The organism is Micromonospora zamorensis (genome assembly GCF_900090275.1).
Classification (GTDB): Bacteria; Actinomycetota; Actinomycetes; order Mycobacteriales; family Micromonosporaceae; genus Micromonospora; species Micromonospora zamorensis.
The window spans coordinates 1,889,962-1,947,632 of record NZ_LT607755.1 but is presented as its reverse complement, the minus strand read 5'-3'; the positions used below and the strand labels follow the sequence as shown (position 1 = coordinate 1,947,632).

Sequence of the window (57,671 nt, the reverse complement as noted above, 5' to 3'; positions counted from 1 at the left end):
TGGCGCACGCCGGCGTGCGGCACCTCCTGCCGCAGTCGCGGGAGTGGACCGACGTGGCCCCCGAGGACATCCCGATCAGTCAGCGGGACCTGATGGTCACCTGGCACAGCCTGCCGACCACGGTCATGCGGAAGCTGAACGCCTGGCACGTCCCGATCCCCGCCCGCGATTCGGCGGCCTTCCTCCACCTGTGGCAGGTGGCCGCCCACATGCTGGGCATCAAGGACGAGTACATCCCCTCGTCGTGGAGTGAGGCCAACGCGCAGGCCGACCAGATCCTCGACCCGGTGCTGGCACCGACGCCCGAGGGCATCGCGCTGGCGGACATCCTGCTCAGCCTCGGCAAGGAGATCGACGCCGGCCTACTGAGCAAGCCCATCCTCGGCTCGTTCACGCGGTTCATGCTCGGTAACCAGATCGCCAACTGGCTCCAGATTCCCCGGGACCTGCTCTGGGACTCGCTGTTGCGGTCGTTCTGGGGGCCGTTCATCGCCGTCCGGGAGGCCCTGCTCCCACTCCCCCTCGCGCCGGAGTGCTACTGGCTCTTCGACGAGTTCCTGCGCAAGCTGGCCCTACTCTTCCTGTCCGAGGGTCAGTCGATCAACATCGAGATCCCGGTCGGCAATCGCGACTTCTGATCGGGAGCGTCGCAGCCAAGGGCGCGGGCCGGGCCCGCGTCCTGGCTCTTCCCGACGCACTCAGCCCGTGACACGGCGTGCCGGCATTGGTGGTCCGGTAAGGAGTCGAGGCATGACTGAGCTGGACAGGCGCGACGTCCTACTGGCGGGCGGACCGCGGAGGGCTCTCGGTGCGCCTGGGACATGGTCTGGTGGCGGACCGGTCTCGGGCGGCGGCAGTAGGGTGGTCGAGCGGGCCCCCCGGCGACGGTTCCTCGGGTACGTGCTGGCCGCCCCGATCCTCGTGACCGCGGCTGAACTGGCGGCGACTTCCACCTCAACCGCCCCGCTACCGTCGTCAGACGTGAGGCGGCTGCTCGGCCTCAACGACATCATGACCGCGGCCGCGCTGCCGACATCAGGACTGATCTCCGTCGAGGTCAGCCAGGACGGGACCGTGTCGTTCGCGTTGCCCCGCACCTGGATCGGCCAGAGCCTCACCAGCTCGACCGTCATGCTGATCGCCGAGGAACTGTCCGTGCCACGGAGGCGGGTCCACGTCACGCTGGCCGACATCCGGCCGGACGGGGCGTTCAACCAGGTGACCAGCGAAACGAACACGATCATCTCGACCTGCACCCCAATCCGGGTCGCCGCGGCCGTAGCCCGTCGGCGGCTGCTGGAGGCCGCGTCGGCCACACTCGGCTCGCCCGTCGCCGACCTGTGGCTGAACGACGGCGTCATCACCGACGGCTCCGGCCGCAGCCTCGACATCGGCACCCTCGCCACGAGGGCCGCCAGCACGAGCACGATCGCCATGGCGGTGGACCTCACCTCGCAGGGCAGGTCCACCGGGCCAGGAGCTTCTCGCGTTGGATGAGGTGTCGCGTCCGGCGCAGTACAGGGCCGACCTTGACACGCTGGCCGCCCGGACCGTGACTCGAACCCCCACCTGCCCATCGCCGAAGGTGACACAGGGGCAGGATCGACAACGGACGGTTCCCACCAGTTTCTTACCGCCAGCGACGGACTGCGCGCGGCTGTCTACGCGCGCCCTCTGCGTCGGTGCCGGCATGGTGAGTCGGCCGTCGTGGACCTCGGTGATCTGACCACCCGCAGCCGAGACACGGACATCTGTAGAATCTCTCTCACTTTCGGGCTGCCCCCGGCTCGGCTAGCAAGGACGGTGCGCTGTGCCCGTACCCACCGCCACCGGTCCCGCGACGTTCTCCCCCGCCGGCCCCGGTGACCCGCGGCTCGGCAGACGCGCCTGGACCTCGCTGGTGCTGCTCGGCTTCGTCGGCCAACTGGCCTGGGCGGTCGAGAACATGTACCTCAACGTGTTCGTCCACGACACGATCACCGATGATCCGACCGCCATCGCCACCATGGTCGCGGCGAGTGCGCTGGCCGCGACGGCGGCCACCGTGCTGATCGGAGCGATTTCCGACCGGTCCGGCCGTCGCCGGGCCTTCATCGCGGGCGGCTACCTCGCGTGGGGTGTCGCCACCGCGGCATTCGGCCTGCTCACCGTGGACGGTGTTGCCGCACTGGCACCAGCGGCCGACGCGGTGCTACTGGCACTGCTCGCCGTGATCGCGTTGGACTGCCTGATGTCATTCCTCGGCTCGGGTGCCAACGACGCCGCGTTCCAGGCCTGGGTGACGGACGTGACCCGACCGGCGAACCGAGGCCGGGTGGAGTCGGTGCTGGCCGCGATGCCGCTACTGGCCATGCTCGCCGTCTTCGGCGGGTTCGACGGTCTCACCCGCGCCGGCCAGTGGCGGACGTTCTTCCTGATCGTCGGTGGGATCATCGCCGCGGTCGGGGTGCTGGCCTGGTTCCTGGTCCGCGACGAGCCCGTGCCCGTCCGTCGGGGCGAGCGCCTGCTCGGCTCGATGTTGCACGGGCTGCGCCCGGCTGCCGTACGCGCCAACCCCCGGCTCTACCTAGCGCTGGCCGCATGGTCGATCTGGGGTGTCTCGACCCAGGTCTTCCTGCCATATCTGATCATCTACCTGCAGCGCTACCTGGACATCGGGGGCTACGCCCTCGTGCTCGGCGTCGTGCTGCTCGGCGCCTCCCTCGTCAGCGTGGTCGTGGGCCGGTTCATCGACCGGATGGGCCGGGTCAGTTTCCTGCTGGCCGCCGTCGCCGTGTACGCGGCCGGTCTGTTCTCGATGTACCTGGCCCGGGGCACCGGCCAGGTGATCGCCGCCGGACTGCTGATGATGTCCGGCTTCATGCTGGTGCTGGCCCCGATCGGGGCGCTGGTACGCGACTTCTCCCCGCCGGAGCGCGCCGGCCACGTACAGGGCCTGCGCATGATCTTCGCGATCCTGGTGCCGATGGTCGTCGGGCCCTACCTCGGCGCGGCGGTCATCAACGGCACCGGTGAGACCTACACCGACCTCGGCGTGGTCAAACAGGTGCCGACGCCGGGCATCTTCCTGGCGGCGCTGGCAGTGCTCGCCCTCATCGTCGTGCCGGTGCTGACGTTGCGCCGCCGGTACGACTCGGCGACGCGCGGATGATCCGGCCACTGCTGACCCCGTGGGGCGAGACGCTCGACCCGGACCGGCCGTTGCCGGAGTATCCCCGCCCGCAGCTGGTCCGGGACAGTTACCTCAACCTCAACGGCCGCTGGCAGTACGCGATCACCGACAGCCACCAACAGCCGCAGGGGTACGACGGGGAGATCATCGTCCCGTTCTCGCCGGAGACGCCTCTCTCGGGCGTCAACCGGCAACTGCTACCGGGCCAGACACTGTGGTACAGCCGGATCTTACGACTGCCCGACGGTTTCCGGCCCGACCCGTCGGCGCGGGTGCTGTTGCACTTCGGGGCCGTCGACCAGACCTGCGAGGTTTTTGTCAACGGCACGCCGGTGGGCAGGCATACCGGCGGCTACCTGCCGTTTCACTGCGACATCACCGGTGCGTTGCACGACGATGACAACACGCTGGTCGTCGCGGTACGAGACGACACCGACACCGCCCACCACTCGCGCGGCAAGCAGCGGCTGCGCCGCGGCGGAATCTGGTACAGCCCGCAGTCCGGGATCTGGCAGACCGTCTGGGCCGAGTGCGTGCCCGCGCGGCACGTACGGCGACTCAGCCTGACCCCGCTGCTCGACGAGGGCTGCGTCGAGGTGACGGTGCACGCCGACCCGGGCGCCCTCGATGCGACAGTGACGATCCTGGCCGGCGACGACGTGGTAGGCGTGGCGCAGGCATCCGCCGGACGGCCGGTTCGCGTTCCGGTCCCTGCGGCACGGCGGTGGAGCCCCGAGGACCCGTACCTCTATGGGGTGGTTGTGGACCTGGGCGACGACCGGGTCCGCAGTTACGTCGGCATGCGCTCCTTCGGCGTCGGCCCCGCCCCGGACGGCACGCCACGGCTGCTGCTCAACGGCGCACCGTACTTCCACGCCGGCATCCTCGACCAGGGGTACTGGTCCGACGGCTGGTACACGGCCCCCTCCGACGAGGCCCTGGTCCACGACATCGCGACCATGAAGCAACTCGGCTTCACCATGCTCCGCAAGCACATCAAGATCGAGCCGGCGCGCTGGTACTACCACTGTGATCGTCTCGGCATGCTGGTCTGGCAGGACATGGTCAACGGTGGTGGCCGGTATCGGCCGCTGGTGGTCACCGCTCCGGCGGTCAGCCCGCTGAGGCTGACCGACCGACGCCGGCGGTGGTTCGCCCGCGACGACGACGCCGGGCGTGAGCAGTTCCGGGCTGAGCTGCACGACACCGTCGAGCAGCTGCGCAACGTCGTCAGCATCGCCGTGTGGGTGCCGTTCAACGAGGGGTGGGGTCAGTTCGACGCCGCCGCGATCGCCGCCGAGGTCGCCGCACTGGACCCGACCCGCAGTGTCGACCACGCCAGCGGCTGGCACGACCAGGGCGGCGGCGACCTGCGCAGCCTGCACGTCTACTTCCGCCGCTTCCGGGTGCCGCGGCGCGGCCGGGACCACCGGGTGCTGGTGTTGTCCGAGTACGGCGGCTACAGCCTTGCCGTCAGCGGGCACACGTCGACCGATCGCGAGTTCGGCTACCGCCGTTTCCGCGACGCGGCCTCGCTCGGTGCGGCTTTCCGCCGACTGCACGCCGAACAGATCGCTCCGGCGATCGCCAAAGGTCTGAGCGCCACGGTCTACACCCAACTCTCCGATGTCGAAGACGAGGTGAACGGTCTGCTCAGCTACGACCGCCGGCTGCTCAAACTGCCCGCCGAGCTGGTGGCAGAGGTCAACCGGCAGCTACGTCTCTGACCAGGGCTACCAGCGGTTACGTGCCTCCTCGGCCCAGCCGAGCAGATACGAGGTCGCTACCACCACACCAAGGCCTGCTCAGCCCGCCGGCGGTGGGGTCAGCTCAGTCCGGGAAGTAGGAGCCCTGGCGCAGTTCGGAATCTGGTCGATCGCCCCGGCCCGGGCGTCCCACTCCCTCTGCCGGTAACCGTTACGGGAGCTGGCCCGCTCGTCGCTGCGCTGCCGGCAATCCACGCCGCAGACCGCGTCGGCTTCGGCCGTCTCTTATCTACGCAACAGGCCCATCACGGACAAGTCGCACGCCACTTCCGTGGATGTAACCTGTGGCCCGGTGCACAACAGTTACATGAACGATATGGACGGTCACTCAAAATCCGTTTCTGGTAGACATCTTTTGCCCCCTTGACGAGGGAGTTCTATCGCAGTCTAATTTGGTGAACATGCAGGGAGGCCCACTCGTGGGAGCGATCCAGTTCGCCGTTCTGACGTGGCAGGGGTTCCCTCTGATCGCGGTTGCCGCCACAAAGGTGCGCGCACCGCGTCGGCTCGCAATGGCTGTTGCCGGCTACCAGGCTTGCGCCGTCTGCACTGCCACTGGCATGAAGCGTTCCCGGCGTCGAAGTCACCCTCGGTGCCGACCCCAACAGCAGTTGGCACCCGACGTTCATGCTTTGGCGCGCGCCGCAGTCGGGATCCCGAACAAAGCCGTTTACATCCGCCAGGCAGAAGCGGCAGAACGGCACATTATTTTGTCCCGACCAGCGCAGGCAGACCATGGCCCTGGGACGCAACGGGCTGCCTTGGTCCGTTAGATATTTCGACCCATCGGAAGGAGCCAGAGATGAGCATGAGGTTCGTGAATCGGCGGCAGTTTCTGCGTCAGCTGGGAGGTGCCCTTGCTGCCGGAGGCAGCATCGCGTTGTTTCCGGCAGGGTTCGCCTGGGCATCGCCAAAGGCCGGTCCGACATCGACCCCTGGCCATGCAGGCGGGCCGGCGTACCCCGGAGACCCCGGCTTTGTCGCGACTAGGCCAGGGGAACTAGATGCCGCTAAAGCCAGCTGGGAAACGCCGGAATATGGTTACTATACCGGCCATAATCCTTCCAACCCTGGCGCAGCTGTCGATTCCCCATGGCAACTTGTCGCGGTGAACGCGTCCACCGCCTACGCCCTAGGGTACCGCGGGCAGGGCGTCGCGCTGGGCATGATGGATTCGGGCTACAGGCCTACACACGAAGCATTCCAGACCGGGCTGATCGTTCCGGTGAGAGCGGAGGGCGTCTACGGCACGTCCGGCTTCGGGTACCGAAACGCAGCAACCCCGGCGAACCCGTTTACTGCAGGCCAGCCGTTCACTGTGGCCGGTGATCAGGCGAGAACAAGTGACTACGGGCACGGGACCGGCATGCTTGGGGTTACCTCCGGCATCCGCGATGTTAAAGACCAGCACGGCATCGCCTTTGGATCGAAGATGTATGTCGCCATGACCGGCGGTTCCGACACCCAGTCCCACGGCCCCTTCCACGATTACGTGTACTGGCGTACCGCCAACAAGGCCCTGGTCGACGCGGGCGCCCAGGTCATCAACAGCAGTTGGGGATCGTATGTCCAGACTATCGACAGGACCCGCTTTGACGGCCTAGGAAACGACCTTGGAGTCAACGGCAACCTCGCCAACGCCTACCAACTGCGTGGCAAAGACAGCGCCAGCGCCACGGCAATGGCGACCATTATCCCCAACGAGTACTTGAAGGATCTGGAGTACCAGTATTTCCTCTTCAAGAAGAGCTATTCCAAAGACGGCATCCAATACAATCCGAGCTACGCCGGACGATCCTTCATGGATGCCATCTGGGACGCCATCAAGGACAGCGGTACCGTCAACGTAAGGTCGGCCGGCAACAACGACTGGAGCAACCCGTATTTTCGCCCAGCGTATCCCATCTTCAATCCCCTGGCGGAAAAGCAGTGGGTATCCGTCGGCGGGGTGCAGCCGCCCACTGCGGCCAATCCTGAATACACAAAGCAGTCCGGGTACAACGAGGCAGGGCTCGCCAAATGGTGGACCGTGTCTACCCCTTCAAACAGTGTTCGGACCACGAACAGCGGTGGTGACACCAACTATTCGAACTCGAGCGGCACATCTCCGGCGACGCCCGTTGCGACAGCGGTGATGGGGGTTCTGCTCTCCCGCTATCCGAACATGGACGCCAAGCAGGTCCGTGAACTGATGTTCACCACGGCGAACAACAAGATGTCCGACGGTGTGAGATTCCTCGGCACCGGACAAACCTCCGCCTCCGGGGCTTCCATCGCTTGGACGGCTCCCGACGGCGTTCCGGACGCGCGCTGGGGCTGGGGCATCCCCGATCTGGACAAGGGCATGTATGGCCCCGGCCAGCTCCTGGGCCCCATGACCTACAACATGGACAAGGCGCCCCTGGACGTCTGGTCGAACGACATCAGCCAGATTGCAATCAAGGAAAGGGATCGGGAGGATCGGGAGTGGCTGGCGGCCTACAAGAAACAGGGCGTCGCCTTCGCCGGTGAATTCAGCCCCAACGTACTGAGCCCGGACGGCAAGCTCAGCGAAAACGCCTTCGTGCTTCAGGGCATTCTGGCTGACCCTTACGTCCAAGCCATCACCAACGGCCACCCGGAACTGTACGACAAGATTGGCTATGAGGACGCCACCAAGTGGCGTAAGGAATGGATGGACGCGCGCGCGGCCTTCATTCAGAACAACATCGACAACAGCCTCTACACGGCGTCTTTGATCAAGCAGGGCTCCGGGATGCTGATCATGTCGGGCCACGCCACCTACGAGGGCGGCACGACGGTGGAAGGCGGCAAGCTTTCGATCGCCGGCTCGCACGCAAGCTCGGTCGCCGTCAAGGGCGGCACGCTCGGCGGCAGCGGTTTCGTGGCAGGCAGCATCGACGTCGACAGCGGCGTGCTGCAGCCCGGTCTGTCGTCCGGGGAAGCGGCGTCAGCGGTGTCCATCACTCTGACCGACGTCGCGCCGGGCAACGTCCTGAACGTCGGCGGCGACGTGACCGTCAGCCGAGCGGGTCGCCTCGCCATCACCATCTCCGGCGACCAGGACTACACGAGCGTGCGGGCCGCGGGTGACTTGGTGCTGCGCGGCGAACTCACCCTGGACATTCGCGCGCCCCTCACTCCCGGCACGGTACTGACGATCATGAGCGGCGACTCGATCAGGGGCAACTTCCATTCCCTGCCGGAACGGCGGGTCCTGAACGCGGGCCACCACATGTTCAGGGTGTCCTACCAGGGCGGCGATGTGACGCTGACCGCCGTGCGGACGCTGCCCGGGGCACGGTCCGGCGGGGTCTAGCCACACGTAACCTGGCCAGCCAGGCTCAGGTTCGCCTGAGGCTGGCTGGCCAGGCCTTCGCCCAACGTGAGAGGTGGTTCTTGCCGTCGCGGTAGGACTCAAGGAACATCCCTGCCTGTTCGCTCGTCCACGACTGCCCTTGCGCTTGCGCAGTGGTGGCAGCGTCGTCAAAGCGGCCGCGCCTGTCCTGCTCCAATACTCGGTCGCGGCTCGTAAGCTGCGGTTTCGCGGGTCGGGCCCATGGCGGGTGGTCGCGCACAGTCAGGCGTGGCTTCCCGGGGCATCTCTGCCGCGCCTTTGTCCCTCGCCGTAGCGAGACGTCCCGCCCAGCGCCCGGGGTCCCACGGATCTTGGTCATTCACGTACCGTTGTCCTACCTTGCCGTGGCGGGCGCAGCACGGAAAGCGTTGACCGAGCAGGAAGCCGGGGGGCGAATGCAGCAGGGCAGCAGGCACGAACGCCTCAAGCTGGCGAGTCTGGACTTCCTGGGCGACGATTCCGCCTTACGCGAGCAGGCCAACCGTGTGTTGCGCGAGACGGAACGTGAACTGCGACCCGAAGATTGCTCCGGGGCGGACCAGACCGGCTCCGTCCGGGTCATGGTCGACACCCAGCGAGAGGTTTCAGCTGTCACGATCGCTCGCGACTGGCGCAGCCAGCTCGGCCCTAGTGGGTTCGCCGATGCGCTCTTCGAGGCGTATGTCGCCGCCGTGCAGACTGCCCTCGAATTGGCGGCGCTCCTCCGTCTGCAGACGGAGGAGAAAGGTCCCGCAGCGCCGGAACAGGAGCCGCTCGACAGGAGTCCCGAGCGGGACGTCGACGAATACACGTGGCTGCGCGACACCTGGCAGACGCTGCACGACCTTGACGAGGAGCTGGGCGCCGCGACTCGCCTGTCCGGGTTGAAGGGCGAGTCCAGCATGTCGGGCCCCAACGGCTGCCTGACGTTGCACATCCGCGGAGGCGGCATCACCGGCATCACCGGTGACGTCAGGTGGATCGCACGGGCAGACGCCGATCAGTTGCAGTTCGAAGCCCGTTCCCTCTTCCGCGCGTTCGCGCTGGCCAGCGCCGGACGGACTGGATCGTGAGGCAGTGAGATGGCTGAACTGAACGTCATCACCGACTCGCTACGCGATGAGGGAGCTAAGTGGCTGACGCTGTCGGACCGGGTAGCTGCCATCAAGGTCGCCGCGGAGCAGCTGCACCTCGACCCGTCGGCCTTCTTCATCGGTGACGCGAACGTCCTCATCCACTCACTGGCATACAGGGACTTCCACACCTTCATGGTCGCCGTCCTGAATGGGGCGGTGACCGAGTTCGAACAGGTTGGCAAGGCCCTGCGGCATATCGCCGACGAGTACGACCGGGCCGACGAGGTCGTCTCACTCGACCTCAACAAGATCTACAAGGCCTAGCGACCCCACCGCGCGACGTTCGGAGAGGGCACGGAGCACCACATGCAGCCAGGCACCACTGATCTCGAGTACGGGGAACCGTTCAACAAGGCGTTCGACCACATCCGCGCCGGCATCGACACGGCGATCGCCAAGTTCAACGAGATCGTCGAGCAGGTACAGCAGTGGAAGTGGCTCCTCGGACCCGCAGCACTCTTGTGGATCAAGCACAGCCTGGACAGCACCAAAACGGCACTGAACGCCGTCCTCGACCGCGTCGAGCAGGCCTTGGAGCATCAACTGCCGGTGCTCTCGCTGATCGAGGTCAGCTTCCGCTGGGTCAACGACGTGAAGACCCCGGTCTCCGACCTTTCTTCCGCCACCACCGACCCAGCGAACGAGAACCTGCCCAAGTGGACCGGCGACGCCGCGAGTGCCTACAACGCCAAGGCACTCAAGCAGAAAGCCGCAGTCGACGAGTCCGTCCTCAAGTCGGAGTTCATCAGCCAGTGGCTGTTCACGATCGCCAAGGCGAACGTCGACTACGCCGTCGAACTCGCGAAGATCGTCACGGGGCTGGTCGGCAAACTGGCGCAGGCAGCGTCCGAAGGGGCAACTGTCATCGACCTACCGTGGGCCATCTCCACCCTCGCCGAATCGGTCGGAGACCTCGTCACCGCCGGCCTGGACATTCTGCTCACCATCGGCCAGCGCTTCGTCGACGCGCTGGGCAACATCCGAGACATCGCCACGCAGGTCGGCGACCACTCGAAGCTACCCGGTGGGCGGTGGCCCGAGGCCGTCCGCGGATGACCAACGGGCGCATCACACAGTGGGTACGGCCGCCTGGGTCGCCTTGAGCAACGTCAGCGCCTTCGATGCGAGTGTTTCGGTTGCGGCGTACGAAGCACCGCCGACGGCCAGCCAGACCTTCACCACCAGGTTGCCCGTGCGCGCGCGGACCATGTACTCGGCGTACTTGAAGCCGGGCTCGGAGCGCCTGGTGAAGGCTTCGCCCTCGTCGCCCACACCGGTGATGCCGCCGGCTGGAGTCATCACCGTCACCTGCGCCGTGGCCCGGTAGAGCAGCCGAGCCTCCTGCTCGCTGACCGGCGTGGACGCCTCCACCCGCAGGTTCGCCTGATGCCCGTCCTTCGTCCGCATCTCGAACAGACACGCCGCACCCGGCTGCCCCAGCGGCGGCTTCGGATCGGTGCGGGCCACCGTCAGGGACAACTCCGCCAACGGCCGAAGATCAGTACGCTTGCACAACTCCAGATCCTGAGCGCGATAGACGGGGCCGGCCGATGCGGTGGGCGCGGTGGGGACAACGCTGCTCGTGGCCGGCCCGGCGGTCGGCGCACCCACCGGAGCCGAGGCACCGTCACAGGCGGCAGTGGCGAGCACCGCAACGAGCGCCATGACTAGACGAGAAACACCGGCCGACGCAGACACGTCTCGAACATACCGGCTGCGAAGCTGGCAGACTGCCCGAGCGACGAGCCACTATGGTGCCGGGTATGGCCGCCGCAGAGACCCCGGAGCAAATCACCCGGACCCGCATGGTCACCGCCCGGGCGGTCCTGCAGGGCCAAGCGGATCTTCGTACGTACCCTTATCGTCTGCTGGCGGTGGTCTCCCATCACGGCATCGGTGGCGACAAGGTCAGCGAGGCGGTTGCCGCCGCCGAGGTCCTCGGCCAGTTCGGCTGGGACCTCGTCAACATCTCGGAATTCGCCTCCAACAAGGTCGTCTACGCCTTCCTGCGGAGACGGTGACGATGGCTTTCGGGCCCTGCCGGATCTGACGCAGCTGAGCACGTGACCGCTGCCCGAAGACTGGTTTCGGTGGAACAGGATTCGACGGGCCGGAGCTGGTAGCTGTCCTTGCCCGCATCATCCGCCGGATCACAGCCGCCGAGGAAAGATTCCACTGCTGGACCGCTACGACCGCCACGAACGAACCTTCGGCCCACCGATGCCGCACCTGTTCCAGCGGCTGGAGCGGCAGGACTGCGGCAGTTGTCACGGCCAGGTCGCGGTCGAGAACCTCGTCCCGCGGGGCGAACACCATTGCGCGGCCCTCGACGACCACCACATCCCATTGCCGAGCATCGGTCCTGCCGCGCCGACACTGCGCTTCGCTACCGCTCCCAGTCCCCGCTGGCCAACGTGGTCGCAGCCGACGGTGGGCCGCTGACGGTCGGCACGGTGACCGTCCGGATGCTGGACGGCGTCGAGCAGCACCAGTGGTATCCCAACAACCCGGACTACCGGATGTGGCGAACCGGATCCGCCACGACGGAACCACCCACCGCACTGCTGGAGATCACCTCAATCGGGCCACGAAACGAATGGTTCTTCCCACCCCGGGAGTCGGTGGAACGGCTTCTGCTCGCCTTAGCCCTGCACGGGCACGAAGTCGGCGCCAGCATCGCCACCGAGGCACGGGTGCCCGCCTGGAACGGCTCGGGACGGTGGAGCGGCCCGATCCAGGCTTCGGTCGGATCGCATCACCCGGTGACTTTGACGGTCGAGTCACTCGCCGTCGCCGTCGCCACGACCCGTCGCCTCGACGCTCGCTGCCACGAGAGAAGGCATGACGGGGTGAACGGGCAACTACAGGACCCGTTCGAGCACGAGACCCGCGGCAACACGCAGCATGTGACAGGCCCAGCTACGCACACGTAGCGCGCGTCTGTTCATAGGAACAGGCTGGTGCTGTGAAGCGACGTTGAGGATGGGAAAATAGGAGGGCGCAGTGGCCTCAGGCAGCGCGGATCGGGAGGGAACTGAGAGTGGATATGAACGTGCCGGAGTCGATGACGCCTTGGCTCCGGGGCCAGACCGATGAGGCAGCGCTTGAGCAGGTGTCGCAGGAACTGACGGTCGGTGATGTGGCGTCACTTGTTGGCGTTAGCGTGCGGACTTTGCATCATTGGGATGCAGCCGGTCTGGTTCAGCCCCGAGGCCGCACGCCGGGAGGGTATCGGGCATATTCAGCCGTAGACGTAGGGCGCATCCATCGAGTGCTCGTCTACCAGGAACTCGGGTTCGCCCTGACGAAGATTGCCGCGCTTCTAGACGATCCCACTGTGGACGAGACGGAACAGCTTCAGCAGCAACGGCGACTGCTCGAAGAGCGGATCACCAGGCTTCGGCAGATGGCTGACGCCGTCGATCAGGTCTTGGCATCGAGAACGGCGGGAGCCACGCTCACCGCGCAGCAGCAGGCGGAGATCTTCGGTCAGGGCTGGCGTGAGGATTGGGCGGAAGAAGCGCGCGAACGCTGGGGAGACTCCGACGAATGGGCGCAGTTCGAGCGGAACGCGGCGGTGTCCTCGGAGGACGGCCGGAGACGGATGCAGGCCGATGGTGATGCCCTGTATTCGGAACTCGCGGCAGCGAAGCGCTCTGGTGTCGCACCCGGCAGCGATGAGGCCAATGACCTGGCGGAGCAGCATCGAGAGATGATCGGTCAGCTCTTCGCCTGCACCCATTCGATGCAGGTGTGCCTTGGACAGCGCTACGTCCAGGACGCACGATTCAGCGCCTACTTCGACGCGCGAGAACCAGAGCTTTCCTCGTGGCTTTCCGAAGTCATCGATGCAAACGCGCTGCGCCACGGCGTCGATCCTGCCAACGCTCGGTGGGAGTAGGCGCGCGCCCTCCCGCATCTTGACCCTGACGTCGCGTGAGGGCCCACGCTTGTGCGCATGGAGGCAGCGACGATTGCGAGCGAGACGCGTGAACCGGCGACGGTGCAGGCGATCGACAGCACACGCCACCCGGTCGCTCGGCGCATCGCCGACGTGCTGCGCAACCGTTCCGAGAGACCGAGCATCTTCGTCCTCGACGATCTGGAGAACATCGAGCAGGCCGTCGCCTGCGGGGTCGAGGTGGACAGCCTGTATCTCTCGGCCTCCGCCGACCCTTCTACGTTCGCCGGCATCGATGCAGATGTGCCGCGCTACGTCCTTGACGACAGTGTGGCGCGAACGCTGTTCGGGGAGCAGAAGCGTTCGCGCGTCTTTGCGCTGGCGCGTGCACCGAGACGTCCCCAACTCCGCGACCTGATCGGAACGACGGGTGACATCATCGTCCTCGACGGGGTGCGGATCGTCGGCAACATCGGAGCGATCACGCGGACGGCCTGCGCGCTCGGCGCGGCGGGCATCGTGCTGGTCGACAGCGGCCTGCGCACGATATGGGATCGCCGCCTGATCCGCGCCAGTCGCGGATTGGTGTTCGCGACCCCTGTCGTGCTCGCGACTCGCGCGGAATGCGCCGAGTTCATTCGGCAGGAAGGGCTCGTGCTCGCCGCGCTCTCGGCCGATGCTGTCGAACCGCTGAGTTCGATCCGCAGGGCGCGAGAACGTCTCGCGCTCGCGATGGGCAGTGAGCGCGAGGGAGTGTCGCGTGAACTGGATGCGCTGACCACATACCGATACTCGATCCCCATGGCTTCGAACGTGGAGTCCTTGAACGTCTCGGTCACCGCAGGTATCGCCCTCTTCGAGCACAAAACCGGGGAGCACCAGGACTCCCGATTGCGCGAGGTTGGTCGTCTATGACGGGTCGATGGTCCTTGAGAGCAGTGATCGCGGCGCACCAGGATGTCAGCGACCTCCCGCTCAGGACTCGGGGGTCAAGGCAGCACATTCCCGAACCCAGCCCGTCCCCGCCCGCATGAGCACACCAGTCGAAGAGGCCCAGATCCCGATGGTGGGCGCGAGCCCTCGCATCCCCAAGCCGCACGATGACGCGGTAGTCGGCTTTCGGGATGCTCACACAGGATGCTCTCCGCTGCCGTCGTCATGTTGCGCATCTGCGCGTATTCAGAGAATGGTGAACTTGGACAGGCATCTCGCGCGCCCGACTGCGAATGTGGCTTTCGCGGACCAGGGCGTGGGCCCACCCACCGTGGTGCTCACCCACGGGGCAGGGGTCGACCATTCGATGTTCGATGGGCTGGCGGCATCACTCGCCCAGCGCAGTGTCCGAGTGATCGTCTGGGATATCCGTGGGCACGGGCAGTCGACCCTCGGAGCCGGCGTACGATTCGCGGCCGTCGATGCACTCGAGGATCTCGGCGCGCTGCTGGCCGAGTGCGGCGTTGACACTCCGATACTGGTGGGGCATTCCCTCGGAGGCAACCTTGTGCAGGCGTTCGCGCAGGAGCACCCGGAGCGAGTGGGTGGGGTGATCATCCTCGACTCGGCGTGGAACGCCGGCCCGCTCTCGTGGATCGAGCGATTCGCGCTCCGAATCGCCGCTCCCATGCTCTCCGTGATTCCGGAGAGGGTTCTCCCTCGGGTGATGGCACGGGCCTCGGCCGAGTCCCCGGATGCGATCATTCGTACGGAGGCAGTGTTCGCTCGCATGCCCAAGCGCAGGTTCCTCGATGTCTGGGCAGCCACCGCATCGTTCGTGACGCCTGATCCCGCATACCGTTCCCCCGTGCCGATCGCTCTCGTTCGCGGCGAGCGGGATCGCACGGGCAACATCGCCACGGCCACGGCGCGGTGGGCCGAGGTCGAGATGGTCACCGAGCACGTCATCCCGAATGCTGGCCACATGGTCACCTGGGATGCACCAGAGGCGGTGTCGCGCGTCGTCCTCGAGATCCTCGAGGGCTGGGGGCTCCTGTCCACGCGGTCAGAGGGGACCGCGCTGTGACCCCGGATCAGGAGCATTTCGTGAACGCCATGGGCGACACGCTCGCCGGGTGGCAGCTTTCTCGAGCCACCGGACGCCTCTATGGCTACCTCCTGCTGCGCGGTGAGGCGTCCAGCTCCGAGCAATTGCGCGCCGCCCTGTCGCTCAGCTCCAGCGCGGTGAGCATGGCGATCCGCGAACTCGTGGCATGGGGATTGGTCCGCACGATCCCACACCCGGGCAGTCGTCGCTTCCTCATCGAGGCGGCCGGCGGATTTGAGCAGCTCCTCGCCGCCAGCCATCAGCGCACTCGCACCTTCATCCGCACGCTGCGTGCTGCCGAGGAACTCACCGAGAACGCTCAAGCGGCGGACCGCCTTCGCGACGTCACGGACCTGTTCACGTCCTACGTCGACGCCGGCGAACAAGTCCTCCGCCAACGTCCGCAACGGCGCACGAACACACAGGGAAGCTCATGCTGATCTTCATCACCGCCGCCGTCCTTCTCCTCACCGTCGGGGGCGTCGCCTTCGCTGCCCGGCGGACGATGCATCCTCCCGTCCCGCGGCCGGCAGCCGGCAAGATCACCGTCGCGGCGATCGGCGACAGCAACACCTATGGCGCAGGTGTGCTGCTCAAGGGCCGCAACAGATGGTCCTATCCGGCCCAGCTCGCCCAGATGCTCGGCGACCGGTACCAGGTGCTCAACTACGGACTGAATCGGCGCACACTTCAGCGCAACGGTGATTGGCCCTATGCCGCGAACCGATTCGCCGAGGCGTCTCTAGGAGCGCGCGCCGACATCGTCCTCATCATGCTGGGAACGAATGACGCACGAGGCGACAATTGGAACGCGAAGGCGTACGAGTCGGAACTTGCCGACTTCGCCGCCCGCTACAGCGCCGACCGCAGGTCGACCGTCTACCTCCTGACGCCGCCGGTCGCGTTCTCCAATCGCCGCGGCGTTTCCGAACGCATCGTCGCGGGAGAGGTCGCGCCGATCGTGCGTCGCGTTGCCGAGCAGCACAGCCTCCCTCTCATCGACATCTTCGATGTCACCGAACGAGGCGTCACGGCTCACCGCGACGGCGTCCACCTCGACGCCGCCGCGAGCAGACTCGTCGCGGAGACGATCGCGGCGACCGTCCGTCCCGAACAGGACCGCACGAGCGGATGACTCATCAAGCCTCCCGAGAAATGGTGCGTACGCCTGCTTGGTTGTTCACGCTGCTCGCCGCCGCGTTCGTGCTCTACACCGACGACTACGTGATCGCCGGAGTCCTGCCCGAACTCGCGGCCCATCTGGAAGTCAACGAAGGCCAGGCCGGGCAACTGATCACCGTGTTTTCCCTGAGCGTCGCCATCGCAGCACCGGTCACAGCCGTCGTCCTCGCGGACGTGCCTCGCCGAAGACTGTTCACGACCGCGTTACTGGTCTTCATCGCCGCGAACATCGGCGCAGCGACCACGGAGTCGTTCGCGGTCTTGACGACGCTGCGCGTGGCTGCTGCGCTCGCGGCCGCGGCGATGACCCCGGCGCTGTTCGCGTTCACCGCACGCCACGCACCACCGCAGAAGGTTGGCAGGTACATCGCCATCGTCTCGCTCGGCGTCACCGGATCGATCGCCGCCGGGGTGCCGTTCGGGACCTGGATCGGCGGCACCCTCGGATGGAGAGCCACCTTCGCGACGATGGCCATCGCCGGTGCTCTCGTCCTCATCCTCTTGCTCGATACCCTGCCCCGCTGCGAGGAAACCGACGGCGCGCCACGGCTGGCCGATCAGTTCCGCATCCTGCGGCGGGCTCAGATCTCACTCGGGTTGCTGGCGAACTGCCTGCTCATGACCAGCTCGATGATGATGCTCACCTACCTCGCCCCATATCTGTCCGCGACCACGACAGCAGGCATTGAGCAACGCGCACTCGCATTCGGCCTCTCCGGAATCGCAGGCATCGCGGGCATCTGGCTCGGTGGAATCGCCACCGACCGCCTCGGCGCAGACCGAACCCTGTTGATCGGTATCGGTACGATCGTCGCCGCGATGGTCGTGCTCTGGGTGCTCTGGACAGCCAGGCCCGCTCCACTGCCGCTCGCGCTGGTCGCAGCGACGCTGTGGGGCGGTATGGCGTTCTGGAACTCGCCAGCAATCCAAGCCCGCCTGCACCACCTCGCCGGTCCTGTCTCCGGGCAAGCCTTGGCGCTGAACACTTCCGGCACCTACCTCGGGGTATCCATCGGAGCCGCGACAGGAGGCACCATCCTCACCACCGCCGGAGTGAGCGCCCTCCCGCTCACGGCAGCAGGCTTCGCGATCGCTGCACTCCTCGTGCTCACCCTCGCCCGCAGCGCTACTCGAATCCCCGCGACTGGCTGATCGTGAGCAAGCCACCTCGTGCGCGAACGACAGCCGCCACCCGTCAAGCCGCCACCGTCCCCTAGACACAACAGTGTCAGCCGTGCTGCGGTGTCGCTGGCGCGACGGGCGGGGAGCTCCGTCGCCGGTTGCCGCATCGATCTGTTCGCGCAAGATGTCGGCATGACCGGCGTGCCGGGCCATCTCCTCGATCATGTGGACGTAGACCCAGCACAGTGATACCCAGCCGAGTCGATGGTGCGGCACGGTGTCGTCGAGGGCGAAGCGGGCCGCGATCCGCCGGGACTCAGTGCACGCCTCGGTGTATTCGGCGACCACGTCGGCGATCATCTCGTCCTCGGTGACCTGCCAGCTGGCGCCATCGCCGCGGGAGTTCCCGCTGAACTGTTCGCGGGGCTGTTGAGCAACGTTGATCTGCGCCAGGCCGATCTGTTCTGCCTGGTCCAGTGCGGCCAGCAGGTGCACCTGGGCCCCGGTCGGCCCACTGCCGCGCAGTGTCTTGCCGTCGACCCCGATCACTCGCCTGCCGGCCCCGGTCAGAACCGCCCGGCTGAGCGGCCAGCGGCACACCGCAGCATCGAGGGCGCCGGCGTCGATACCGGTCAGTACCCGGGACAGGGTGCTGTCGTCAGGCACCCGCTGGGCAACAGTGAACGCGTCGCGGGTTTGCACCGAGACGATCCCACGCCGCGTCCGGCAGGTCGGCGGCCCATTTGACGGTCTCCACGACGCGGCTCGATCCCGAAACCACCGCCGCGATCGCGATCGCGAGCAGTCCCGGCAGCGGATGGATCCGGCCGCCGGCGTCCCGTGGGTCCGGAACCCGGGCGAGGGCCTGCAGCAACCCTGGCGTGTCCTGTTCCGACAGCGGCAAAATTCGCCGCTGCACCGATCGCGACTCCTGCGTGACAAGACGCCTTTGATAAACAGCGTAAGTCCCAGCCACCGGAACTACATTGATCGATGCCTTGACTCCATGCGCCGCCCTGCTCATGATTTACTGCGGCGGTTCAACAGTGAGGGTCAATGTGATGACGCAGGTAGAGCCACCGGCAGGAGGCCCCACATCAGCCGTCACTCTCAGCGAGCCTGAAAAAAATGGCGGACTCGCGCGTGCCAGTTCAGGCACGAGGGATTGGCTGACACGTGGGGCCCATCGGCGGGAACTGAGCATCGCGAGCCTCGGTTCAGTGCTCCTCGCTGTCGCGATGATCTGGCTGATTCCGCCGTACGCGGTTCGCGTGGTGACTGCCGGCGCCAAGACTGTGCCGATCGCCGACCCGGCCCACACCATCGTCGGTGACGTGGGTGACCCGACGGCCCAAGCATGGCTGGTGGGATGGGGTGGCCACGCACTTACCAACGGTCTGCGTGGCCTGTGGGACACCAACGCTTTTTATCCCGACACGTACGGCCTAGCCCTGAACGACAGCCTGCTCGGCTATGCCCCGGCAGGGCTGATAGGCAACGGTGTAGTCGGCGCCGTGCTGCGCTACAACATCCTGTTCGTGCTGGCTTTCGCGCTCGCCTTCCTCGGCGGCTACGCGCTCCTGCGCCAACTTGGCGCGAATAAGGTCGCCGCCGCAGTAGCCGGGGCCGCCCTCGCCTACGCGCCTTGGCGCTACGGCCACGACGGCCATCTGAATATTCTCTCCACCGGTGGTATCACTCTGGCCCTGGCGATGCTGGCGCGCGGCCACGGACTCTCGTTCACACGCGGCTACCTTGCCGAACGAGTCCGGCCGGGATGGGCGTTCGCTGGCTGGCTCGTCGCGGCCTGGCAGGTCAGCCTAGGCTTCGGCGTGGGGCTGGGATTCGTATATGTCCTCGCCGCCCTCTGCCTGATCACACTGATAGCCTGGCTGATCCACCGCCCACGCCTTGGCCTCCGGCTGATCGTCGGTGATCTGATCGGCGGGCTGGTCTTCACCGCAGTGACCGGATACTTCGCGTACGCGTACCAACACGTGCGCGAGCTCAACCCAAATGTCACCCGGGACTGGGACTACGTCGCGTACTTCTCCCCGACACTGCGCGGACTTCTCGTGGCGCCGCAGTCCTCGCTGCCCTGGGGCACCCTGCACAACGACGCCCGCACCGCTCTTGGTGGCATACCGACTGAGAAAGTGCTGCTGTGCGGGTATGCACTGTATGCACTGGCCTTCGCCGGCCTGTTCCTATCCCGCTGGTCACCGGTGCAACGGCTTCTGCTGCTGTTTGGGGCGGTCGTCGGAGTGTTGTTCGCGCTAGGCACGAACGGGCCGATCTACCGCCTGCTCTATCTTTACGTGCCCGGGTTCGATGGATCCCGTACACCAGGCCGGTTGATCTTGTGGCCCACTCTCTGCCTGGCCATTCTCGCGGCCGGCCTGGTTACCCACCTGGCCGACGTGGCTCGCAGGGGCGCCAAGCCGAAATGGTCGGTGGGAGCGGCACGGCTACTGACCGTTCCGTTGCTGGTCCTCGTGCTAGCTGAGGGCCTGCCTGACCTGCACCACCCCCAAACCCCAGCCAAACCGGCCGCGGTGGCGCTAGCCTCCGCGCACGCTCCGATCATGGTATTGCCGTCCGACGACAGCGTCGACCTCCATGTCCTACTTTGGTCGACCGACGGTTTTCCCGCCATGGTCAACGGTGCGGCCAGCTACACCACACCCAACCGTCAGGCGATCCGCGACGTTATGGCGACCTTCCCCAGCGAGCCGGCCTTGGATCGGTTGCACGAACTCGGCATCCGCAGCGTCGTCCTGCTGCGCGACCGACTCCAAGGCACCCCATACGAACCACTGCTTAACATCCCCGACGTACCCGGCATCACCCGCCACGACGTCGGGTCAGACGTGGTTTACACCATCGACACCAACACGAAGTGATGTTGGGCATGTCCTCGCCGTGGTGCTTCGGCCTGGCCGGCATCCGTCCGTAGATGGTCCGGCCGGCCCTCCGATCCGTAGCCTCGGCCGAGCTGTCCAAAACGGTCCGCCCCCGGCGTTCGTGGCTGGTCCTGCTCCTGCAGGTGCTTCGTCCGTACCTCATGGTCCGAGGCTGTTGCTGTCAACGGTTGCTGTCAGCCCTGGCACCCGATCCCGGAGACATCAGCGGTTCACGAAGCCGGGGTAGGCGTCCACGCGTCCATCGAGCCGCTGCACCATGAGCTGGTCGCCTTTGCGCCAGATCGTCTCGCCGGGGTACACGAGGACCGGTTGATCCAGGACGAAGTGGCCCCAGCGATCAATCAGCGTGAGGCGGTCGGCCTGCTCGCGGAACGATGGACTTCTCCTTTTGGGCGTGCTCATGCTCGACAGCATCGGCCAGGCGGCAGCCGGGCTCAACAGCTGGCGCTTGACGAGTCCTGACCGGGATCGCAGTGACCTACGAATTACGAGATCAAATTGCCCGTACCGTCGACCTGGGCACATGCGGGTCTAGCAGCGGAAACGCCTCTCGACATCTCACACCGCTCCCCCGCCGTCCGTCGACCTCTTGCGGACCAGATGCGGACTGCTCGCCTGCTGCCGACCAGCGTGGGTCGCTGCTCTCCGCTGAGTTGGCGCGGCCCGAGCCAGCTACGGTCGTCGCGTGAACGTGGTCAACGTAGTTCAGAAGTTCGGGATGGACGACTTCCTCGAACGTTCCTGGGAGTTGCCTTCGGAAGTGATCGAGCCGCTACGAGAGCACGTCAACGTCGGAGATGATGGCTGGATCATCGATGCATGGCCCATGATGGAGCAGATCGCGGCCATCGTTCAGCCATGGGTGACCGAGGAATTCGATGTCGCCTCAGGTGCCTGGTTCGTTGAATCGTGGAGCGGCCCCGAACAGGTGCAGCTTCCGGGCCACAGCCTCTAGCCCGCGAGCGGATCTCCATGGCACACCGCAGACCCCTGCCTTACAAAGATCAAGACTCTTGTCGGCCGACGTCGGTGGCCACCGCTGACCTGCGCCGCTTGTCGGCCGCTGCCGCCCGCCTTCGGCGCTCGTCGGTCGGCTTGGCTGTACGGATGGCTGTACAGCCGTCAGTCTTCGCGATCGGTCCCGGCGTGCCTGCGTCGCTCCTGAAGTCGCCGCAACCTGCGGAGGTACTGCCCGGCGTAGGAGCGCTGCGCATCATCTAGCGCCTGCGCGTCCGGGTCGGCAAACTCTTCGTAGTAGGAGATCTCGGCCGGGTCGTGGTCGTGCTCGATCAGTTCGCCGAGCGCCTAGGCGTCGTGCGCCAGCGGCAACCTCTTCGCCGCATCCTCGCGCCAGATGTGCCCGCTGATGTCGTCCTCTGCACGCGGGCGATGGTAGACCCAACGAGGCTCGGCACCGTCAGTTTGGAAGAGCGCGCTCAACCGGTCGCGATGCCCCAAGGGTCGAGTACGTCTTATGCTCGCTCGTGCCCGTTCGTTCTCGTGGCTACCGGCCCATAGGAAGGCAGCCCATGGCGGCCTGCGGCTTGCGGCTTTGGCCATCGACGACCGGGCAAGCTGGTGCGCCGGATGCGAGGCAGTGGTTGAGATCGCGGGCGTCGAGCCACGCCTGATGGGCTGCGTAGATCCTGCGCAGCCCGTCGTGCTCTTCGCGCAGCGCCAGGAAGTCGTCCAGGCATTGGAACAGCGTTTCGGTGGCGCGGGCATCGGTCTCGGGGTCCATCTCGCGCGGGCTCTTCTCGCCTTCCGCCTCGGACAGTCGCAGAACCAGGCTCCACCAGACCAAGTTGCTCCCACACCCGACGCGGGTCACCAGCCACTCCTGAAAGCCAGTGAGCAGGCTGCGAGCGTTCCCGTGGTCGCAGCCCTCGACGAACGCAACGACGCTGGCGAAGTCTGCCCCGAGTAGATACATGAGCGGCCGCTTACGCACCAGAGCGAAAAGCTCACGGTAGTTCCCGATCACCAACCCGCTTCACCACCCATGTGCCCGCTGCCCGTCTGCTGATCGTGCCATCGCATCCGATGCTCCTAGGTCGGACGAAGGCGGCTCATACGGGAACCATACGGCTTCGTAGCGGATCTCCTCGTCGGACAGTCGTAGACCGTCCAGCCTCCCCGGACGGGGCCAAGGTCGTTCGTCCGGTAGGGCGCTCCACCTTGTCCCCGTCCGGGGAGGCTGGTAGCCCTTGTGGTGCCCGGCGAGGTGATCAGCGGCTGATCTCTGAGGAGGGCCGGGGTTCGGGGCGGAGATCCGAGGTCTTCGAGTTGTCGTCCGTCAGCGTGGCCGGCCGGCCCGGCCGATGCCGGCCGGAGGTCGCCAGCAGGCCGGGGCCGGGCCGGCGCAGCCCGCTTGCGGGCCGCCTTGATCCAGAGAACAAACAATTCGGCAAATGACCCGGGTAGCCACCTGAAACTTGACCAACGGTCAAGCAGCGCCAGCCAGCCCCAACTTGACTGATCTTGGTCCCCAGAACGGCGAAAGGGCCGACCCGATATCCGGATCAGCCCTTGACCTGCGTCGGGACGGCCGGATTCGAACCGACGACCCCTTGTTACCGCCAGTAATCGGACCAAGCTTGTCATTGCTTGCCGAAAGCGGTCGCTGAGCTGCAGAGACACCGCCAGACGCTCATCACTCCTTGTCACCCTTCGTCAACGATCAAGCGGGGTTTTCGGGGGGTAAACGGGGGTCCCTCACGGATCCCCGCCAGGTCTGATCGCCCTCGCTGGCCGTGCCACCGCGCCCGCCTTACGGCATGAGTGAGTCCCCCCGCTTTGCTGGAGCAGTGGTTACCTGCTGCCGGCTGGTGCAGGGGTGGGGATAGTTGGCTCGGCTGGGCCGTGCTGGCGGGTGTGCCAGGCGGTCTCGTACTCGTCGGGGCTGAGGTAGCCCAGTTCGCGTTGGATGCGGCGGGTGTTGTACCAGCCGTCGATGTAGGCGAAGATCGCGTTCTCGGCCTCGTCTCGGGTGCGCCATGAGGTGCGGTAGACGAGTTCGATCTTCAGCGTCGACCAGAAGTTCTCCATGAGCGCGTTGTCGAATGAGTCACCCATGGAGCCCATTGAGGGCAGGATTCCGTTGTCCTGTAAGCGTTCCGCGAAGCGAAAAGACGTGTAGTTCGACCCGCGGCCCGAGTGGCGGATCAGCTGGCCGTCGCGGACGTCGCGGGACCAGATGCCGTATTCGAGGGCGGCGAGGATCAGGTCGGTGTCGCAGCGGTCGGAGGTCTTCCAGCCGACGATCCGGCGGGGAGAACGCATCACGGACCGCGGCCAGCCAGAACACGCCCTCGCCGCAGGGGATGCGGGGTGGCATCGGCGACCCAGAGCCGGTTCGACCCGGGCGCGGTGAACTGCCGGTTGACCAGATCCGGCGCCGGCGTCGCCCGTGGGTCCTGCCTCGTGGAGCCGCCGCGCCAGCCTCGACGCAGGAACGCGCCCTGCCAGCCCTGGGCAGCCATCAGCCGCTCGACCCGCTTGCGGCCCACGCGAATTCCGTCACGGCGCAACTGCCGGTGCACCCGGTCCGCGCCGTAGGTGCGCCCAGACGCCTCCCAGATCTCGTGGATGTTGGACATCAGCCCCAGGTCGACCACGTCGCGGTCGCAGGGCTGCTCGACCTGCCGGACCCACGCGTAGTAAGTCGAGGCGCCGATGTTCAGGACCCGTAGCAGGAGCACGACCGCGAACTGGTCACGGTGTTCAAAAATGAACGTCATGACCGTCGCCGGGTCGGGCCAAGCTCCGCCGCGAAATACGCACTCGCCGCTTTCAGGATCTCGTTCGGCCGCCGCAGCTCCGCCACCTCGCGACGCAGCCGCCGGTTCTCCTCGACCATCTCGCTGGTGGGCCGATCGATGCGCTCGCCTGCGTCGGCCTCGGCCTGCCGGATCCAGTTCCGCAACGCCTCGTGATGCACGCCGAGTTGCTCGGCCGCCGGATGACGGGCTTTGGGTCCGACTCGGTACAAACGCACCGCGCGCTGACGCAGCTCGTCGGGTACTTCTTCGTTGCTGCCACGGACGACTTCCTCCCCACGGCCATCAGACCCTGATCAAGAAGCTCGATGAAAGCGGGGGCCGCTCAAGGTCTCCTCGCGTCGACAATCAGCCCAGGGGTCTGATGCGGCGTGACGAAATGGCCAGCTTCTTCAGTCAGCATTCGGCCGGGAGGATGGTGGCATCACCTCGGAGGGATTCTTGGGCTGCAGGCGAACCAACGTACCGCGGTTAGGGTCGTCTTCATCCGGCTGCACGGTCCATCCAGGTGGCCATTCCCGGTCGGCATCGCGGCCGCTTTCGAGGTACTCGTCGCTCGGCGGCAGTACGCGCGCGCCATTGAACATGGCATCCAGGGGCGTATCAGATTGGAATGAGACTCCACCGCTAAAGGTAGCCTCTTCAAACGTGGCGCTATCGATGAAGCGTGCCATGTCAAACCAGGCGCCGCCGTTGAAGGTGACCTTGCTGAACACGGCATAGCCGCCGTAACGGCTGTAGGCCAAGTTGACGTCGACCTTAAAAACTGCTTCGTCGAACCAGACACCGTCATGGAAGGCTGCACTGACGAAGCCAGCTTCCACGAAGGTCGCCCCACGAAAGTCGGTGTGGCCGGCGAAGGTCGCTTTGTCGAACACGGCCTCCTCGTCGAAGCTTGCGCCGCGGAACCCGGCGAAGCCGAAGAAGGTAGCGCCAGTGAAGATCGTGGAGGCTGCAAATTTTGCCCGGTCGAAGACTGCCCCGAGGACCGACAACCCGGCGAACTCAAAGTCGACGAGAGATGCACCGGTCAAGTCCAGACTGATGCCAGGCCAGAAGACGTCGTCCTCGGACGCAACCCGTTGCTGCGCGCGCCCGGCGTCCGCAGCCGACACATCGCGGGGGAGACAGAGGTGGCCAGCGAGGAGACGTTGAGCAGTCAGACGCACTTGGAGCTGCTGCGCGTGCTCCTCCTTTGCGGCCGGCGTAGCTGAATCCGCGAGTGAGTAGGGCATGCGCAAGTAGGCGCACAACACGTCGACCACGGTCTGCCGCTGTCCCAGGTTTGCCTGAGCGAGCTGCGCCAAGGAGTACAGGGCACCGAGCCGAACCGGCGCTTGGGCATGACCGAGCTGCTCGACCGCTTTCATGTAGAGGTCGTTGACATGCCTAACCTCGATGAGCCGATGTGATCGGTCTTGCTCGATCCGCCGGTCCGCTTGATCACGCTGGTTCTGGCGATAGGTGCTGTAGGTGACAACGAGACCGCCAGCCACGGCAAGTCCGGCCAGGGCCTGCACAAGCGTTGTCCGTACGTCGTTCCTGGCCTTGAACTTCTGCTCGGCTGTCAGTCCCTGATGAGGGTATCGGGTGAGTAGCCACGGACCCACCACAAGCGCGAACGCGAGCAGGAGCCCGCCCACGAGGCCGCCAACTCCCCATACCCAGGGACGCGCGCCCCGCACTCGATGCTCTGCCATGGTTCTCCGCATCTGCCTGAAGGGCCACGTTCTCACGCAGTGTTGGGCGGCGACAACCAAGGCCCAAACACAGGGCAGCGTGGAGTGCTGCGTCTGTCGCGGGTGGAAGGTCGGCTCGTGTGGCGTCGAGGATGCCGACGAGTCGGTGTGATGGCGTACCGTCCGATGCGGGGCGTCTCTGATCGGACGAGGAAAATCCTCTGGGCCAGGGCCGGCGGACGGTGTTCCGTCTGCCGCTGCCAGGTCATCACAAAGGAAACTGAGCCTGACGACCCGTCCGTGTCCTTCAAATCGGCCAGCACGTCACGTAGGTCTCGCATCGGCCAGCCGAACTCTACGAAGCCTCACGAGTCGAGTGTGGCAAATGCGGCGTCGACCAGAGCAAGCAGCCGATTGGCGGGCACCGCGGACGAGTCGAACGTCTCGGTCCAACGCCGACTGCACGCCAGGGACCACCTCCAGGGGCCCGTGAACCGACCAATCTGGGAGGTCGGATTCGAGCGGTCGTCGCAACGGTGACGGTCGTCAGGGTGCCAGAGCGGCGTGGAAGACGTCGGCCGGGTGCGCCAGCCTAGCGTCTTGCGAGGCCGGTCGTTGAGGCGTTGCTCGACGGTGCGGAGATCGGCGGCGGTGTGCTGCGACAGGTCCCTGCGGTTGGGGAAGTACTGGCGCAGCGGACCGTTGGTGATCTCGTTCGTGCCGCGCTGCGACGGCCGGCCGGGATGGGCGAAGAGCACCCCGTCACGCAGCAACGGTGCAACCTGCTGTTGATGGGCCATCTCCGCGCCCTGGTCCCAGGTCAGTGTGAGGCGCTCGGCCTCGGGAAGTCCCGCCAGTACGGCGAGGGGCGCGTCGCGGACGGCTTCGGCGGTGCGGTCGACGGGCAGGTGCACCAGCCGCAGGTATCCACATCCCGGTTTGATTGGCGCACCTCCGTGTCACTGTCCCCAGTGGCGGGTAGACCGTAGATCGTGTCGGCTGGTGACAGGCGCCATCAGTCCTCGTCGCGCGGTGGCCCCGTCGACACATGGCCCCAGGCCTGGCCCGGTCGACGGGTCGACGAGCGCCTTCGCCGGGGCGTCCGCCTGCCAGTTCGTCACCACTACGGCGTCGGACGCGGCGTCGGAGCGCTCGAAGGCGTACGGCCAATGCGGCATCAGCACCAGGCCGTGACCGGCGAGGCGGGCGAAGACGTGTGCCCTGGGCCGCGCACTGTAGTCACCGCACTGCGCCGGTGGTCTCGTGGCTCTCCGCTTTGAGGAGGCGCACAGCACCTGAGGCCGGCTGGAATGCCTGCCGAGGATTCCTGCCCAGGCCCTGATCAGGAGGCTCCCTGTGCGTGCCCTCGTAAGTACCGCCGCGGTCGACCGCACCGTCCGGGTGTCGGTCGGCTGCGGAATCGTCAATCTACGCCGTGGTCGCGGCGGTGCGCTGCCAACGCCCGCTGGTCCGGCCGGTGCGTGGGATCCGCCGTCGGCGGGAGTTCAACCCCGGCGAACTCGCCGTAGTGGTCGAGCCCTTCCGCAACCTGGACCCGGTACGAGTCGTCGATCCAGAGCAACCCTTGGTCGAAGAGGTTGTGTAGGTCCGCTCGGAGTAGAAGGCCATTGGATACCCGGTTGGTGGCCGGCCCGTCGTACGGCTCGATGTGCGCGGCCTGTAGCGCCGCCTCCACGCCGCAACCGCTGATCGCACAGCGGCCCTGGTACGCCTCGATGAGTTGGCGACGGAAGTCGGCCTGTCCCTGTCGGGCCGTCACCTGCGCCAGCCGCCGACGGCGGCCCTCTGGCAGTCCCTCGGGTTCGGGCGCCCGGGCCTCGTCCAGGATCTTGGCCAGGCGGTCCGCCTCTACCGGCTGCACGGCGCGAACGCCCTGCACGACCTTCTCCAATACGTCTGTCCCCGCCACGCCGCGTCTGAGTAGGAAACGGGTGAGCGGCACCTCCCAGCGAATCTCCAGCCGCCACTCCGAACCGTCGCCGTCGGCGCGGAGGTACGGGTCAGCCCAGGCGGTCCCAGCGGCCACGACCCGCCGGTGCGGGGTGCTGGCGTAGACCCAGATAAGGTCCCCGGCCCGGATCTGATGGAAGCAGGAGGAGAGGTGCCAGTCGTCGTATGCGCCGTCGGCTGGCAGGCTCCCAAACATCTCCGGCACGTCCTGGTGGTAGCCCCACATCTCGGTCCGGTCGTTTACCGGATAGATCCACTCGGTGTCGGGGCGCGCGCGGTCCAGCACCTCGTCGACAAGCCGGTGGCTGTGCCCGGCGCCCTGCATAGTCCGCGCGGTGAGGAGGGCGGAGGTCAGGTGCCGGACTGCGGCAGCGAAGCGCTCGTCGGCGAGCGCCGCAACCAGCTGGTCGTACGGACCACACACCCGAGCCTGGTCCGGTCCCGCGTCCCGGTAGTCCGACCGCTCCTCGGTGAGGCCCGGAAACTCCCGGGCCAGGGCTCGGCCGGTCGGCCAGTGCCGACGGAGCACGGACTGCCGGACGACGACGAACCCCTCGGCTACGTCCTGGTTCTCCGGATCGAGCGGTTGGTGCAGAACAAAGGTCTCCATCGTTCGCATGCACACCGCGGACAGCCGACGCGGGCTGCTCTTGGTGTTCGGCAGGCAGGAAAGGGTCCAGTACTCCCGCTCCGTGCCGGCCGGGTTGGGCACCGCGACGTCCAGGTACGCCCGGTTCGCCTCGACCACGGCGGAGTAGTACGCGCTCTCGCTGAGCCGCTCGAACTGGTTTTTGCCGTTGGCCACCATATGCTTCGCCGACTCCTCGTCCCGGCCTGAGGCCGACGACCCGAGCGCCCCCAAGTGGGCGATGAAGGAATGGTGATGCTAGTAAATGCGCTGACAAGCACGCTGCCACCGGAGAAAGCCGGGGGTCAGAACGGGACCAACAGCCGACGCGGAACGACCCGCTCGGGTGGCTGTCGTCACCCGAGCGCTCCTCTCGGTGGCCGCCCGGGAGGTTGTCACGGTTGTTGGACGGAAGCAGGCTGGGAACTGGCGGAGACTCCGCCGAGTGATCAGGAAGCAGGTGCCACAGTGGCCCCGATCGAGGTCGCCGGTCGACCTGTGAACGACCCGCTTGGTGTCTTCGTCGACTACTGCAAGGGGCATGCCCGCACGGTCCGCGCCTACGACTGGCTGGCCGGCACGCACCCCGTGCTGACGCCGAAGCTCATCAAGGTAACTCGCGCACCGTACATGGGCAGCAGAATTAGTCGAGAGCAGGAGCGCCACCTGCTCCGGTTGAGCGAAACCGCGCCCTGGGACGATGTCCCGCTCGACGCCCACCTCCGCGACGCCGACCCAATGCTCGACGACGGCCACTACGACTGTGCGCGCCGGTTGTACCAGCACTTTTTCCAGGATCGTCCGCAAGGGCTCGGGCACGCGAAGGTGAGCAAGGCCTTACACCTGGTGCGGCCTGGCCTGTTCCTCATCCTCGACAGCGCGCTGCTGCGGCGGTACCGGCGGGCCGCCGAGGTCGCGGCACGTGAACTGCAGCAGGCAGGCAGCCGGCACGCACCACCGCGGCGGGCCTACTGGGCGGCATACCGCACGGATCTGCTGCGGGCCACCGAGGGCCTCGCGTTGTTGCGGGGCGCCGCACGCGACCACGACGATCCACTGGTCGCCGAGGCAGCGGATCGCCTGTCGGACGTACGCCTGCTGGACATCCTCGCCTGGATGCCGGACCGAGGGGCTTCAGCGGCCTCGTGACGGTTGACCTGCGACGCCAGCACCAATATGTGGTCATGGGCGTCAGGCCCCGCCTCAGACCGATACGGTCGGCGATATGACCTCTGTGGATGCCGGCGAAGGACTGCCCACGCTCGGCAAGCTCGAACTACTCGACGCGCGGCAAGTCTGGAAGCACGAGGCGCACACCTTCACGCCGTGGTTGCTGGCGAACGCGGACGTGCTCGGCGAGCTGCTCGGCATGGACTTGGCGCTGTCGTCAGCGGAACCACCCGGTGGGCGGATTCTCGTTGGACCTGATCGGCGTCGATGAGGCGACGAACGAGACAGTAATCATCGAAAACCAGCTGACGAGGACAGACCACGGCCACCTGGGTCAGTTGCTGACCTACGCCGGTGGGACGGATCCGGTCAACGTGGTGTGGATCGCGACCGAGTTTCGCGACGAGCATCGGGCCGCGTTGGACTGGCTCAACACCCGTACGGACAAGAACACGCGGTTCTTCGGCATTGAGATCAGTGCGGTACGCATCGGCGAGTCGGCGCCGGCGCCCCTCATGCGCCTGGTCGTGCAGCCGAACGACTGGGGCAAGAAGGTCAAGGCGATCGCCAAGGGCGACACCGCGGCAAGCGACCGAGCATTGGCCTACCAGGAGTTCTGGACGAGATTCCTGGAGACGGTCCATGACCGCAAGCTCGGGTGGACGACGTCGACCAAGGGCTCGCCGCAGAACTGGCAGTCCCTGCCCGCCGGTATGAACGGCATGCCGTACACGTGCACGTTCGGCCGATCGGGCCTGTCGAGCGAAATTTACTTTCAGGACCCCGACCCCGCGGTCAACGACGCGCATTTCGCCGCCGCCCGCGCCAAGCTGGAGCCGACCTTCGGAAACACCCTGTCGTACGAACCACTACAGGCCAGGAAGGGTTGCCGCATCGCGGAGTACCGCAAGGGTGACATCGGCAACGGAGACGACTGGCCCGAGTACATAACCTGGTTCATCGATGCTCAGACCCGCCTTCGAAAGGCGATAGCCGAAGCCGGTGGCCTGGCCCCGCTCATCACTCCCTAGCGGTGCACCATTCTCGGTGAGGCGAAGCGGCGAGGAGGTGGCATGCCACTGCGCGAGATCAACGACGCACACCTGCGGCGGCCACGACGCGGCCCGGTTCGCCACCCTCGGGCTCTACGAGCGCAAGGACCTGCAACGACTCCTCCGGGAACGACATCGCCGTGCTCACTCCCGATCCTCTGGTCGTGGCCAAGGAGTTCGGCAACTGGGAGGACTCCCCGCGCCGGGTCGACCTGCTCGCCGTAGACAAGGCCGGTCATCTCATGGTCATCGATCTCAAGCGCACGGACGACGGCGGCCACATGGGAACGAGAGGATTTGAACCCAGAAGAACCTCTTGTCGAGCCTCGTTCAGGACTTGTCATTGCTTGTCAAAACCCCTTGTTACCGAACGTAGCCACCCCCGACCTTGTCATTGACTGTCAAAATAGGGCCTGAGCTGCGCCGAGACCATCCAGCGATGATCGCTTGTTGTCACTAGTTGTCAATTTCAGGCGGGAGTTTTCGGGGGGTAAATGGGGGCACGCCGCCAGGACAGCGGGTCCCACCGCGCCCACTCCCCACCGTCGGGACGTCCGGTCACCAAGAGAACGATGTGCGCCTACCCGTCGCGACCCGCCTACCGCGGGCAAAGGGATCGTGTCGGTAGGACGGCATCGACCACTACTCCATGATCGTCGGTTCCTCACCATCGGCTTGTTCGACGAGGCCGACCCGCGCCCAGGCCACGAGTCGACGCTGGAAGTCATCGCGCTGGCGAGCAGCTCGGGTCGACAGCGCCTGGGTGCGCCACTGCCCTCCATCTGTGCCGGTGACCTCTTCGGGTCCGCCGAAGAGGTCACCGGGCGCTAGGGGACGGCGTCGGTCGACATGGTCGCTGACGGAATCCGCGCCGACCGGGGGGTTACAGCAAGCTGCCAGCTTTCGGCGATGCCGGCCGAGGGTCGCTCGCACGAACGAGGGTCGAACTTTCGGAAGTCCCGGGCTAGAGGCGCGTGGCCAATACCGGCGTGAGGTTGATCGGAACCGCCGGCCCGGAGCGTTCGGTCACAATAAGAGGCTGAGCGGTCGACGCCGAGGCACTGGCGCCCTTTGCAGCAAACACCGGCAGCCAGGCTCCGAACCGATTGAGAACGTTCTGGATGGGATTGAAACACATCCTTCCAGTTTCGTTCAGTACAGCGACCACGATTCCGATCGCCATGACGCCGTTGGCGTCCATCCGCCAGACCGGTCCCCCGCTGTCACCGCGAGCCGCGGGGACGGTCGAGCACAGCAGATAGTCAAACGTGTCGGCAATGTCGTCGCCGTTCTCGTCGTAACCGACCTCCTGCCAGTTCGTCACGGAGCCTTCGGTCCAACCAGTTCTCCGGCCCATTTTTCCGATGACGAAGCCCGGGGTAAAGGCGCTATTGCTGTAGTAGCCCATCACCCGTCCGTTGCCCGGTGACCTGCCTGTCAGCGGGTCGACAACGATCTGCTGGGCGTCGTTTCCCGCGTCGAGCTTGACCAATGCCCCATCGAAGCTGTTGTCGCGGTAGTCGCCGACGTTGTCGTTCCGTATCGCGTATCCGAAGCGGGCGTCCGTGCCGTAGACGACACGCTCAGCCGGCGACGGCAGACCGGAAGTGCCGAAACAGTGCCCGGCGGTCACGATGAACATGCCGGACGTGCCTCGAACGGCGTAGCCGCCGGTGCAGTAATCGCCTGGGTTGTTCGGGAATCCGAGGAACATGGGGTGTCCCGGCTTGAACATGTAGCCGGCCGCGACCGCCGGTGACGCCGTCGAGGCCAGGAGTAGTGCCACGACCGCAATGGACGAAGCGATGAGTCGTCGTAACAAGCGAACCTCCAGATGATGGAACGACGTGGTGATCGGTTTCAGGGCCAAGGCGGCCCCGCCCTCCGCCCAGGAGATGCGGAGAATCCTTTGTTCCAGCTGTCCCTTCGACCAACGGGTGCCAGCTGGCAATGACGCGATGCGGTGCGGCTGTCAGCGGGTCAGTCGGCAAACGTGTCTGCTACGCCGCCAGTGCCGCGGTGATCGCGTTGATCAGGATCTGTTCTGCCCCGTCGGGAGAGGTGGCGGTTGGTTTTCCTTTGAGGTGTCCCAACCAGCCGTAGACGGTCATCGAGCCGCCGGCGATGCCCGGGAAGTCGGTGTCGATCCCGCCGGCGTACGTCGCGGGCCTGCGCAGCAGTTCGTCGCTGGGCAGGTACGCGGGAACCTCGTTCGCGTAGCCGGCGAACAGCAGCTGGCTCGACGTGCCGTATCGGGCCCGGAAGTAGACGGCGTATCCGGACACAATCTCGCCGCCGGTCAGCAGCAGCCGAAGGTCCGGGCTGCCGGCGAACCTCCAGGACTGCAGGGGCACCGGAATCGACGTCGCGAACGTCCCGGCGTCGATCTGCGCGATCATCTGCCGCGCGTGCCGCCGGTAGTAACCCGGCAGGGAGAGATTGTTCGACCGCACGGCGTAGGCCGCGGACACGTCCCGAAGATTACCCGCGGTCAGCGTCACATCCAGCGGCAGGCTCACCTCCCGGTAGTGGGTCGCCGTCGGGCCGGCGACCCGTCGACCCGGCCGCAGCAACGCCGTAGTGACGGCCTGCGCGAGCTCGGCGCCGCGCAGGCTCCGCTGGGCCCAACCCCGCGCGCCGGCAGGGTTCTGGTCACCGGCTGGTCCGAGGAGGAACTGGGCGAAGGCGCCGGTGGCCTGCTCGATCCGGGTGACCGCGTCCCCCGGGTAGTCCGGGTCGAACATGGTCTGCGACCCCGCCACCACCGGGTGGCACCCGTAGCTGAACAGCACGGCCAGCGGCTCACCACCCGGCGTACGAGCCGTCAGGACGGGCACGTCCGACTCGACGTACGGCAGACTTTCCCGGTTGTACGAGAAGTGCTGGTCGACGACCTGGTAGTCGAGGGTGCATGCCGTTCGTGGGCCCTCAAGTGTGTCCCGGACCAGCTGCACGATCTTCGTGGCCAACTGGTCGCCGTAGGCACGCACCTGCGCCTGCAGTGTGGAATTCATCGCGTACGAGATGAACGGGTCCAGTTTGTCGGGGAGCACCGGGCCGTTGTGTGTGTGCGTGGCCGTCAGGGCGAAGTTCTCCGACGCCAGCCCGAGAGCGACGACCTGGCTGCGGATCGACCGGTGCAGGCCGCGTGCGAAGCCGAGAACATCGGCGGTGACGATGACGTGGGGCACGCCCGCGTGCCACAGGATTGTGCACCGCGCGAACAGCGGGGCGGCGGTCCCGGTCGCCTTGCGGGGCACATCGACGCCGTAACCGGCCAGGTACGTGCCCGCCGCCGGAGTGATCTCCACCTTTCCGACGGACAGCTCGGTGCCCGCCGCCCCCAGTGCGGAGCTGCCGAGGAAGCCCTGGCCTACCAGCGACGCGGCGACGATGGACCCGCCGGTGAGCAGGCGGCGACGACCGACGGTCAGTTGCCGATCATTCGGATTGTCGCCCTCGGCCGCCTGCGCCGGGAATCCCGATGTGGTGGCAGCCCTGATCCTGGACATGGTCATTCGGCAACGATCTCCCCCGTGAGACGCCGACGCGCGACCGCCACCTCGCATCACCAATGCATGCACAGCGACGGCCATCAGTATCAAGTTGGGAGAGATCATGGCGCACGCCAGGACCGCGGTCAATGGTCGCGTGCCATCTGCATCCCGCAGCACGGTTCGCTCAAGGTACGCGCGGACTGTGTTGGCAGGGCGACACGACCGATTGCCCCTGGCAGGCCGAGAACGAGAGCGGCGTCGCCGGCGAAAGCGCCGAAGATGGCACCTCCCGACGGGGCCGCCGCGGCACCGCCGGACACTGCGGTTGGCATCACGTGCTGTCGGCCATGTGTCGCTGCTCTACGGCGCGTCCCGTCCGGCCGAGCGCGGCCCCTGCGATCGTGGGTCCGATCGCAGCATCCGGGCAACGATCTGCGCTTGCAGACTGTAAGGTGCCCGACACCTGTCCTACTAGGACGGTGGGTAAGAACACTAGGAAGCGAGCTCACCGACCGGATGCTCATCTTCGGTCAACGACACCTGCGCCATGTCCTGGCCGAGTACGTGAAGCACTACAACCACCGCCGGCCGCACCGGGTCCTGGATTTGTCACCGCCACGCCCACCAGCCGCCGTCATCGATCTCGACCAGCAGCGCCGGATACGCCGAAGACCCATCCTCGGCGGGCTGATCAACGAGTACGAACGAGCCGCGTAGATCATCAGAAATCAGCAGGTCACCGCAGTTGTCAGAGTTTTGAGCCCCTGCAGGGCAACAACAGGCCCAAGAGGACATTCGCGGACTACTCCGGGGCCCTGACTCAACCAGTTCAGCTCAACATTTCCCTTGCACAGCCTTCACATTTTCCAGGCGATAATCGTGACACAAGCCGCAGCCTGCGACGATTTACAGCGCCAGCACCAAACCATGCCGGGCCGCGAAGATTCGAAACGAGCTGGGTTCTTCCATTTCCAGAATCGCCGCAGCCTCTTGGTTCCGGCGAGAGCTACCAAGACCGACACCGACCCTCTGCAAGCTTCTGCTGCGCTTTAGGGAATCGAAGGCACTTGGCGGCAGCGGCGACTCCGTTACAAGCAGCTCTTCGAGCGCGGGACAATCAACGAGTGCCAGACGGCCGCCGATGGCGTATCAACCACAGCCCAGTTCAATCCATTGAGGTTCCACTCAACACGTGCATCTCTGGCGCGTCATCGAACTCGGCGACGGCCAGGTCAGCGACCGACCCACCACCTTCAGCCCTCACGACTTCGTCGCTGCGCTACGTGCCAGGCCGGTATTCAGGAGGGACCTCAAAGCCACGTGCCGCGGCGGCGCGAGGTACTCACCGAGATCCGAACTTCCCCAAGTTCACGATTGAGAGTCGGGTCCGCCCGTGCCGTTGACGGTCGGGTGCATCTCCCGTCTGCTGTGCGCGGGCAGGACGCCCGGATCGAGGAGGGCCACGACAATGGAATCCACGGCACCGGGACCGGCACCCGTTACGCCACCGGAACCACGCCGACGTCGGCGATGGTTGGCGGTCGCGCTAGCCGGGCTGCTGCTCGCCGGGGCCGCCGGAGTGACGGCCTGGCGGACGAGCGCCACCAGGCCATCAGTATTCGCCGACGTCGCCGCCCCAAGCTCGGCCCGGGAACTCCTCGCCGGGCTGCCCGACCGGCTGCTGCCACCGCCCACCCCGACCGCCCTGCCCACCGACCGGGCCGTCGGACGGGCAGCCCTCCTCTACCAGATCAACGACCCCAAAAGCTTCACCGCGGCAAACGGCGACCTGCCTCAACTGCCGACCTACCTGGTGACCGCAACCGGTGACCAATTCAGCGTCGGACTGACCACCATGGGCGCAGCCAATCAGGCGCTCTCCCCTGACGGGCGGTGGTTAGCCCAGCGCCGAGACCGGCAGTGGTGGATCCGCGACCTCACCGCCACCACCGACCGAGCCGTCCCGCCCGGGCACGAGGTGCGGCAGTGGTCGTCCGACGGACGGTCGCTGCTGCTCGGGCAGAGCACCGGCGCCAGCGAGGCGTTCACCACGTTCACCCTCTCCACCGGGGAGCTGCGCCCGCTTGCGTTACCCGCGATGCCGGCCCGCCGAATGCTGGCATTCCTCGACGGGCGCGAAGTAGCCACCGCCGAGTTCGACCTCGGCCCGAACCACCAGCCGCGCAAACAACTCACCATCGCCATCCACGACGTCGACGGCCGCAACGCCCGCACGGTGTCGATCCCCACCACCCAACAGGCGGGCCCCGGCGACATCCGCAACGGACTTGTCCCGCTCGTACGTGGCGGAGGCGACCCGGCGACCGTATGGGCTCTGGTCGCCCCCCAGGAAGAGAACCCGACCGGCCAGCCGGCGGCGCCCCCCATGACGCTGGTCGGGGTCGATCTACGGTCCGGCAAACCAGCCGGCCGCATCGACCTCGTAACGCCCAAGGACGGCGAGGGTGAAGAATTCATCGGCCTCGCCGGCACCGAAATCCTCCTGCAACGCTGGACCGCAGACACCGTTGAACTGGTCACCGCCGACCCGGCCACCGGCCAACGCCGCCTGCTGACCTCGCTACCCGACCACACGCGGGTAATCCTCCCCGGCGACTAAAGCGTGGAAGTTGGCACCAGCGGATGACGGCAAAGGCGAGGGCGGGAAAGGCTTCCTGGTCGTCGACACGGATCTCCCCACGCATGCGCAGGCGACCGAACCCAATCCAGCAGGCTCACACCTGAGGCCCCGGCCCTCTGCGCCGCCATGACCCTTTACGCCGTACCCCGATGCACGTTCACCACCGGCGGACTTGCCGCACTGAACGCACCTCTCCATCACCGAGGCATGCTGCGCTCAGCCGCGATGTAGTCGGCGAGCCGGCTCGCTCGTAGTAACCTCCACGATCGACACAGCTTCTACTCCAGGAGCCAACTGCTCGTGAAGAACGAGGGGAATTGAACCCACGACGGCCTCTTGTCGAGCCTCGTTCAGGACTTGTCATTGCTTGTCAAAACCCCTTGTTACCATCCGTAACGAAATCGAGCTTGTCATTGATTGTCAAAAATAGGCGTTGAGCTGCACAGACACGATCAAATGCTGGTCGCTTCTTGTCACTGATTGTCAACGGCAGACGGGGGTTTTCGGGGGGTAAACGGGGGCCTGGCAGACATGACAGTGCCGGGTCCCACCCCGCCCCGCTCCCCCGCCATCGGGGACGTGCCGTCACCAGAAAACAGCGTGCGCCTGCCGTCGCGACTCGCCTACCCCGGGCAAAGGGTTCGTCTCGGTGGACCGCCACGGACCGATGCCCGACGTGGGATACGCCTTATCGGCGCCATCCCGCTCAGCTGAAGATCAGCCCACCTAGGTCCCGCGCCAGCCGTTCGGAACCCGTCTTTGTCACGAGCCCTCTCAGCCGGACGCGCCTCCACGACCCGACGCGATGCGCGCTCATCCCGATGAGCGCGCGCGCCGTATCGTTCTGGCCATGGCCGAGACCGCTGCGCCGAGGACGCGCAACCGGAGTGGCAGGGACGCACTCGTGCTTGGGTGCATCAGCCTGCTTCTGTCGCTGATCGCGTGCGGTGTGGCGGGGCTGTCTGTCGACAGCAATGACATAGACCTGCTCCCGGTACAGTCCAAGCCAGAGGTCGCCAGCGCGGCCCAGGTGGAAGCCGTCGCTCACGTGACCCTGCCGCCCGGCAGCGTGCTGCTCACCGCCGCGTACAGCAACGGCTTGGAAACCCAGCTCTCGGCGAAGGTCCGCATGCCGCGCACCGAACTCGACGCCTTCGTCGCCGCGGCGAATTTCACAACGGCTCTCGCGCCGGGGCTTCGGGCAGTCGACGCCAAGCACAACGTCGGTGGCGGCAACCTGTGGGACCCCGAAACCGCCATGACCATCTCCGGCCTCGACGAGGAGCAACCCACCGCAGAGGGCACACGTCGAGCGCTCCTGGTCAACCTGGACGCACCCGATGCAGTCACCGTGTACCTGTACGCCAGCCGCGGCTGAACCCCGCAGGCATCCGCTTCTGCCGCGATCCGGTGCGAGCGCGACTGACCCTGGCAGTAGCAAGTGTAGTCAGCGAGGCGGCCTGCCGTACGACATGGAGGCTTGCTCGACAGGCGTCGTTGACACCTTCTGGTACGTCGATCTTTGTACGCTCCGGCGTACCTACCTGTGCACTCGGGCCCGTACGCCGACACTAGGTTGAGCTGGCCATGATGCATGGGCTGGCCCCGTGTTCGAGCTGCCAGGGCGGTTGCAGGTTGGTGGTTCCGAGCGTGCATCGTGCGGTGACGGCCGGCCCATCGTCGGCGCTCGCATCGCACCCTCACCGTGGTCGACCACGACGCACTTCATCTAGCCGGTGTGCGTGCGTCCGCAGCGCCAGACCGACGCGACTCGGAGCTCGCGGGACCGCCCGGGACGCAGGGGGAACTCGGTGGAGGCGTCGGAGCGGGTTAGGTACGGTCGAGGCCATGAAGAAGTGGGTGGTGCCTGAGCACTCCAACAAGGCCGTCCAGCGGGCGAGCCGGGTGATCGGCAAGGGGACTGGAACGTCTGAGGAGATTTGGGCAGCTCGGGAAGTCCTCAGCAATTACCGCCTCGCCCACGCGTTTCCCTTGAACGCCGTCACCGTGACCGTGCGCCAGCGCGCGCTCGGCGTGAACCCAAACGCCGTCGTGGCCGAGCGCCGGAAACGCCTCCCCACGATCATCGACAAGCTCAAGCGTCATCCCACGATGAGCGTGACTACCATGCAGGATCTCGGGGGCTGCCGCGTGGTCTTCGAGTCGGTCGCCGAAGTAAACGAGTTGGTTGACATCTTGGCGGACCTGCCGAAGAGCAAGAACCGCGTGAAGAAGGTCTACGACTATCTGCGCGATGACCCGGGGCCTCGGAACTCCGGCTACAGAGGCGTCCACTTGGTCTACGAGTACGGAGCCTCCAAGAAGGAGTACCACGGCCTGCGGATCGAACTGCAGGTGCGCACGCAGTTGCAGCACGCCTGGGCGACCGCAGTCGAGACGATGGACCTTTTCTCGGGCAGCGAGTTGAAGTACGGAAAGGGCAACTCAGACGCGCTCCGGTTCTTCGTCTTGGTCGCGTCTCTCATGGCGCACGAGGAGGGCACCGCTCCGGCACCAGGTGCCGAAGGAACGCCCGATGAGTTGGCGGACGAGCTGGCGCGGCTGGAGGTGGCCGTAGGCGTCCTGGGGCGGCTCCGCGGTTACGCGGCGATCGTCGGCGAGCACGCGACGACGGACCGCCGGAACACCCTGACCCTTGAACTCTTTCGGCGCGAGGGGCGGCTTACCGTGACGGTCCATGAAACGCTGGCCGACGCGGAAGCACGGCTAACCGCGTTAGAGACTCTAGACGACGAGAACCTGGACGTGGTGCTCATCAACATCGCGCGCATCAGCCAACTGCGCGACGCGTACCCGAACTACTTTGCGGACACCGCCCGATTCACTGATTTCGTGCGAACGCAACTGGATGGCCGTTTGCCTTAAAGCGCCTGAGTCGCAGTGGGCTCCGCGCAGGGCCAACGTGCGGCGGTTACGCCGCGTCTCGGGTCCGCCTGGCGATGCGCAACCGGCCCGGCGTGCAGGTCCTGCCCCGGCGAACACGACGGCCTCGACAGCATCTACACGACCGCGCGCCGTCGGTCAAAGTTGAGCCTGCAAGATGTCCTGACATGCCGCTCGCCGTGCGCCCGCCCGCCTGTGCATCCAGTGGGAGCGAGCTGCACATCGTCGCTATGGTCGGTGTCGTGGAGACACTGGGCCGACTTGCCGGAGTCACGGTCGACTGCCGGGATCCGCAGCGACTGGCTGACTTCTGGTCCATGGTGCTTGGAGGACGCGTGACGGAGTCTCTTCCCGGCTGGCGGCGCGTCACTGTCCCCGGGGGCGGCCCGGTGCTGACATTCCAGCCGGTCCCGGAGCCCAAGGCCGGCAAGACGCGACTACACCTCGACATCGCCGTTACCGACGTTGACGAAGCGGTCGACCGGATCGGGATGTTGGGCGGGCGGTGGACAGGTGATCGGCATGACTACCAAGAGGGCGCAGTCCTCGTCATGACCGACCCGGAGGACAACGAGTTCTGCGTCGTGCAGTACTACCGGGTGTGATCTGGTTAGGCTTTCGACCGAGCATCCGAGACCTGCTGATGGCGTCGTACGCACCGTCGTCGTTGCACACTGATCACAAGCGGCCGCGAGAGCCTGGAGCCGCCGACACACTCTTCTGCCGCTTGTCGCGCGCTTCCACCTATTACGACAGCCGGATGAAGCGAGTGCCAGTCCTGTCGACCTGTTCTTGCTTGGTCAGATCCAGGCGTGGTCGAGGGCCAGTGCGAGCCGTCTGGCCCACTGCTCGGCGGTGCCTGTGATTCCGGAGTACTCGTCGGTGAAGTTGGACCAGTCAACCTCCCAGGACAATGCGGTCTCGGCCCTGAAGGTATCGGCTTCAGCGCCGAGTTCCGGTCGCATGAGCTGGCGGACGAGGGATTGGTCAACGGTGGTGTGTTCGGCGAGCAGGACCGCGTCGTAGAGGTCCTTGCCTTGCGGGTACCGGTCGGTGGCCAGCCACAGCAGCTTCCATGCCAGCGCCAGCGGGGCGGGCGCGGCCGGTAACGGTTTGTCGACGTCCCGCAGGATCAGCACCTCTGGTGGAAGAGGAAGTCGTTCGCCGAAGACGACGTCGATCTGTACGTGGCCGCCCGGTGCCTCCGGGGTGCTGAACGGGATGAGCAGGCGGCGTCCGTCAGCGCGTTCGTACGTCCAGATGGCGGATTCGGCGATCCGGTCTGGTTGCACGCCAGCGCCCGTTGCGGCTCGAATGGCGGTCTTTATGTCATCGAGCAGCGTGCGGGCGTCGGTGCTGTCGCTGGTCATGGTGTGCGGGGTGACGACGAAGTCGAGGTCACCCGGCTCGCGGGCGGCTTCGCCGACCCAGGCCGCCATGGTGACGCTGCCGCGCAGAACGAGATGCTGACCCCAGGTGGTTGCGGCAATGGCCGCCAAGACGTGATTCATGGCGGCGCGTCGGGCGTTGGTCCACCGTTGGCCGGTGGCCGCCACCAGGAAGTCGGGCTCGCCGGCGCGGTAGGCCATGAGCGTCTGCTTGTCGAAGACCTTCGAGACGGCGTGGTGCCAGCCGTGCACCGTCGTCTCATCGGCGGACAGCTGCGCTCGATGACGACCGAGGATCTTTAGGCAGCGGCGTTCGTGACAGGGCTGCTGTCGAGGATGTGTGGCAGACGCCAGGGCCTTTCTAGGTGGCCTTAGCAGCTATTCGACGAATCCCACATGCTCGAGCACCTGCCGTAGTGCTGGGTCCGTGTCAGTGTGGCCGCGTTCCAGGCTCTTGACCGTCACAGTCGTGGCGTCTGGGGTGTTGTCGACGTGGAAGGTCTCCCAGCTGCGGCACACCGGGCAGCGGCGTCGAAGCAGGAAGGGGCGCAGTAGATGCAGCTGCCCGTTCTCGTTCGCCAGGTACAGGCTGCCGATCTCTAGGTCACTGTTCGCATAAGGTCGCTGTTTCCCTGGTGCCAGCGCGTTGTCGCCCATGAGCTCCTGGTAGTCCACTTGGGCGGTTCTCCGGAGGGTGTCCCAGCGAACGCCTGTGACGTGCACCAGGGGTAGGTCCGCGAGAAACGACGCATGTGCCAGCAGGGTCGTCAGGTCGGCGTGCGCTTCCTTGATGGCGGACGGGAGGTCAATGGCGTCGACCCGTCGGAGATGAGACTTGGCGTTGCGTCGTCCGGCCAGGCGCTGGCGGGCAGATGCCGCTTCGGTAGCGGAGAAGATGCGGCTGAAGTCATTGAGCGGGTCTCCGTCGGGTCTGCGCCGGAACGCCTTGCTTTCTGTTGCCTCCTTGAGGATGGCCGCCCAGTCCCCGAAGCCGGGCCCGTTGCTTCCTCCCCGCGACAGCCTCGTCCGGATGCCGTCAATCGCGCCCAGGCGAAGCCCTGCATCGCGCGATAGCGACAGGACAGCCAGCGCGGTGTAACACAGCAACACCTCAACGGTCTCCAGAATTGCTTCGTAGGCCGCCTCATGGGCGCCCCTGGAGAGGTGGACCTGTACCTCGCTCCAGCGGTAGGCGATCGGGTGCGGATAGCGGGTCCGCACCTGGTGGCTGAAGTCGTCCAACAGTGCCGCCGCGTCCACCCGCATGCGCAGCTGGCGGCCGGATTCCAGGATGCGACGCCTCGCGGTGACTGCGCTCTCATCCTCGAAGACGGACGCGAGCAAGGCTTCGGACTCGTCCCTCCAGCTCTCCAATTGTGATCTAGCGGCTTCAAGCCCCTCAATTGTCGCGGCCAGCGCCGCATCGGGCTGTGGGATGGGTAGATCTCGCAGAACCGGCGGAGTGAGACTGGCGACCGAATGTCCGACGGCCCACGCCCGGACGAGCGGCGAACGGAGGAACTGAACAGCGACGAGGCGCTGCGGACCCTGCAGGCACCCGTTGGCGCGAAGCGTGACCACGCTGTCGTCCGCAGCCAAGGGCAAGTCGTCGGCGGCCACCTCCGCGACGACCAGATTGACTCGCGCATGTGGTGAGAACATTCGCCGGAGCAGGAGGTCTCCCGCTCGCAGTTGCCGATCCGGGGGAACCTTGGCCCACTTGGAGGCGTCGTCGGGGCCAGCGAGCGTGCCGTCGTACCTGAGGTCTCGCCCCGCCACGACCCGCACAGATCCGTCCTGCCGCTGATCATGAAGAAGATGCCGATGAGCGGTTCGATGGAGGGCTGCTGCCGGGAACGCGAACAGATCCTTCAGAGGAACGGTCACGCCCCATACGTTCAGTTCCGACCAGCGAGCGGTGATGGCGGGATCGTGCAGCTCGACGGAAAGGCTTTCGCCTGCTCCCGGAGGGCCGGGCAGGACGTAGCCGAACTTTCCCGTGCCGCTCGCACGGCCGAGGAGCCTGCGGAAGTCGATCTCCACCACCTTCTCGTCCTCGCGCCCTGGAAACCTGAAGAGCTTGAGGGGCTGGCCCTCCGAGGAGCGCGGTCGCCAAAACACCGCGGCCGTGTCGAACAGCTGATGCACCCCGGCGAAGACGCTTGTTGCGAAGATGACAAGGCACGGCTGCCAGGAGTAATCAACCATTTCACGGAACTCCCGGTACCTGGGAGACGTTAGAGCGCTGGCCGGCAGCAAGGCCGCCAGCAGCGCTTCGTTACCCTCTGGCCGGATTCCGGCTAGGGCGATCTCGTGAACAGACCGCAAGGGACCTTCCGCAGCAGACGCCAGAGTTCCGGATACTCGTCCCCACGGCGGAATCAAGAGCACTGGGGCGGTCCGGAGCAGGTTGTTCGCGATGTCCGGGAGTTCGCCTGCAGATTCGGCCAAGTACGACGGCCACTCATGTTTCAGAGGTGCGGCCATCTCGTCGTTCGTCGTCACTACGACCGGATCGGTGCCCGCCAGGGCGCCAAAGGCCAACTCAAGTAGCCCGCGGAAGGTATCGTGCCTCGGCGGGTGAGGGGTCGTACCGTCGGTCACGGTGGGAAATGATATTCGGGCCAGGCTACGCCGGATGCCCCTGGCAGCGGCCAAGACCATTCCGGCCCTTCAGCCGCCCGACCAGTGTCTCGCCCGCGCCTGTGGCCGCTCGATCTCGGCGCCGTGGACGCAGTGAGCCGGTCGAGGAGCAAGGTGGTGGGAGCCTAGGGCGGGAGTTGGAGGAGTGAGGAGCGTCGCGGACCTAGCCATGTTGTACGCCACCGAGGGGTCCCTAGCTGCCTGGTGTCATGCCCGCTGACGCTGCTCGGCCAGCCGCGCCAGCATGCCGGCGGTGCCCGCGATCAACGCCATCGCCTCGGCACGGCTGTACTCGAATCTCTTGCCCAACTCGCCGCGGTGCGCCGCACCGGACTCCCCGGCGAACAGCGCCTCCAGAATGAACCCGAATCGCTCGGCCACCGTCCGCTTCTCCTGGACGCGCGGGTCGGGGTCACCCGCCTCTCGCTTCAGCACCGCTTTGGTGGTGGCGAGAGTCTTCTCCGACTTGCGGACCAGCTCCAGCGTCCTGCGCGCGGCGATCAGCGCCGGCTTAATCTCGTTCTTCTGCAGCAGCGCCCTGGCCTCGCGCCGGTCGTCCCACGACTGGGCGTAGTCGGCCCCTGCGACCATCGGCACCAAGACCTCGATAAAGGTGCCAGTGTCAACCCGCTCTACCTGCTTCGACCACTAGCCGGCGCCGAGGTGGAAGCTGCCGCTGCCATTCCGCGTCACCAGCCTGGGTGTCTCGCCCTCCACCGACGCGACCGTCATGGCCACGCTGAACAACGCATCTTCGCCGCGGGGCAGCTCGTCGATGACGCGCAACTGCTCGTTACTGGCGAACCCAACCATCTCGAACGAGCTGGACCGTATCCCTGACCGAGGTGAGGACGCCTACGACAGGCCACGGCAGCGCCGGGTCCGCCGTGATATGGCCGAGTACTTGCTCCGCGTCCGCGCCGAGGACCCACAGCTCGCCGGCTGGGCTGGCAGTTGCAAGCGGTGCCGCCCGCCTGGTGCTCGATCGTGCTGCCGTCACGTACCCCACAGCAGTTGGCCGCCCAGGTTGCCGAAACCAACGCGAGGGGGCAGGCGCTCGCAGGCTCGGTGTCAAATGGGCGCCGCCGGTCGACCGGCGGAAGCAGCGGTTGTTGACCTTCGCCCGTGACGAGGCCGGCCGCCGGTTCTGCCCGCAGCAGGCCCCGTCGCCCGGCCGGCGCATACCCGACGGCGTTTCGACGGCGGCCCGATTACCCGGTGGCGGCAACGGAGCCAATGTGCTCGACACGGCCTACCGATCTACTACACGCCGGGAAGGGGGCTCAGAGTCGGCACCCACTCCATCGGTGGTGCCGAGCTGTGGTTGGCCTACGTGGGGATCCTCGGCGGGTCGGCACGAGTAAACCAACGTACGTGGCCCACCGCGCTGGATTGCGACCTCGTCGAGGACCTGTTGCGGCCGGCGGAGGTGATCGGATACGCCTCCCGCCCGAAGAGAGGGGCTCCAAGCAGGATGGACGACGAAACGTGAGGCAGTTGAGGACGCCACGGAACTCGCGAGTAGCAGTTTCGACCCCATGAAGACGAGGCTCCGCTGCCGCGAGTGAGGCGACGTTGCAGGCGTGCGGGCAGACCTGTCCGCCCACGATGTACCGCCGCTCGCCGCCCTGACAGGCCCGGCAGCCTCTCACGGTGGCCAGCGCCCTGCCTGGCAGTCGCCGGACAAGCGACGAAGGAGCACTGTTAACGAGCCACACACTGCCCCGAGAGCTCGGCGATAACCAGGCGGCAGCCAAGTGGTTCTTTCTGCCGTCGCGACGACCGAGGTCGGGCGGCAGCGTCCGCGCTTGCGATCAGGCGGTCCAGGTCAGAAGCCAGCGTCGGAGAGCATCCATACCCTGCGCAGCGGCACCTGGGCGCGGATCTCTTCCGGCAGCCGGTCATACGTACGCAGCACGGCATCGACCACGTCAGCTGCCTCCCACACCCGCACCCGCAGGTGCTGGTTCTTCAGGGTGTCGCGGGCTGGCTTCGTCAGGCCGCCCCAGGCGACGAGCAGGCCCTGCTCGGCGCCGTGCGTCGTCATAACTCCGTGGAGCTGCGCAACGATGGGTGACCCGATCTGCGAGCCGGACTTGACCTGGGCAAGCAGGCGGGGGCTGTCGAGACCAAGAGGGCCGCGTCCGGCAGTGATGTCGATGCCGCCGTCCGGACCGGGGGGTGCCAGTGTGCAGTGGAAGCCTTCTGCGGTGAGGATCGCGGTGACGAGCGTCGCCAGATCGTGGCCAGCGAACTCCTCTGCAATGCGGGCGGTGATCTGATCGAGGGCGACCTGCTCGATGTCGGCCGCCAGCTCCGGCTCGTCGACGTCCGTCTGCGCGGCGGTATCGCTGGCCTGGCTAGTCGCGGCGGTCTTCGGCGTGGTGCCACTCAATGCGGCGTTGCCGGGATCGGTGCCGTACGTAAGCAAGTGCTCCAGCCGAGCGGTGGCGTTGTTCTTGCTCGGCGCGAAGATGGACATGGCACTGCCGAGGGTGAACAGCAGATCCTGCTTGACCGCAGCGCGTGGCAAGTCGATGCGTTGCCAGTCGACAGTGACGACATGCCGGCGGTCGGCCTCCGCCTCGTCGGCGCGATAATGGTATCCGCCGGTCACGCGTCCGAAGGCGATCTGCTTCGTCGTTTTCAGCGGCATGACCAGTAGATCCTTGGGACGGATGCGGGACCGCAGGGCCCACAGCTGCCCGGTGAAGTTGTGCCGCTTGCCCACGGACGCGCCCGGCCACGTTGCCTCAACGACCTTCGCAACGTCCTCACGGCTCGCGCAGGGGCTCAGGTCAGGGACCTCGCGCCATCCGCCGCCTGAGAACCCATTGACCAGAGCCCACTGGTCACGCTCACCATGCCGCCCGGACCGAATCACCCACGCATTCGCCATGCGGTGCATCCTCCTACCTCGGTTGTCGCACGTCGACCGCCTGCCGCAAAAGCGATGTTCGCCGGGACGGCGGGGCGAGGCCGCCCAGCACGGCGTGAAGAGCGACCTGGCTTCGCCTGAGCCCTCGCTGTAGGGCGCGTTTCCGACCGGAGTCGCAACCTCCGCAGACGGCCACGAGGTCCGAGCTGGGCCCGCGGACCGTGACACCGACGTCCAGTCTTGGCCAAAACGGCTGATGTCAGACGTGGATGCCAACCGCCAGACTGGGGGTGTGGCGACAGTAGAAGGGTGGCCAATTGGCGGACCTTCCAAGGGACGACTGGTCCCGACCGAGGCCGCCGCCGAGGGTAGCCCACCCAATGCGGATCCGTCGTTTAACCAGCTCCGCGGTGCCATATGCGCTTCGGTTCATGACCTATACACCCACGACTTAGACCTACTGGGAACCACTGAGCGGGTAGTGGTCGGGCGCTTGATGATCTACCTCAACAGGCACCTGATCGGCCTGTCATTGAACGGCTTAGTACTCGACCAGGACTACGAACGCGCCGGCCAAGCGACAAAGAGGCTGATCGGTGCAGGACTTAGTCGCAAGATCACCCCGGACATGATCGTTCACCGACGACACGACCTGGGCCCCGCAGGCAACCTGCTCGCGATTGAAGTCAAGACCCACAACCGCGAGGACCGGAGACTCCACGACTTCGCCAAGCTCTCGGTTCTTACCGGGCATGCCGCCGAGGCGATCGCCTACGACGATTGCCTGCGCTTGCTGCCAAGCGACCCGGTCCCGAGTGACCAGAACTTCCGGGGCCACGTCAGCCTTCCCGCCAGCATGTGTCCCTACAACCATGGCCTCTGGCTGCTCCTTGAACCCGATGGACCCCAGTACTGGTGGTGGTCCAGCGGGAGCGGCCCCCGGCGACTCGGCTGCGACATCGAGCCTTAGCAGCTCCACCGGTCGGCCCCTTCTCAGGCGTCATGCCAAGGGACGTTGTCGCCGGTGTTGGCGACATCGATCATTGTTGATCGCGAGTGCCTCACCGGCGTCGGCGAGGACATGCATCTGAGGTGCGCGTGGAGCAGGAGATCGACAAGACTGGCGGTCCGCGCCTGGGTGAGGTCGTGCATCGAGCCTGGCCGAGTCTCGCCGCAGAACAACACGCGACCAGCCGGATTGCAGATCTGAGGTTCCCCGGCGGCTCGGAGGCTTCGCGCCAAGCCGCGCGCCACGGTGAAGTTCCCAGTCTCCAGACTCCCTGTCTCGCTCCTCCTCCTGCGCCGCGGCTACCGTGATTGCGGGGGCAGTTGCTCAGGTAGTCCTCGTAGGAACGAGGAGATTCGAACCCAGGAGAACCTCTTGTCGAGCCTCGTTCGGGACTTGTCATTGCTTGTCAAAACCCCTTGTTACCATCCGTAATCATCCCGACCTTGTCATTGATTGCCAGAAATAGGCGTTGAGCTGCACAGACACGAGCAAGCACTGGTCGTTTCTTGTCACTGATTGTCAACGGCAGGCGGGGGTTTTCGGGGGGTAAACGGGGGCCGGCCTACAGGACAGCGGGGGTCCCACCGCGCCCCCGCTGTTGGCGCGATTGCTGCGGCTCGTGTTCGAGGAGATCGAACCCCAACTCGCGGCAACCGTGCTTCAGGGCTCGCCTCTGGTTGTACGGGAGCACAGCTTGCATCTGGCTAACCCTCCACGAGCTGGGCGAGTTCGGCCCGGTACCAGGACTGCTGCACGAAGACGTGAAGCTCCGTCCCTCGGCCGTAGGTGCGACGTTCGCGTACCTCGAGCCCGTCGGGCAGGACGAGCCGGCGTGGTCCACCGACCGGTATCACGTGTTCTTCGCCGATGCGGAACGGCGTGGTCAGGTCGTACTCGGGTCCGTAGCCGCCGATCAGCGCACCCATGGAGCCGTCAGTCAGCAGGGCGGTTGCTCCCCTGCAGGGGAGCGCTCCACGGTCGATTGGCTGGTCGTCGCGGACGGCGACGAGGTGGAAGGCGGTGTAGGCGCAACTCCACGCTGTCTCCCCCTCCAGGTTGAGCGCATAGCAGTCGGCGATCGAAGGCAAATCCGCTCGATGCGGGTAGACCCAGGCGGGTTCGAGGTCAAGCGTGAACGTGGCCAGTCCGTGACCTTGCGGGCCGTGATCGTGGTAACCGAACTACGCCGACCGATCACCACCCGTCAGACCTGACCAGTCCAACCCTGCCCTAAACCAGCAGGCCGTACACAATGGACGGGCCTCGCCCTCCAGCCGCCCGATGGCGGAAAGCCACGGGCGGATCGACAGGCGATGTACTGAGCCCTTCCGTGCAACTGCACGGACGAGCGGGGCCGCACCATCGAGCAGGCCGAGACAGCAAGCCCTGGCTGGCCCACGTCGCGACCCAGCCAGGTCACGATCTCCGAGGAGTGGCTTCAGGCCCAGAAGAGGATGTCGCCGAGATTCTGCTGATCACTGAGGGGCTGGCGGGCTGGGCTTGAAGCACCCTCGAGGCTCGTGGTGTACCAGCCAGTGGAGTCGTTGATCGCCACCTGCTTTCTGTCGGGAGCGGGCAGGACCGTCGGTCGGGAAGTCTTACTCGCCGGCGCGACCTGCTTGACCGTCACCGTGCCCGCAGGCACGTCGACCGTAGCCAGAGCGACGCTGCCGTAGTACTGGCGCGAAATGTCGCGGGGAGAAGTGCACAAGAACGCAGCCTTGTCGACCTGCGTCTTGCAGTCGTACCAGAAGTCGCCGCTGAGTACATCACCGCCCGGCTTGACCCCGGTGACCACGAGATCGGTGACCGTGTCGCCGCGGACGTAAACCCGTACATCAGACTTGTTCAAGCCGGCGATACGGAACTTCTTCTCCTGTCGAAGGCTGCCCGCGCCCTCATCCTTCGGAGCCGTGTCCGGCTGGGCGGGATCGACGGACACCACCCGGCCAGGCTCAGTCACCGTGGCGCCGACCGTGGCGCGGATCCGGCCATCTTCGCCGAAAGTCGGGTTGTCGAAGCATTGCTTAGCCTCACCGAACGCTTGCGGCGGCTTCCACCGTCCCGACGGGACATAGGTACCACCGGTCAGCGTCGCCACATACAGCTCGCAATCGTTGGTGTAGGCCAGGCGATGCATCGTCGCGTCGAAGGCCTCCCGGCGGCTTACGCTAGCTTCGCCCGGCGCCGCCGCAGTGGCGAGCAGATTGCCGGTGGCGACGTCATACACCAGCAAACCCTTGGTGCGAGCGGAAAAGTTATCCTTCGAGATCACGATCCCCGACGGCAGACCGACCTGACCCGTCGGCTCGATCACATTGTCGTCACCCACCGGTGCGCTACTGCTCGTGGGTTGCACAGATGAGCCTCCACCGCACCCGCTCAACAACACCGCAACAGCACACACCACCGCGACCCGCCGCACGACAGCCTCCCCAGGTCCGAGGCCGGGCGACGACCCCGCGGCAGTGATCCTAAGCCATGCAGCTACACCCTGTAGCCCCCTCAATCCATCACGCCAACATCTCGGGTGCAAGGGCCAGTAGTCGTGCCCCAGCCGACCAAGATCGCCGGACTACTTGTTTCATTGACCTGCGACCGTTGCCCGGCCAGGCTCCGGTCGAGGCGCCCGGGCTTTCGCTCTCATTGCGCCTGCCCACGCTGGTCGTGTGGCTGCACTGGGTGAGCGGCACGTGAACCGCACTCCGACGGCCGTCCCCTGATCGCCGCTGGTGGTGTTGGTACCGCCGTTGAGCAGGTCGACCTTCTTGGCGACTTCGTCGTTGCCTAGCAAGACGTCGTCGTCAGTCCCGCAGAACCACTCACGGCGGTGTGCGATCGGTGCCGCTGCGAACCGGGACGCTCCGCGATCAGTTTCAGAAGGGCGGCCGGGGCGTCTCCCAGACCCGCTCGAACTCTTCGGCCACCTGCGGCCACACCAGCGCGAGACCGTCCGCCACCGAATGGATCTCCGCGGCCTGCGGCCCGCAGACGACGAACTCGTGCGGGATCACCCGGCCAGACTGATCCTTACGCCCCAGCGGGTCCGCGATGCGCAACGCAACTCGGTCCCCGGCACGGTGGCAGGTTTCCGGCGCATCACCGGCGTCCGCGAAAGCGGCCTCGTACTCCGGAAGGGGGTCCGAGAATCCACCGGTGAGTAGGAAACGGAAACCCCACGCCCGGCCGCGGGTGGCCCAGATGAAGCTCATCGCACGCTCCGGATCAGGATCTGGTTCTCTTCGCCCTTCTCCAGATCCATCCGGAAGCCGGTCAGCGTGGCCGAGAGAAACTCCTTCTTGGACAGCGCCTCGGCGTTGGCCGCTCGGAGCTTGTCCCCGGCCAGTTTCGCCGCATCGCTCAGGAGATCGGGACCGACGAGGTTCATCAGCAGGCCCAGCGGGCCGGGAAGCCTGGTCTTGGCCAGCAGCGCGGACGCCAAGTCGCCGGCACGGCCGAGTAAACCCTCGAACACGCGCGCCGGGAGCTGCGTCAACTCGTGCCACCGGTGATGCCGCTCGAAGGGCAGGATGGCGGACAGCGGCAAGATCAGATCCAGCCCGACGCGCTCGGTCACCGTGATCTTGCCCGGCTCGAACTTCGCCGACGAGAGCAGCACGAAATCCTCGCCGATCGATAGCGCCTCGCGGCCCTCCACCAACCCGACGATGGCCTCGCGCAGCTGCTCTAGATCGTCGCAGGCCTTCGCGACGAGCAGATCACGGAACCGGTAGACGTCCAGGTCCGGCAAGAGGTCGGCCTTCGACAGCGCCATCACCCAGATCCGCGGGAACTGGGCTAGCGGCTTGCCGTCCTCCAGCAGCTCGTCCCGTAGCGACAGCACGCCGTTGCGGAAGTTGCTGAACAGCGACTTGAGGTACCGATCCTCCTCGCCCGCGTTGTCGAGGAGCTTCTGACCGTCCACCAGCAACAGGGCGACGTCCGAACTCAGCAGGGACCGGAAGCTGTCGGCGCGGCGCTGGGCCTCCTCCGGGCTCTGCACCGACTGCTCGAACCACTCACCCGGATAGTCGTGCCACACCACCCGCAGCACGTCGAAGGGCCGGGACTTCGCCACCGCGGGATCCGACCCGTCCTTCATCTGAACTTTTAAGGCGTACGACGTAGCGGCGAACCGGGTGGTGAGCGGCAGCGTCGCGTCGTCCTTCATGCCGAGGTAGTTCTTGTGCAGCCGGTTACCCTGGCCGATGTCTTCCGCCAGGATGTGGAAGAGGCTCCTCTTCAGATACTGCGGCTCCTGGGCGGCCCCGTAGAACGATGAGAGCAGGACGGTCTTGCCGCTGCCACTCTCCCCGAACACCGCGATGTGCTGCTCGAACGCCCTCGGTTGCATGTGAGGACTTTACGCGAACCGGCGATGATCGCTTGTGCCCTGGCAGGGGTCCGGCAATTCGGGAACACGGCCGGCATCGGCGCCGCGTAGGCATGGTGCTGGGAACCGGGGTGAGTTGTTGGTGCGATGTCTGCGACCGCCAGCCAGTTGGTCGCCGGCCGGCGCTGCCAGGCCCATTCAGCGGTGCTGCCAGCCTTCGGCCTGAAGCTTCGACAGCCAGTTGATCTCTGCGCAAGCTGCGGGGCATTGGGAGAGACCACCGGACGGCTTGGCTGCTAGCGTTCGCCGCCATGTGGACCGAGGAGCTCGTGGCCGGGCGCCCGGCATGGCGGCACATCCGATCGGGGGTCGTGTTTCGTCAGGTTCCGGGCGGTGCGTTCCGGATGGGGCTGTCCGAAGCGGAGCTGGACGCGGTGCGCGCGATCGAACGCAGCGGCGCTGTAGAGGACACCATCGACCCGTTCCTTGCCAGTGCCAAGAAGGCACAACCAGTACGCGAGGTGCACGTCGAGTCGTTCCTGCTCGCCCGGCACCCGCTGACCGTGGCGCAGGTCCAGTACTGGCTGCCCGAGTACGAAGACGACTACGCCGAGGCGACCACCGGCACGGCTAGGCTCGAAGGCGACCTGGAGGGCCTGCTCGAGCGGGTGCCGTTCGACCGAAGGTGATCAATGCATTAAAGGGGCGATGACCGTCTCTCCGAGTCCGGCGATTCGCCCCCATCGCCGGCTCGTCGGCTGTTGAAGGCCAACGAGCGGCTAGTCGTCGAGCCGGGGCGGGTGAAGATGGGTCCGGGTGACGTCGCATAGCTGCTCCGTGCCGACAGAGCCAATGAGCCGGGTTTGGGTCACAAGGCCCGCGAAACGGTGGTCGCCGTCGGGTGTGTTGACGTGTTTGGTCTGCCGGATGATCTGGAGCAGGACGAGTCCCTCGCGTTCGAGCGCGCTGGCGAGAAATGCTTCGTCGATGAGAAGTCCTCCGTCGCTATCAGGCCAGGGCTCTGGATCGAGGTGCAAGAGCTGCCCGTCGACGGTGATGCCGGCGCCGTTGCGGTGGTGCAGTCGTGGGAACAGAGCGGCGGGTGCTGAGGTGAGGAGGTGGACGTTGAGGGTGGCGGGTAGAGAGCAGTCGAGGATGCTGCCTTCCCAGCAGTAGCGTTCAGTCATGACGATGGCGGGCACCCCGAGCCCGAGCGAGTCGGTGCCGATCGCGTCGGTCCAGCGTTCGGGTCGGAAGTCGGCGACAGTGTTGGCGCGGTAGACCGCCCCGGTCGGCCATTCGCCGAGGTACAGCTCGTCGGTGAAGCTGACGTCGAGGGAGAAGCCGTCCAGATCCTCCTCGCCGGTCCAAGCCTGCAGCGCGGGTAGGTCCTCGCGGCGGATGAGGACGCCGTCGATGCTGGCCGTCAAGTCGGCGTGCGCGGTGTTGCGGTCAGTTCGCTGCGGAATGAGGTGCCGGTACCCGCTAAGGATGCGGTAACGGCGGCCGGGCCGCCGCGGAGCGCTATGGGCGGTGGGCCAGTGGGTGAGGTCGGCGTTGACCACGAGGAAGTCGGTCAGGTCGGGCAGGTCTGCCGGGTCGGTGGCCCAGAGGGACAGGTGGACGACGGGATCCTGGTCCAGCGGCACAGCGGGGTGGGCGAGCTGAGGTATCGGCAGCCACCACGCACGCTGCTCGTTAGCGTTTTCTGCGGCAGTGACCGAAACAGGCCCATCGTCCGTCGCCACGTCTGGGGTGACGGTGGCTTCGGCGGTCAGTGGACGTATCTGCCAGAGTTCCCGCCACCAGCGGACATCAATGGGTCTCGGACGGTCGAGAAGGTGGGTCGGGTCGAAGTCGCGGGCGGCGAGCTGCCAGGCGCCTTCGTATGGTGCTTCGCGCTCGCCGTGGTCGCGGTCGCGTAGCTTGTGGGTGCCGGATAACCGCGCCAGTGCTTCATGCCAGGCAAGCCACTGGTACTTCTTGCCGAATCGCTCCTCCTTGTGGGACGTTCGTCCGCGGTCGGAGTGGCTGATGTCGGCGTCGACCTCGCCGAAGGCTTGGGGTGTCCAGCCGAGTTCTAGGACCCGGGCGAATACCCATCCCGGCAGCACGCTCGGGTCAAATCCGGTTAACGGCGTGTCCCGGGTGTCGTCGATGCGCTGGGCGCCGAGCCTGTACCAGTATGGGCGGTCGACGTGCATGACGTACGAGTGGAAGTCACCCATCTTGTCGAGTGATCCGATCACCTGCCCCCACCCGGTGGTGACCGCCTCCATCTTCCGCTCATCATCGAGACCGGACCCGGCCGAAATCGTGTCCGCGTCTGCCCGGATGCGCGGATACTCGGTCTTTAGCTGCTCGAAGTCCGGTAGACCCAACTGGCCCGGCCAGTTGGCCGGGTACCGCGGCATTGAGGTCTCGCGGAGGTACGTGACGTCCGCGCTTCCAGGAAGCGCCTCGGTGAGGCAGTTGACTGCTAACGCAAAGTAGTCGCGCGCGAGCACATGGACGGGAACGCCCACCTGCTCAACGAACGCCCGCAGGGCCGCCGCTGCAGGTTCGGGTTCGACCGCTCGCAAAGTGATCGCTGCGTACGCGACCGCAAGCACTCGCTCCGTGACGTACCCGTCGTCGACTCCTGCCGCCAGTTGCAGCAGCGAGGGGATGATCTGCGGGTCGTGGGGCGTGATCGCCACCAAGGCCCGGGTCGCGGTGTCCCGCAGGAACCGGTCCGGGGAGGGCAAGGCCCAAAGCAGGGCCTCCGCGGTGAGCCGGGCCACCGTGGTCGTGCCGTCGACGTCGACGTTCAAAACTTCCTCTGGCGCAGACCTCGCCCATTCCAGCAGGGGTTGGTAGGGGCTCGGCCGCCCCCTCTTCGCGTGGCGCCCGCGGACCTGGGCAGTCCATCGCCGATCCCGTTCCGTCATCGTCATCGGAGCGAGCAGATCGTGCAGCCAGCCGTGACCAAGCGGCCGGTCGGGATGGATGGTGAGGAGTAGTGCTCGGCTGATCGCTTCGCGGCGCAGCGGATCCGGCGGAGCGGCCGGAGCATCGGGGTCTGGGCCGAAGATCAGGTCCGCGAGGTGCTGACGGGTGCGGTCGGTGAAGCTGGACGATTCACGCTGTAGCAGACCTCGTAGCCAGGGTTCGGTGATGATCCACTCAACTGATCGGCCTTCAAACGTGACACCGGCCCGCTTCATGGCCTCGGCGATCTCCGGCAACTCGACACCTACGCGCTCTGGCGCTGCAACGGCCAGGGCTTCCAGAAGCGTTCGCAGTCGGTAGGCCTCCGGTGACCGTTTGCCAGGATCAGTGGCTGGCAGCCGACGGGCGATCTCGGCGGCGTTGTCGGCCGTGGACCGACCAGCCGTCTCGGAGCCGTTGCCCAGCAACACTTCCGCAGCGAGGTGATCGCTGATGCGCTCGAAGGCGAAGCGAACCACCCGCGACGGCTTTCGGCCGGCCTCCTCTAGGACGAAGTCTTCGGCGAGCAGTCCCTCACTGACCAGAACGCCGAGCGGTGTCTTGTCATAGGGCGCGCCGGGCGCCGTGGGCACCACGGCGTGAAGCGCCGCGACCGCCTCCACGTACGGAAGCACCGGGCGCGGGCGCTTGGACATCGCTGCAGCCACCGATTCACAGCACGGCCGTGCGATCGCCTGATAGGGGCCGGTCCCCAGTTGGTGCCGGGCGCGCGCGTCAACGTCTTGGAAGATCGCTTCGATGATCCGCGACAGCCCCGGGATCGGCTGCGCGAGCAGCCCCTCATTATGGCGGGCGGCCTGGCAAAACAGTCGCAGCATCAGCGGGTTGGACAACTCGCGAAACAACGAGGGCGGTGCTGCTGGCAGCGGGAGCCGGTAGTGCTCGAAAAATGCCCGGACCGCCGTTAAGGGCTTCTCGGCGAATCCCTTGTGCTCTACCTGGATCAGCCGGGCTTCGTCGAGGTGGTCGGGAAGGATCATGTCCTTGGCGATCGTGCGGACGCTCAAGATGACGCCGATCCAGGGGTAGCGGCGGGCCACTGTGAGGAAGGCGGCGAGATGGTTGGGCCATAGCTGAAGGCCGTTATTCTCGTTGATGGCATCGATGATCAACAGCGCGCGTTGCTGGCTGGCCTCGGCGCGGGCGCTGAGCGCTTGTAGGAAGGTCTCGGCCTCGCCGTCGAACCGCAGTGCTTTCATGACTTCGGACCAGGGGTTGCCAACGCCGAGCTGCTGGCCGAGCACCACCACCGCCGGCTGGCCGCGTTCGAGGGCGAGCCGCGCGGTGTCGCACAGCAGGTGAGTCTTTCCGCTGCCGGCATTACCCCACAGCAGCATGGCCGGTGCCGTGTAAGCGGGCCAGTCCTCGTCGAACGCCGCGATGACCTTGGCGCTCACCTCGGCGAACTCGTTGAACGTTCGGCTCCTCCGGCCGGCCTCGCCAGCCTGTTCGGCGTCCGGATGCGGAGTCAGCGTCCGCACCGCGGTCTGCAGGTCCTGCCAAGCCTGCCGCCATAGGCCGACCGGCACCTGCTTGTCGGGGGTCGGCGTCTCGTCGGAGGTCAGCGGCAATGGCAGCGCTGCGGCGAGTTCGTGCAGTCTGGAGCTCACGGCGAGGTCGATGGTCGGATCGACTCGCTCGATGTGGCCGATGACGGACGCGGCATGTTGCTCAAGGTCGACGAGCAGATGTGGAAGTCGGGCGAAGTCAGCGATCTTTCGACCGGCCGGCACCCCGACTGTCAGGTTGCGGTTGTAGCGGGGCCCGACCTGCTCGACGACCTCGTCCAAGCGTTCGGCCAGCCACGTACGACTCAGCAGCGGTCGCTCGAACCACCAGCGGTAACGGCCGGCATGTTCCTCGCGCGACAAGGCTTCAAGGATCTCAGACTTGCCCATGTAGTGGAACTCGACGGCCCGCCCCCGGGTCGCCACATGCTTCGTCCATTGCTCGACGTAGTGATTCCACTTGTCCATGAACCACTGCTCGTCTGACTTCCTGGGATCGGCACGGTCGCCGGGCAGGGCGATCGTCATGGCGGTCAGGTTCGGGTGCTTCTCGATCGCCGTCTTCACGCTGCCTGCGATCTTCGACCACTGGTCAGGGCTCGGGCTGCCCAGGAAAAACTTGGCCTGCAGCCCGTGCTCGGCACCGCTGGCGTCGATCGAGTAGCCCTCGACGCCACCATCTGGGGTACCCAGGCGCACAAACGCTTGCCCCTTACGGAGCGCCTCTGCCCGGGCGATCTGGCAGCACAACTCCTCGAACCCGGTATCCTGCCCGCGCCCCCAGGGGCGGATGGCGGCAAAGTCGACATCAATCGGCACCGCACGATTCTGCCGGACCGCTACAGCAAGCACCTGGCCAGGAGTCCAATAACCGTCAGGCAATCTGGTGAAGGTCCAGGGACCAGCAGCGAAGCGCAGACCACGCTGGGATCCGCGCGCTGCGGCTCATCACCGTGAGAACAGTTCTGAAGCAGCCCGAAGCGAGCGGCCACGAAGTCAAATCACGTTGCTTCGGGAGG

50 protein-coding genes and 3 pseudogenes (1 of these 53 running past the window's edge) are annotated in these 57,671 nt (G+C 66.2%); 29 read left to right on the top strand and 24 right to left on the bottom strand.

Features of this window, described 5'->3' with window-relative positions:
• The 4 genes from GA0070619_RS08725 to GA0070619_RS08710 all read left to right on the top strand — a co-directional run.
• On the top strand, positions 1-638 hold the 3' portion of the coding sequence (locus tag GA0070619_RS08725; RefSeq protein WP_088947589.1) for an oxygenase MpaB family protein. 586 nt of this gene lie to the left of the window's left edge; only the last 638 of its 1,224 coding nucleotides appear in the window; its start codon lies beyond the left edge, outside the window; the stop codon is at positions 636-638.
• Between the two features lie 343 nt (positions 639-981).
• Positions 982-1,497 (top strand): molybdopterin cofactor-binding domain-containing protein, encoded by a 516-nt coding sequence (locus GA0070619_RS08720; RefSeq protein ID WP_231927336.1) that lies wholly within the window; start codon positions 982-984, stop codon positions 1,495-1,497.
• A gap of 313 nt (positions 1,498-1,810) precedes the next feature.
• Entirely contained in the window at positions 1,811-3,151 is a 1,341-nt protein-coding gene (locus tag GA0070619_RS08715; protein ID WP_231927335.1) for an MFS transporter, read from the top strand.
• Positions 3,148-4,899, top strand: a complete 1,752-nt coding sequence (locus GA0070619_RS08710; protein WP_088947587.1) for a glycoside hydrolase family 2 protein — start codon at positions 3,148-3,150, stop codon at positions 4,897-4,899. The genes GA0070619_RS08715 and GA0070619_RS08710 overlap by 4 nt, the downstream gene beginning before the upstream one ends.
• A 106-nt stretch (positions 4,900-5,005) precedes the next feature.
• On the opposite strand, the pseudogene GA0070619_RS08705 reads toward GA0070619_RS08710, so the two are convergent.
• A pseudogene (locus GA0070619_RS08705) lies at positions 5,006-5,157 on the bottom strand (transposase); the annotation flags it as partial.
• Positions 5,158-5,740: 583 nt separating this feature from the next.
• On the opposite strand from GA0070619_RS08705, the gene GA0070619_RS08700 reads away from it, so the two are divergent.
• The 4 genes from GA0070619_RS08700 to GA0070619_RS08685 all read left to right on the top strand — a co-directional run bounded on the left by GA0070619_RS08700 (position 5,741) and on the right by GA0070619_RS08685 (position 10,467).
• The gene (locus tag GA0070619_RS08700; RefSeq protein ID WP_088947586.1) at positions 5,741-8,257 is read left to right on the top strand and encodes a S8 family serine peptidase; all 2,517 of its coding nucleotides are present in this window, start codon (positions 5,741-5,743) and stop codon (positions 8,255-8,257) included.
• A 407-nt stretch (positions 8,258-8,664) separates the two neighbouring features.
• Complete coding sequence (locus GA0070619_RS08695) at positions 8,665-9,348, top strand: hypothetical protein (RefSeq protein ID WP_157743951.1); 684 nt, start codon at positions 8,665-8,667, stop codon at positions 9,346-9,348.
• 9 nt (positions 9,349-9,357) lie between these two features.
• A complete protein-coding gene (locus GA0070619_RS08690) occupies positions 9,358-9,675 on the top strand; it encodes a hypothetical protein (RefSeq protein WP_088947584.1) in 318 nt (105 codons plus the stop codon).
• A gap of 42 nt (positions 9,676-9,717) precedes the next feature.
• Entirely contained in the window at positions 9,718-10,467 is a 750-nt protein-coding gene (locus tag GA0070619_RS08685) for a hypothetical protein (protein WP_088947583.1), read from the top strand.
• A 12-nt stretch (positions 10,468-10,479) separates the two neighbouring features.
• Here GA0070619_RS08685 and GA0070619_RS08680 read toward each other — a convergent pair whose 3' ends face one another.
• Positions 10,480-11,076: a hypothetical protein gene (locus GA0070619_RS08680; RefSeq protein WP_231927334.1), complete on the bottom strand. Its 597-nt coding sequence runs from the start codon at positions 11,074-11,076 to the stop codon at positions 10,480-10,482.
• A gap of 98 nt (positions 11,077-11,174) precedes the next feature.
• Here GA0070619_RS08680 and GA0070619_RS08675 point away from each other — a divergent pair, with 98 nt between their 5' ends.
• The 8 genes from GA0070619_RS08675 to GA0070619_RS08635 all read left to right on the top strand — a co-directional run bounded on the left by GA0070619_RS08675 (position 11,175) and on the right by GA0070619_RS08635 (position 17,687).
• Positions 11,175-11,432, top strand: a complete 258-nt coding sequence (locus GA0070619_RS08675; RefSeq protein WP_088947582.1) for a transcriptional regulator — start codon at positions 11,175-11,177, stop codon at positions 11,430-11,432.
• A gap of 393 nt (positions 11,433-11,825) precedes the next feature.
• Positions 11,826-12,344: a hypothetical protein gene (locus GA0070619_RS32715; protein ID WP_172862004.1), complete on the top strand. Its 519-nt coding sequence runs from the start codon at positions 11,826-11,828 to the stop codon at positions 12,342-12,344.
• 113 nt (positions 12,345-12,457) lie between these two features.
• Positions 12,458-13,312, top strand: a complete 855-nt coding sequence (locus tag GA0070619_RS08660; protein ID WP_231927455.1) for a MerR family transcriptional regulator — start codon at positions 12,458-12,460, stop codon at positions 13,310-13,312.
• A 57-nt stretch (positions 13,313-13,369) separates the two neighbouring features.
• A complete protein-coding gene (locus GA0070619_RS08655) occupies positions 13,370-14,227 on the top strand; it encodes a TrmH family RNA methyltransferase (protein ID WP_088947580.1) in 858 nt (285 codons plus the stop codon).
• 280 nt (positions 14,228-14,507) lie between these two features.
• Entirely contained in the window at positions 14,508-15,332 is an 825-nt protein-coding gene (locus tag GA0070619_RS08650; RefSeq protein ID WP_197699615.1) for an alpha/beta fold hydrolase, read from the top strand.
• Positions 15,329-15,793: a GbsR/MarR family transcriptional regulator gene (locus tag GA0070619_RS08645; protein WP_088947578.1), complete on the top strand. Its 465-nt coding sequence runs from the start codon at positions 15,329-15,331 to the stop codon at positions 15,791-15,793. Before GA0070619_RS08650 ends, GA0070619_RS08645 begins: the two co-directional genes overlap by 4 nt.
• Complete coding sequence (locus GA0070619_RS08640; RefSeq protein ID WP_088947577.1) at positions 15,787-16,488, top strand: GDSL-type esterase/lipase family protein; 702 nt, start codon at positions 15,787-15,789, stop codon at positions 16,486-16,488. The genes GA0070619_RS08645 and GA0070619_RS08640 overlap by 7 nt, the downstream gene beginning before the upstream one ends.
• A 41-nt stretch (positions 16,489-16,529) precedes the next feature.
• Positions 16,530-17,687 carry an MFS transporter gene (locus GA0070619_RS08635; protein ID WP_197699614.1) on the top strand — a complete coding sequence of 386 codons (1,158 nt, stop codon included), beginning with the start codon at positions 16,530-16,532 and terminating at the stop codon, positions 17,685-17,687.
• Positions 17,688-17,882: 195 nt separating this feature from the next.
• Here the strand turns inward: GA0070619_RS08635 and GA0070619_RS33330 are convergent.
• A pseudogene (locus tag GA0070619_RS33330) lies at positions 17,883-18,152 on the bottom strand (mycothiol transferase); the annotation flags it as partial.
• A 163-nt stretch (positions 18,153-18,315) separates the two neighbouring features.
• Positions 18,316-18,681, bottom strand: a complete 366-nt coding sequence (locus GA0070619_RS34055; protein ID WP_088947575.1) for a transposase family protein — start codon at positions 18,679-18,681, stop codon at positions 18,316-18,318.
• 196 nt (positions 18,682-18,877) lie between these two features.
• Between GA0070619_RS34055 and GA0070619_RS08620 the strand changes: the two genes are divergently transcribed.
• Positions 18,878-20,560, top strand: a complete 1,683-nt coding sequence (locus GA0070619_RS08620) for a hypothetical protein (RefSeq protein ID WP_231927333.1) — start codon at positions 18,878-18,880, stop codon at positions 20,558-20,560.
• Positions 20,561-20,782: 222 nt separating this feature from the next.
• Here GA0070619_RS08620 and GA0070619_RS08615 read toward each other — a convergent pair whose 3' ends face one another.
• The gene (locus GA0070619_RS08615) at positions 20,783-20,983 is read right to left on the bottom strand and encodes a hypothetical protein (RefSeq protein ID WP_157743949.1); all 201 of its coding nucleotides are present in this window, start codon (positions 20,981-20,983) and stop codon (positions 20,783-20,785) included.
• A 283-nt stretch (positions 20,984-21,266) separates the two neighbouring features.
• On the opposite strand from GA0070619_RS08615, the gene GA0070619_RS08610 reads away from it, so the two are divergent.
• Positions 21,267-21,536: a hypothetical protein gene (locus GA0070619_RS08610; RefSeq protein ID WP_088947573.1), complete on the top strand. Its 270-nt coding sequence runs from the start codon at positions 21,267-21,269 to the stop codon at positions 21,534-21,536.
• Between the two features lie 549 nt (positions 21,537-22,085).
• On the opposite strand, the gene GA0070619_RS08605 is transcribed toward GA0070619_RS08610, so the two are convergent.
• From GA0070619_RS08605 to GA0070619_RS08575, 7 genes and pseudogenes are all read right to left on the bottom strand, one after another.
• The gene (locus GA0070619_RS08605; RefSeq protein ID WP_088947572.1) at positions 22,086-22,565 is read right to left on the bottom strand and encodes a hypothetical protein; all 480 of its coding nucleotides are present in this window, start codon (positions 22,563-22,565) and stop codon (positions 22,086-22,088) included.
• An 827-nt stretch (positions 22,566-23,392) separates the two neighbouring features.
• Positions 23,393-23,863, bottom strand: a complete 471-nt coding sequence (locus tag GA0070619_RS08600; protein WP_088947571.1) for an IS3 family transposase — start codon at positions 23,861-23,863, stop codon at positions 23,393-23,395.
• A complete protein-coding gene (locus GA0070619_RS08595; RefSeq protein ID WP_088947570.1) occupies positions 23,863-24,321 on the bottom strand; it encodes an IS3 family transposase in 459 nt (152 codons plus the stop codon). Before GA0070619_RS08595 ends, GA0070619_RS08600 begins: the two co-directional genes overlap by 1 nt.
• Positions 24,318-24,593 (bottom strand): transposase, encoded by a 276-nt coding sequence (locus tag GA0070619_RS08590; protein ID WP_088947569.1) that lies wholly within the window; start codon positions 24,591-24,593, stop codon positions 24,318-24,320. Before GA0070619_RS08590 ends, GA0070619_RS08595 begins: the two co-directional genes overlap by 4 nt.
• 159 nt (positions 24,594-24,752) lie before the next feature.
• The gene (locus GA0070619_RS08585; protein WP_172862003.1) at positions 24,753-26,003 is read right to left on the bottom strand and encodes a pentapeptide repeat-containing protein; all 1,251 of its coding nucleotides are present in this window, start codon (positions 26,001-26,003) and stop codon (positions 24,753-24,755) included.
• A 582-nt stretch (positions 26,004-26,585) separates the two neighbouring features.
• Positions 26,586-26,965 (bottom strand): annotated as a pseudogene (locus GA0070619_RS08580) (IS30 family transposase); the annotation flags it as partial.
• 497 nt (positions 26,966-27,462) lie between these two features.
• Positions 27,463-28,815: an HNH endonuclease gene (locus GA0070619_RS08575; protein WP_197699613.1), complete on the bottom strand. Its 1,353-nt coding sequence runs from the start codon at positions 28,813-28,815 to the stop codon at positions 27,463-27,465.
• Between the two features lie 291 nt (positions 28,816-29,106).
• On the opposite strand from GA0070619_RS08575, the gene GA0070619_RS08570 reads away from it, so the two are divergent.
• The 4 genes from GA0070619_RS08570 (at position 29,107) to GA0070619_RS33000 (ending at position 31,691) form a co-directional block, all read left to right on the top strand.
• The gene (locus GA0070619_RS08570; protein ID WP_088947567.1) at positions 29,107-29,787 is read left to right on the top strand and encodes a DUF6308 family protein; all 681 of its coding nucleotides are present in this window, start codon (positions 29,107-29,109) and stop codon (positions 29,785-29,787) included.
• Positions 29,788-29,863: 76 nt separating this feature from the next.
• On the top strand, positions 29,864-30,079 hold the full coding sequence (locus GA0070619_RS33005; RefSeq protein ID WP_197699612.1) for a hypothetical protein: 216 nt from the start codon (positions 29,864-29,866) through the stop codon (positions 30,077-30,079).
• A complete protein-coding gene (locus GA0070619_RS08565; protein ID WP_197699611.1) occupies positions 30,057-30,839 on the top strand; it encodes a DUF4268 domain-containing protein in 783 nt (260 codons plus the stop codon). The genes GA0070619_RS33005 and GA0070619_RS08565 overlap by 23 nt, the downstream gene beginning before the upstream one ends.
• 696 nt (positions 30,840-31,535) lie before the next feature.
• Positions 31,536-31,691 (top strand): hypothetical protein, encoded by a 156-nt coding sequence (locus GA0070619_RS33000; RefSeq protein ID WP_197699706.1) that lies wholly within the window; start codon positions 31,536-31,538, stop codon positions 31,689-31,691.
• A gap of 133 nt (positions 31,692-31,824) precedes the next feature.
• On the opposite strand, the gene GA0070619_RS32210 is transcribed toward GA0070619_RS33000, so the two are convergent.
• Both GA0070619_RS32210 and GA0070619_RS08560 read right to left on the bottom strand, forming a co-directional pair.
• Positions 31,825-32,730, bottom strand: a complete 906-nt coding sequence (locus GA0070619_RS32210) for a trypsin-like peptidase domain-containing protein (RefSeq protein ID WP_157743947.1) — start codon at positions 32,728-32,730, stop codon at positions 31,825-31,827.
• Positions 32,731-32,860: 130 nt separating this feature from the next.
• A complete protein-coding gene (locus GA0070619_RS08560) occupies positions 32,861-34,378 on the bottom strand; it encodes a hypothetical protein (protein WP_088947566.1) in 1,518 nt (505 codons plus the stop codon).
• A 60-nt stretch (positions 34,379-34,438) separates the two neighbouring features.
• Here GA0070619_RS08560 and GA0070619_RS33770 point away from each other — a divergent pair, with 60 nt between their 5' ends.
• The 5 genes from GA0070619_RS33770 to GA0070619_RS08535 all read left to right on the top strand — a co-directional run bounded on the left by GA0070619_RS33770 (position 34,439) and on the right by GA0070619_RS08535 (position 40,507).
• Positions 34,439-35,074 (top strand): integrase core domain-containing protein, encoded by a 636-nt coding sequence (locus tag GA0070619_RS33770; protein WP_327643765.1) that lies wholly within the window; start codon positions 34,439-34,441, stop codon positions 35,072-35,074.
• A gap of 751 nt (positions 35,075-35,825) precedes the next feature.
• On the top strand, positions 35,826-36,977 hold the full coding sequence (locus tag GA0070619_RS08550) for a hypothetical protein (protein ID WP_157743946.1): 1,152 nt from the start codon (positions 35,826-35,828) through the stop codon (positions 36,975-36,977).
• 871 nt (positions 36,978-37,848) lie between these two features.
• Positions 37,849-38,376, top strand: a complete 528-nt coding sequence (locus GA0070619_RS08545) for a hypothetical protein (protein WP_157743945.1) — start codon at positions 37,849-37,851, stop codon at positions 38,374-38,376.
• A 470-nt stretch (positions 38,377-38,846) separates the two neighbouring features.
• Positions 38,847-39,884 carry a RelA/SpoT domain-containing protein gene (locus tag GA0070619_RS08540; RefSeq protein WP_088947563.1) on the top strand — a complete coding sequence of 346 codons (1,038 nt, stop codon included), beginning with the start codon at positions 38,847-38,849 and terminating at the stop codon, positions 39,882-39,884.
• 260 nt (positions 39,885-40,144) lie between these two features.
• Positions 40,145-40,507, top strand: coding sequence for a VOC family protein (locus tag GA0070619_RS08535; protein ID WP_231927330.1), 363 nt, complete (start codon positions 40,145-40,147; stop codon positions 40,505-40,507).
• 195 nt (positions 40,508-40,702) lie between these two features.
• Here GA0070619_RS08535 and GA0070619_RS08530 read toward each other — a convergent pair whose 3' ends face one another.
• The 5 genes from GA0070619_RS08530 to GA0070619_RS08515 form a co-directional block, all read right to left on the bottom strand.
• The gene (locus tag GA0070619_RS08530) at positions 40,703-41,542 is read right to left on the bottom strand and encodes a nucleotidyl transferase AbiEii/AbiGii toxin family protein (protein ID WP_231927329.1); all 840 of its coding nucleotides are present in this window, start codon (positions 41,540-41,542) and stop codon (positions 40,703-40,705) included.
• A 126-nt stretch (positions 41,543-41,668) separates the two neighbouring features.
• The gene (locus GA0070619_RS08525; RefSeq protein ID WP_157743944.1) at positions 41,669-43,894 is read right to left on the bottom strand and encodes a hypothetical protein; all 2,226 of its coding nucleotides are present in this window, start codon (positions 43,892-43,894) and stop codon (positions 41,669-41,671) included.
• A 246-nt stretch (positions 43,895-44,140) separates the two neighbouring features.
• Positions 44,141-44,530 (bottom strand): hypothetical protein, encoded by a 390-nt coding sequence (locus GA0070619_RS08520; protein ID WP_157743943.1) that lies wholly within the window; start codon positions 44,528-44,530, stop codon positions 44,141-44,143.
• A 51-nt stretch (positions 44,531-44,581) separates the two neighbouring features.
• Positions 44,582-44,746, bottom strand: a complete 165-nt coding sequence (locus GA0070619_RS32205) for a hypothetical protein (protein ID WP_157743942.1) — start codon at positions 44,744-44,746, stop codon at positions 44,582-44,584.
• Between the two features lie 1,015 nt (positions 44,747-45,761).
• The gene (locus tag GA0070619_RS08515) at positions 45,762-46,832 is read right to left on the bottom strand and encodes a restriction endonuclease (protein ID WP_088947560.1); all 1,071 of its coding nucleotides are present in this window, start codon (positions 46,830-46,832) and stop codon (positions 45,762-45,764) included.
• Positions 46,833-47,307: 475 nt separating this feature from the next.
• On the opposite strand from GA0070619_RS08515, the gene GA0070619_RS08510 reads away from it, so the two are divergent.
• Positions 47,308-47,781 (top strand): hypothetical protein, encoded by a 474-nt coding sequence (locus tag GA0070619_RS08510; protein WP_157743941.1) that lies wholly within the window; start codon positions 47,308-47,310, stop codon positions 47,779-47,781.
• 743 nt (positions 47,782-48,524) lie between these two features.
• Here the strand turns inward: GA0070619_RS08510 and GA0070619_RS32200 are convergent.
• From GA0070619_RS32200 to GA0070619_RS08490, 4 genes are all read right to left on the bottom strand, one after another.
• The gene (locus GA0070619_RS32200; RefSeq protein ID WP_157743940.1) at positions 48,525-48,908 is read right to left on the bottom strand and encodes a hypothetical protein; all 384 of its coding nucleotides are present in this window, start codon (positions 48,906-48,908) and stop codon (positions 48,525-48,527) included.
• Between the two features lie 350 nt (positions 48,909-49,258).
• A complete protein-coding gene (locus tag GA0070619_RS08500) occupies positions 49,259-50,152 on the bottom strand; it encodes a hypothetical protein (RefSeq protein WP_157743939.1) in 894 nt (297 codons plus the stop codon).
• A gap of 544 nt (positions 50,153-50,696) precedes the next feature.
• On the bottom strand, positions 50,697-51,032 hold the full coding sequence (locus GA0070619_RS08495) for a hypothetical protein (RefSeq protein ID WP_088947556.1): 336 nt from the start codon (positions 51,030-51,032) through the stop codon (positions 50,697-50,699).
• Entirely contained in the window at positions 51,029-52,174 is a 1,146-nt protein-coding gene (locus tag GA0070619_RS08490) for a TRAFAC clade GTPase domain-containing protein (RefSeq protein WP_088947555.1), read from the bottom strand. The genes GA0070619_RS08495 and GA0070619_RS08490 overlap by 4 nt, the downstream gene beginning before the upstream one ends.
• Positions 52,175-52,464: 290 nt before the next feature.
• On the opposite strand from GA0070619_RS08490, the gene GA0070619_RS08485 reads away from it, so the two are divergent.
• Entirely contained in the window at positions 52,465-52,842 is a 378-nt protein-coding gene (locus tag GA0070619_RS08485; RefSeq protein ID WP_231927328.1) for a hypothetical protein, read from the top strand.
• A 90-nt stretch (positions 52,843-52,932) separates the two neighbouring features.
• Here GA0070619_RS08485 and GA0070619_RS08480 read toward each other — a convergent pair whose 3' ends face one another.
• Positions 52,933-57,471: an NACHT domain-containing protein gene (locus tag GA0070619_RS08480; protein ID WP_088947554.1), complete on the bottom strand. Its 4,539-nt coding sequence runs from the start codon at positions 57,469-57,471 to the stop codon at positions 52,933-52,935.
• Positions 57,472-57,671 lie beyond the last annotated feature (200 nt).

Excerpts from the sequence above, each read along its gene's own strand:
- GA0070619_RS08710 (WP_088947587.1), top strand. The coding sequence starts at position 3,148 with ATGATCCGGCCACTGCTGACCCCGTGGGGCGAGACGCTCGACCCGGAC.
- GA0070619_RS08700 (WP_088947586.1), top strand. The coding sequence starts at position 5,741 with ATGAGCATGAGGTTCGTGAATCGGCGGCAGTTTCTGCGTCAGCTGGGA.
- GA0070619_RS08690 (WP_088947584.1), top strand. The coding sequence starts at position 9,358 with ATGGCTGAACTGAACGTCATCACCGACTCGCTACGCGATGAGGGAGCT.
- GA0070619_RS08685 (WP_088947583.1), top strand. The coding sequence starts at position 9,718 with ATGCAGCCAGGCACCACTGATCTCGAGTACGGGGAACCGTTCAACAAG.
- GA0070619_RS08680 (WP_231927334.1), bottom strand. The coding sequence starts at position 11,076 with ATGGCGCTCGTTGCGGTGCTCGCCACTGCCGCCTGTGACGGTGCCTCG.
- GA0070619_RS08675 (WP_088947582.1), top strand. The coding sequence starts at position 11,175 with ATGGCCGCCGCAGAGACCCCGGAGCAAATCACCCGGACCCGCATGGTC.
- GA0070619_RS08660 (WP_231927455.1), top strand. The coding sequence starts at position 12,458 with ATGAACGTGCCGGAGTCGATGACGCCTTGGCTCCGGGGCCAGACCGAT.
- GA0070619_RS08655 (WP_088947580.1), top strand. The coding sequence starts at position 13,370 with ATGGAGGCAGCGACGATTGCGAGCGAGACGCGTGAACCGGCGACGGTG.
- GA0070619_RS08640 (WP_088947577.1), top strand. The coding sequence starts at position 15,787 with ATGCTGATCTTCATCACCGCCGCCGTCCTTCTCCTCACCGTCGGGGGC.
- GA0070619_RS34055 (WP_088947575.1), bottom strand. The coding sequence starts at position 18,681 with ATGAGCAGGGCGGCGCATGGAGTCAAGGCATCGATCAATGTAGTTCCG.
- GA0070619_RS08615 (WP_157743949.1), bottom strand. The coding sequence starts at position 20,983 with ATGAGCACGCCCAAAAGGAGAAGTCCATCGTTCCGCGAGCAGGCCGAC.
- GA0070619_RS08600 (WP_088947571.1), bottom strand. The coding sequence starts at position 23,863 with ATGCGTTCTCCCCGCCGGATCGTCGGCTGGAAGACCTCCGACCGCTGC.
- GA0070619_RS08595 (WP_088947570.1), bottom strand. The coding sequence starts at position 24,321 with ATGACGTTCATTTTTGAACACCGTGACCAGTTCGCGGTCGTGCTCCTG.
- GA0070619_RS33005 (WP_197699612.1), top strand. The coding sequence starts at position 29,864 with ATGACCTCTGTGGATGCCGGCGAAGGACTGCCCACGCTCGGCAAGCTC.
- GA0070619_RS08560 (WP_088947566.1), bottom strand. The coding sequence starts at position 34,378 with ATGACCATGTCCAGGATCAGGGCTGCCACCACATCGGGATTCCCGGCG.
- GA0070619_RS33770 (WP_327643765.1), top strand. The coding sequence starts at position 34,439 with ATGCACAGCGACGGCCATCAGTATCAAGTTGGGAGAGATCATGGCGCA.
- GA0070619_RS08550 (WP_157743946.1), top strand. The coding sequence starts at position 35,826 with ATGGAATCCACGGCACCGGGACCGGCACCCGTTACGCCACCGGAACCA.
- GA0070619_RS08545 (WP_157743945.1), top strand. The coding sequence starts at position 37,849 with ATGGCCGAGACCGCTGCGCCGAGGACGCGCAACCGGAGTGGCAGGGAC.
- GA0070619_RS08540 (WP_088947563.1), top strand. The coding sequence starts at position 38,847 with ATGAAGAAGTGGGTGGTGCCTGAGCACTCCAACAAGGCCGTCCAGCGG.
- GA0070619_RS32205 (WP_157743942.1), bottom strand. The coding sequence starts at position 44,746 with ATGGTTGGGTTCGCCAGTAACGAGCAGTTGCGCGTCATCGACGAGCTG.
- GA0070619_RS08515 (WP_088947560.1), bottom strand. The coding sequence starts at position 46,832 with ATGGCGAATGCGTGGGTGATTCGGTCCGGGCGGCATGGTGAGCGTGAC.
- GA0070619_RS08510 (WP_157743941.1), top strand. The coding sequence starts at position 47,308 with ATGATCTACCTCAACAGGCACCTGATCGGCCTGTCATTGAACGGCTTA.
- GA0070619_RS08495 (WP_088947556.1), bottom strand. The coding sequence starts at position 51,032 with ATGAGCTTCATCTGGGCCACCCGCGGCCGGGCGTGGGGTTTCCGTTTC.
- GA0070619_RS08490 (WP_088947555.1), bottom strand. The coding sequence starts at position 52,174 with ATGCAACCGAGGGCGTTCGAGCAGCACATCGCGGTGTTCGGGGAGAGT.
- GA0070619_RS08485 (WP_231927328.1), top strand. The coding sequence starts at position 52,465 with ATGTGGACCGAGGAGCTCGTGGCCGGGCGCCCGGCATGGCGGCACATC.